The 56360-nt window shown below is 53.2% G+C and carries 59 protein-coding genes and 2 pseudogenes (1 of these 61 running past the window's edge); 30 read left to right on the top strand and 31 right to left on the bottom strand.

Annotated features, from left to right (window positions below):
• Together V6575_RS17485 and V6575_RS17490 are read left to right on the top strand one after the other, a co-directional pair.
• A partial coding sequence (locus V6575_RS17485) for a hypothetical protein (protein WP_340276164.1) occupies positions 1-336 on the top strand: 336 nt, incomplete at its 5' end.
• An 11-nt stretch (positions 337-347) separates the two neighbouring features.
• Positions 348-1229 carry an LEM-3-like GIY-YIG domain-containing protein gene (locus V6575_RS17490; RefSeq protein WP_340276165.1) on the top strand — a complete coding sequence of 294 codons (882 nt, stop codon included), beginning with the start codon at positions 348-350 and terminating at the stop codon, positions 1227-1229.
• Positions 1230-1821: 592 nt separating this feature from the next.
• Here the strand turns inward: V6575_RS17490 and V6575_RS17495 are convergent.
• Genes V6575_RS17495 through V6575_RS23365 form a run of 4 tightly spaced genes read right to left on the bottom strand, consistent with a single transcriptional unit; the run spans position 1822 to position 3589 of the window.
• Positions 1822-2520 (bottom strand): hypothetical protein, encoded by a 699-nt coding sequence (locus V6575_RS17495; protein WP_340276168.1) that lies wholly within the window; start codon positions 2518-2520, stop codon positions 1822-1824.
• On the bottom strand, positions 2489-2917 hold the full coding sequence (locus tag V6575_RS17500; RefSeq protein WP_340276170.1) for a hypothetical protein: 429 nt from the start codon (positions 2915-2917) through the stop codon (positions 2489-2491). The genes V6575_RS17495 and V6575_RS17500 overlap by 32 nt, the downstream gene beginning before the upstream one ends.
• The gene (locus V6575_RS17505; RefSeq protein ID WP_340276172.1) at positions 2914-3405 is read right to left on the bottom strand and encodes a hypothetical protein; all 492 of its coding nucleotides are present in this window, start codon (positions 3403-3405) and stop codon (positions 2914-2916) included. Before V6575_RS17505 ends, V6575_RS17500 begins: the two co-directional genes overlap by 4 nt.
• Positions 3380-3589 (bottom strand): Com family DNA-binding transcriptional regulator, encoded by a 210-nt coding sequence (locus tag V6575_RS23365; RefSeq protein WP_422785599.1) that lies wholly within the window; start codon positions 3587-3589, stop codon positions 3380-3382. The genes V6575_RS17505 and V6575_RS23365 overlap by 26 nt, the downstream gene beginning before the upstream one ends.
• Before the next feature lie 297 nt (positions 3590-3886).
• On the opposite strand from V6575_RS23365, the pseudogene V6575_RS17510 reads away from it, so the two are divergent.
• A pseudogene (locus tag V6575_RS17510) lies at positions 3887-4081 on the top strand (transposase); the annotation flags it as partial.
• A gap of 83 nt (positions 4082-4164) precedes the next feature.
• Positions 4165-4326, top strand: a complete 162-nt coding sequence (locus V6575_RS17515; RefSeq protein ID WP_340276174.1) for a hypothetical protein — start codon at positions 4165-4167, stop codon at positions 4324-4326.
• 159 nt (positions 4327-4485) lie between these two features.
• Here the strand turns inward: V6575_RS17515 and arfB are convergent, their stop codons facing one another.
• The 3 genes from arfB to V6575_RS17530 form a co-directional block, all read right to left on the bottom strand.
• Positions 4486-4905 carry an alternative ribosome rescue aminoacyl-tRNA hydrolase ArfB gene (arfB, locus tag V6575_RS17520; protein WP_340276355.1) on the bottom strand — a complete coding sequence of 140 codons (420 nt, stop codon included), beginning with the start codon at positions 4903-4905 and terminating at the stop codon, positions 4486-4488.
• Between the two features lie 152 nt (positions 4906-5057).
• Positions 5058-5738, bottom strand: a complete 681-nt coding sequence (locus tag V6575_RS17525) for a TetR family transcriptional regulator C-terminal domain-containing protein (protein WP_340276176.1) — start codon at positions 5736-5738, stop codon at positions 5058-5060.
• Positions 5735-6439, bottom strand: coding sequence for a TetR/AcrR family transcriptional regulator (locus V6575_RS17530; RefSeq protein WP_340276177.1), 705 nt, complete (start codon positions 6437-6439; stop codon positions 5735-5737). Before V6575_RS17530 ends, V6575_RS17525 begins: the two co-directional genes overlap by 4 nt.
• A gap of 441 nt (positions 6440-6880) precedes the next feature.
• Between V6575_RS17530 and aptA the strand changes: the two genes are divergently transcribed.
• From aptA to V6575_RS17590, 12 genes are all read left to right on the top strand, one after another.
• Positions 6881-8209 carry an omega-aminotransferase AptA gene (aptA, locus tag V6575_RS17535; protein WP_340276180.1) on the top strand — a complete coding sequence of 443 codons (1329 nt, stop codon included), beginning with the start codon at positions 6881-6883 and terminating at the stop codon, positions 8207-8209.
• Between the two features lie 162 nt (positions 8210-8371).
• Complete coding sequence (locus V6575_RS17540; protein WP_340276182.1) at positions 8372-8659, top strand: cupin domain-containing protein; 288 nt, start codon at positions 8372-8374, stop codon at positions 8657-8659.
• Positions 8660-8671: 12 nt separating this feature from the next.
• Positions 8672-9928, top strand: a complete 1257-nt coding sequence (locus V6575_RS17545; protein WP_340276183.1) for a Zn-dependent hydrolase — start codon at positions 8672-8674, stop codon at positions 9926-9928.
• Positions 9929-9932: 4 nt separating this feature from the next.
• A complete protein-coding gene (locus tag V6575_RS17550) occupies positions 9933-10688 on the top strand; it encodes a class II aldolase/adducin family protein (protein WP_340276185.1) in 756 nt (251 codons plus the stop codon).
• Positions 10689-10781: 93 nt separating this feature from the next.
• Positions 10782-12239: a dihydropyrimidinase gene (gene hydA / locus V6575_RS17555; protein WP_340276187.1), complete on the top strand. Its 1458-nt coding sequence runs from the start codon at positions 10782-10784 to the stop codon at positions 12237-12239.
• Between the two features lie 113 nt (positions 12240-12352).
• Positions 12353-13171, top strand: a complete 819-nt coding sequence (locus tag V6575_RS17560) for an ABC transporter ATP-binding protein (protein WP_340276188.1) — start codon at positions 12353-12355, stop codon at positions 13169-13171.
• Positions 13164-13643, top strand: a complete 480-nt coding sequence (locus V6575_RS17565) for a GNAT family N-acetyltransferase (RefSeq protein WP_340276189.1) — start codon at positions 13164-13166, stop codon at positions 13641-13643. Before V6575_RS17560 ends, V6575_RS17565 begins: the two co-directional genes overlap by 8 nt.
• A gap of 50 nt (positions 13644-13693) precedes the next feature.
• Complete coding sequence (locus V6575_RS17570) at positions 13694-14563, top strand: ABC transporter permease (protein ID WP_340276356.1); 870 nt, start codon at positions 13694-13696, stop codon at positions 14561-14563.
• Positions 14560-15699 (top strand): ABC transporter permease, encoded by a 1140-nt coding sequence (locus V6575_RS17575; protein ID WP_340276190.1) that lies wholly within the window; start codon positions 14560-14562, stop codon positions 15697-15699. The genes V6575_RS17570 and V6575_RS17575 overlap by 4 nt, the downstream gene beginning before the upstream one ends.
• A 142-nt stretch (positions 15700-15841) precedes the next feature.
• A complete protein-coding gene (gene mazG, locus V6575_RS17580; RefSeq protein WP_340276191.1) occupies positions 15842-16663 on the top strand; it encodes a nucleoside triphosphate pyrophosphohydrolase in 822 nt (273 codons plus the stop codon).
• Positions 16663-16800, top strand: coding sequence for a hypothetical protein (locus V6575_RS17585; RefSeq protein WP_340276192.1), 138 nt, complete (start codon positions 16663-16665; stop codon positions 16798-16800). The genes mazG and V6575_RS17585 overlap by 1 nt, the downstream gene beginning before the upstream one ends.
• A gap of 87 nt (positions 16801-16887) precedes the next feature.
• Entirely contained in the window at positions 16888-17403 is a 516-nt protein-coding gene (locus V6575_RS17590; RefSeq protein ID WP_340276193.1) for a DUF4760 domain-containing protein, read from the top strand.
• Here V6575_RS17590 and V6575_RS17595 read toward each other — a convergent pair.
• Positions 17352-17747: a transposase gene (locus tag V6575_RS17595; protein ID WP_340276194.1), complete on the bottom strand. Its 396-nt coding sequence runs from the start codon at positions 17745-17747 to the stop codon at positions 17352-17354. The genes V6575_RS17590 and V6575_RS17595 overlap by 52 nt on opposite strands.
• Here V6575_RS17595 and V6575_RS17600 point away from each other — a divergent pair.
• The 3 genes and pseudogenes from V6575_RS17600 to V6575_RS17610 form a co-directional block, all read left to right on the top strand.
• Positions 17719-17811 (top strand): annotated as a pseudogene (locus tag V6575_RS17600) (cupin domain-containing protein); the annotation flags it as partial. The gene V6575_RS17595 and the pseudogene V6575_RS17600 overlap by 29 nt on opposite strands.
• Before the next feature lie 411 nt (positions 17812-18222).
• The gene (locus V6575_RS17605; RefSeq protein WP_340276196.1) at positions 18223-18672 is read left to right on the top strand and encodes a hypothetical protein; all 450 of its coding nucleotides are present in this window, start codon (positions 18223-18225) and stop codon (positions 18670-18672) included.
• A complete protein-coding gene (locus V6575_RS17610; RefSeq protein ID WP_340276197.1) occupies positions 18665-19861 on the top strand; it encodes an HlyD family secretion protein in 1197 nt (398 codons plus the stop codon). The genes V6575_RS17605 and V6575_RS17610 overlap by 8 nt, the downstream gene beginning before the upstream one ends.
• A 103-nt stretch (positions 19862-19964) precedes the next feature.
• Here V6575_RS17610 and V6575_RS17615 read toward each other — a convergent pair whose 3' ends face one another.
• The 17 genes from V6575_RS17615 to V6575_RS17695 all read right to left on the bottom strand — a co-directional run bounded on the left by V6575_RS17615 (position 19965) and on the right by V6575_RS17695 (position 37606).
• Positions 19965-20516: an NUDIX hydrolase gene (locus V6575_RS17615; protein ID WP_340276199.1), complete on the bottom strand. Its 552-nt coding sequence runs from the start codon at positions 20514-20516 to the stop codon at positions 19965-19967.
• A gap of 22 nt (positions 20517-20538) precedes the next feature.
• Entirely contained in the window at positions 20539-20979 is a 441-nt protein-coding gene (locus V6575_RS17620; RefSeq protein ID WP_340276200.1) for a DUF1801 domain-containing protein, read from the bottom strand.
• 68 nt (positions 20980-21047) lie between these two features.
• The gene (uraD, locus tag V6575_RS17625) at positions 21048-21569 is read right to left on the bottom strand and encodes a 2-oxo-4-hydroxy-4-carboxy-5-ureidoimidazoline decarboxylase (protein ID WP_340276201.1); all 522 of its coding nucleotides are present in this window, start codon (positions 21567-21569) and stop codon (positions 21048-21050) included.
• Positions 21566-22747, bottom strand: coding sequence for a urate hydroxylase PuuD (locus tag V6575_RS17630; protein WP_340276203.1), 1182 nt, complete (start codon positions 22745-22747; stop codon positions 21566-21568). Before V6575_RS17630 ends, uraD begins: the two co-directional genes overlap by 4 nt.
• 123 nt (positions 22748-22870) lie before the next feature.
• On the bottom strand, positions 22871-23935 hold the full coding sequence (locus V6575_RS17635) for a BMP family ABC transporter substrate-binding protein (RefSeq protein ID WP_340276204.1): 1065 nt from the start codon (positions 23933-23935) through the stop codon (positions 22871-22873).
• Between the two features lie 100 nt (positions 23936-24035).
• A complete protein-coding gene (locus tag V6575_RS17640; protein ID WP_340276206.1) occupies positions 24036-24950 on the bottom strand; it encodes an ABC transporter permease in 915 nt (304 codons plus the stop codon).
• A gap of 2 nt (positions 24951-24952) precedes the next feature.
• Complete coding sequence (locus V6575_RS17645) at positions 24953-26035, bottom strand: ABC transporter permease (RefSeq protein WP_340276207.1); 1083 nt, start codon at positions 26033-26035, stop codon at positions 24953-24955.
• Positions 26035-27648, bottom strand: a complete 1614-nt coding sequence (locus tag V6575_RS17650) for an ABC transporter ATP-binding protein (protein ID WP_340276208.1) — start codon at positions 27646-27648, stop codon at positions 26035-26037. The genes V6575_RS17645 and V6575_RS17650 overlap by 1 nt, the downstream gene beginning before the upstream one ends.
• Before the next feature lie 8 nt (positions 27649-27656).
• Positions 27657-28673, bottom strand: coding sequence for a xanthine dehydrogenase accessory protein XdhC (xdhC, locus tag V6575_RS17655; protein ID WP_340276209.1), 1017 nt, complete (start codon positions 28671-28673; stop codon positions 27657-27659).
• On the bottom strand, positions 28670-31039 hold the full coding sequence (gene xdhB / locus V6575_RS17660; protein ID WP_340276210.1) for a xanthine dehydrogenase molybdopterin binding subunit: 2370 nt from the start codon (positions 31037-31039) through the stop codon (positions 28670-28672). Before xdhB ends, xdhC begins: the two co-directional genes overlap by 4 nt.
• Positions 31036-32508 carry a xanthine dehydrogenase small subunit gene (xdhA, locus tag V6575_RS17665; protein ID WP_340276212.1) on the bottom strand — a complete coding sequence of 491 codons (1473 nt, stop codon included), beginning with the start codon at positions 32506-32508 and terminating at the stop codon, positions 31036-31038. The genes xdhB and xdhA overlap by 4 nt, the downstream gene beginning before the upstream one ends.
• Before the next feature lie 3 nt (positions 32509-32511).
• Positions 32512-32862: a hydroxyisourate hydrolase gene (gene uraH, locus V6575_RS17670; protein WP_340276213.1), complete on the bottom strand. Its 351-nt coding sequence runs from the start codon at positions 32860-32862 to the stop codon at positions 32512-32514.
• Positions 32863-32991: 129 nt separating this feature from the next.
• Positions 32992-33939 carry a LysR family transcriptional regulator gene (locus V6575_RS17675; RefSeq protein WP_340276214.1) on the bottom strand — a complete coding sequence of 316 codons (948 nt, stop codon included), beginning with the start codon at positions 33937-33939 and terminating at the stop codon, positions 32992-32994.
• Between the two features lie 13 nt (positions 33940-33952).
• Positions 33953-34930, bottom strand: a complete 978-nt coding sequence (locus V6575_RS17680) for a quinone oxidoreductase family protein (protein ID WP_340276215.1) — start codon at positions 34928-34930, stop codon at positions 33953-33955.
• 96 nt (positions 34931-35026) lie between these two features.
• Positions 35027-35752 (bottom strand): TerC family protein, encoded by a 726-nt coding sequence (locus V6575_RS17685; protein WP_340276216.1) that lies wholly within the window; start codon positions 35750-35752, stop codon positions 35027-35029.
• 35 nt (positions 35753-35787) lie between these two features.
• A complete protein-coding gene (locus tag V6575_RS17690) occupies positions 35788-36504 on the bottom strand; it encodes a CDP-alcohol phosphatidyltransferase family protein (RefSeq protein WP_340276217.1) in 717 nt (238 codons plus the stop codon).
• Positions 36505-36685: 181 nt separating this feature from the next.
• On the bottom strand, positions 36686-37606 hold the full coding sequence (locus V6575_RS17695; RefSeq protein WP_340276218.1) for a DUF2182 domain-containing protein: 921 nt from the start codon (positions 37604-37606) through the stop codon (positions 36686-36688).
• 286 nt (positions 37607-37892) lie between these two features.
• On the opposite strand from V6575_RS17695, the gene V6575_RS17700 reads away from it, so the two are divergent.
• Positions 37893-39125: a UbiH/UbiF family hydroxylase gene (locus V6575_RS17700; RefSeq protein ID WP_340276219.1), complete on the top strand. Its 1233-nt coding sequence runs from the start codon at positions 37893-37895 to the stop codon at positions 39123-39125.
• Here V6575_RS17700 and V6575_RS17705 read toward each other — a convergent pair.
• A complete protein-coding gene (locus V6575_RS17705) occupies positions 39106-40065 on the bottom strand; it encodes an AEC family transporter (RefSeq protein ID WP_340276220.1) in 960 nt (319 codons plus the stop codon). The genes V6575_RS17700 and V6575_RS17705 overlap by 20 nt on opposite strands.
• 230 nt (positions 40066-40295) lie before the next feature.
• Between V6575_RS17705 and V6575_RS17710 the strand changes: the two genes are divergently transcribed.
• The 3 genes from V6575_RS17710 (at position 40296) to hspQ (ending at position 42800) form a co-directional block, all read left to right on the top strand.
• A complete protein-coding gene (locus V6575_RS17710) occupies positions 40296-41201 on the top strand; it encodes a lysophospholipid acyltransferase family protein (protein WP_340276221.1) in 906 nt (301 codons plus the stop codon).
• 129 nt (positions 41202-41330) lie between these two features.
• Positions 41331-42371 carry an HpcH/HpaI aldolase/citrate lyase family protein gene (locus V6575_RS17715; RefSeq protein ID WP_340276222.1) on the top strand — a complete coding sequence of 347 codons (1041 nt, stop codon included), beginning with the start codon at positions 41331-41333 and terminating at the stop codon, positions 42369-42371.
• Positions 42372-42476: 105 nt separating this feature from the next.
• Complete coding sequence (hspQ, locus tag V6575_RS17720; RefSeq protein WP_340276223.1) at positions 42477-42800, top strand: heat shock protein HspQ; 324 nt, start codon at positions 42477-42479, stop codon at positions 42798-42800.
• A gap of 184 nt (positions 42801-42984) precedes the next feature.
• Here hspQ and V6575_RS17725 read toward each other — a convergent pair whose 3' ends face one another.
• On the bottom strand, positions 42985-43599 hold the full coding sequence (locus V6575_RS17725) for an invasion associated locus B family protein (protein ID WP_340276224.1): 615 nt from the start codon (positions 43597-43599) through the stop codon (positions 42985-42987).
• A gap of 362 nt (positions 43600-43961) precedes the next feature.
• Here V6575_RS17725 and V6575_RS17730 point away from each other — a divergent pair, with 362 nt between their 5' ends.
• The 4 genes from V6575_RS17730 to V6575_RS17745 all read left to right on the top strand — a co-directional run bounded on the left by V6575_RS17730 (position 43962) and on the right by V6575_RS17745 (position 49340).
• A complete protein-coding gene (locus V6575_RS17730; protein ID WP_422785603.1) occupies positions 43962-45731 on the top strand; it encodes an extracellular solute-binding protein in 1770 nt (589 codons plus the stop codon).
• A gap of 19 nt (positions 45732-45750) precedes the next feature.
• Positions 45751-47379 (top strand): AMP-binding protein, encoded by a 1629-nt coding sequence (locus tag V6575_RS17735; protein WP_340276226.1) that lies wholly within the window; start codon positions 45751-45753, stop codon positions 47377-47379.
• A 31-nt stretch (positions 47380-47410) separates the two neighbouring features.
• Positions 47411-48595 (top strand): response regulator, encoded by a 1185-nt coding sequence (locus V6575_RS17740; RefSeq protein ID WP_340276227.1) that lies wholly within the window; start codon positions 47411-47413, stop codon positions 48593-48595.
• Between the two features lie 73 nt (positions 48596-48668).
• The gene (locus V6575_RS17745) at positions 48669-49340 is read left to right on the top strand and encodes a DsbA family oxidoreductase (RefSeq protein WP_340276228.1); all 672 of its coding nucleotides are present in this window, start codon (positions 48669-48671) and stop codon (positions 49338-49340) included.
• Between the two features lie 112 nt (positions 49341-49452).
• Here V6575_RS17745 and eno read toward each other — a convergent pair whose 3' ends face one another.
• On the bottom strand, positions 49453-50727 hold the full coding sequence (gene eno / locus V6575_RS17750) for a phosphopyruvate hydratase (RefSeq protein ID WP_340276229.1): 1275 nt from the start codon (positions 50725-50727) through the stop codon (positions 49453-49455).
• Between the two features lie 170 nt (positions 50728-50897).
• On the bottom strand, positions 50898-51743 hold the full coding sequence (gene kdsA / locus V6575_RS17755; protein ID WP_340276230.1) for a 3-deoxy-8-phosphooctulonate synthase: 846 nt from the start codon (positions 51741-51743) through the stop codon (positions 50898-50900).
• A gap of 303 nt (positions 51744-52046) precedes the next feature.
• Here kdsA and galU point away from each other — a divergent pair, with 303 nt between their 5' ends.
• The 3 genes from galU (at position 52047) to V6575_RS17770 (ending at position 54942) form a co-directional block, all read left to right on the top strand.
• Entirely contained in the window at positions 52047-52940 is an 894-nt protein-coding gene (galU, locus tag V6575_RS17760; protein ID WP_340276231.1) for a UTP--glucose-1-phosphate uridylyltransferase GalU, read from the top strand.
• A 138-nt stretch (positions 52941-53078) separates the two neighbouring features.
• The gene (locus V6575_RS17765) at positions 53079-54383 is read left to right on the top strand and encodes a nucleotide sugar dehydrogenase (protein ID WP_340276232.1); all 1305 of its coding nucleotides are present in this window, start codon (positions 53079-53081) and stop codon (positions 54381-54383) included.
• Between the two features lie 127 nt (positions 54384-54510).
• Positions 54511-54942: a DUF4864 domain-containing protein gene (locus tag V6575_RS17770; protein WP_340276233.1), complete on the top strand. Its 432-nt coding sequence runs from the start codon at positions 54511-54513 to the stop codon at positions 54940-54942.
• A gap of 3 nt (positions 54943-54945) precedes the next feature.
• Here the strand turns inward: V6575_RS17770 and tgt are convergent, their stop codons facing one another.
• Both tgt and queA read right to left on the bottom strand, forming a co-directional pair.
• Entirely contained in the window at positions 54946-56091 is a 1146-nt protein-coding gene (tgt, locus tag V6575_RS17775; RefSeq protein ID WP_340276234.1) for a tRNA guanosine(34) transglycosylase Tgt, read from the bottom strand.
• 6 nt (positions 56092-56097) lie between these two features.
• Positions 56098-56360, bottom strand: the final stretch of a protein-coding gene (gene queA / locus V6575_RS17780; RefSeq protein WP_340276235.1) for a tRNA preQ1(34) S-adenosylmethionine ribosyltransferase-isomerase QueA. 844 nt of this gene lie beyond the right edge of the window; the window shows 263 of its 1107 coding nt (coding positions 845-1107); its start codon lies beyond the right edge, outside the window — the gene reads right to left on this strand; the stop codon is at positions 56098-56100.

Raw genomic sequence — 56360 nt, forward strand, 5'->3', positions numbered from 1 at the left:
TCCGCCTGCCTCAACACCGCCATGATCTGTGCGTCGCTGTATCGTCCGTTCTTCATCAAAAATCTCCTCAGATATCTTGCCGAGAAAATTCTACTTTTGAACACCACTAATTTTAGGGGGGATTACCGGGTCACGCGTTTCCTTTATGAAACCAGTGCTGAAATTGTTCGTGACCATCACGGCCTCCTTGCCTCAAAATTAGGAATGGAGGTGTCTACAAATCTAGGGTCTTTTCAGTCCAGATTAGAGCAGATAATAGAGCCTCTGGATTTGATTTTCAGAGATTCGTTTAAATTGCCGATGAAACGATTTTTAGTTGAGATTGGCGTTCGATGATTGGATAAGAATTGAAAAATACAGAAGATTGCAGCCTGTTCGATAGCCTTGTAACCGAAAAACTTGGCCACTACGTTTACGTACTTATTGATCCTGAGACCCGGCATCCATTTTACGTTGGTAAAGGTGGCGGTAGGCAAGGGAATGGAAACCTTCGGGTTTGCGACCATTTCACGGAGGCCGCTCAAGAGACAGGCGGAGAGACGGAAAAGAACAAAAGAATTAGGAAGATATGGGCTGACGACCGAGATGTTGAATGGCGGATCGTGCGGTCGGGTCTCCAAAGCGAAGAGGAGGCGCTTACGGTCGAGTGTGCCTTGATAGACATGCTTAGAGAGATGAAAGTCCATTTGACAAATATAAATTGTGGGTATGGCTCAACCGCGTCCGGCTTGAAGTCCCCCACTGATTTGCGGGAATGGTGCGCCCCTCAACTTGATGTTTCAAATTTGCCGCGTGATGTGTTCAATCGACCAATTTTTGTCTTCAATATTGAGACAGGTGTAAAGGACCGCAAAAGCAGGGGCAATGTTGATAACGCGGAGCTCTATGAGAATGCTACCTGTCAGTCCTGGGAGGTCACAAAAGAACTAAAAGATCTGAAAAATGCGATGGCAGTCGGGTGCATCAAAGGCATTACTAGAGCAGCAGTGGATATCCGTGAGTGGAAGCAAGTCGGCAGTCGATCGGAGATCATTGTAGACGATTCCGAAAGTGGTATAGAGCGTCGCGAGGGACTTATTTTTAAGAACGTCTCTCAGATCATTAATCACTGTATGGGATTTTGGCAACATGGCGGTTATCTAGTCGTTCGAATTGCAGAAGATGGGCAGGTAAAAGTGGAGCGGGGAAGCCAGGACCGCTTATTCCGACTAGATAAGAACGCAGGTTAGGCGTCTTTAAAATAAGGTCTCATGGATTTATCGTGACCGGAGGACAACTTAGTGCTTAGTGTTGCCGTTTAGTCTCCATATTGCGAACAGAAGCACCATCCGGTCACGTGCCATTCATCCAACACATCCGTCTTAGAAACTTCCATAAGTTATTGATTTCGCTTAACATGGCATGTGGAACCTCGCGCAGCACCAGTTCCCACCTGATTAGGCGCAGCGTAATTTACGACAGCACCAGAACGCTGAAAGCCCTGGATATTTGGAACTTATGAACGCGCATGCACACCCGCTGCCACGGTTCCCAGCTCGAAAAAACGTGATAGTTGAATTCACGAAGCATTTTTAGATGACTTCAACGGATTGACTGATTTTCCGTCGGGTTCCTGCCATCCGAACTTGCGCGCCATTTTTCTCAGGCTCTGGCTTGATCGCCCCTTAAACGGCAGTAAATCGCCAATTACCGGCAAATCCCGGAAATTCCCACAATTCCCCTCAGTGCCATCCGTTCTTGCGCGTTACAACATTGTGTAGCGCGCAAGTTCGGATGGCATTTCGCGCAAGAACGGATGGCAACCGATTTAGATGCTCCGCTTCAACCGCGCACATTCCAAAACAGTGTATTGCCGCATTGGCCGTCTGCCCTGAGCTTAGACCAGGCCTTGGCCTCATAGTTGGGATGAAGCGGAAAGTCCGCCTTTGCTGTTACAGGCTTTGAAAATGCGCACCCGGCGTCATAGATCCGGGCACCGCTGATTTCTGGAAGATCCTTGCCGACCTTCACAACATGCAATTGAGCATCGGGCCAGGCGGCTTTTAGTGATCGGGCAAGCGTACCGCTTTCCCCCGCACACCAGACGTGGCGCGGCTTGATGTCGAGTGACCTAGCGGCCTGGGTAATTGCAGTGCTCTGGGTGCCGCCGCCAAAGGGGATCAGGACAGCACCGGTTTCATCGGCATAGGCTCTGGCGCGGCTTTGCAGCACGGACAAATAACCGGACCGAACTTCTATGATCTTGGCACCATAGCTCTCAGCCTCCTTGGTGTAGCGGGTCCGTTCCGAGCGCCAGGACACAAACAAGGTGGCTTGTTTGCAGAGCTGATAGGCAACAGCGGCAAGGGCTATCTGGGCAGCTCCAAAGCCGGGTCCAGCGTAAACAAATTCGTCCGCGTTCGATGCGTTTAAAGTCTCTTTAAAGATCCGGGCTTTGGAACTGCCTGGCAACAGGTCGTCGCGGACGACCTGAATGCCTTGATGGGTTTCAATTTTCGGGGAAGTGATAGGGTTCAACATTTCCAACTGCCTCCGTGGCGCGCTTCGGATCCCCCTTCACAAACACCAAGACATTTTGGTGCGTCTTTCCAAGCTTCCGGGAGGCTTCAAACATGCCCCGGACCCTGAGTGGAAGGGAGGCGATTGCGGTCACCAGAACCCCGTCATTATAGAAGTGCAACTCCATATCCTTGCAGGCAGCTATTGTGTCCGCAACAAAGCCACGTGTGTGCCCTTGCTTATCCCGGAAATCGCCAACGACGAACACGGCGAAGCGGTCATTCTCAAGCCGTGCCACCGCATCCTTGATGGATTGCCGGAAGCCACCCAGGAACAAATCATAGGGCATGTTGGACAGGTCATTCGGGTCGTCGGAATAACGCTCAAGGTCGCCATAGGGCGGACACGTCAGGATCATATCGAACTTGCCGCGCAGACCTGACTTATAGAGCCTGACCGCATCGCCCTTTTTCCAGATCGGTTGAGGATCAATTGCAAGGCCTTTGCTTGTCTTCTGTTCTCTTCGATCTGTTCTTCGCTGATATCAAAGCCGAGATAATTCCTGCCCTTCAATCCAGCGACGACACCGCGCACAGACCCACCGGCAAAGGGATCAAGAACACGACCACCCACCGGTGAGAACCATGCATAAAAAAGCTCGGTCAGAACCGGGTCAAAAATGCTCTTGGCCATCCAGTCGGCTGGTGCTGCCTGTTTGCCTTGTGAGGCACTCCACCGAGCCATCGCATCAGAATAACCGTTCAGGAGGTCCTGTTTGCGTCCCTTGCCGCTATCGATACCAAGGGACAGCCATTTTTTCTTGCGGTCTTGCCACCACTTTGCCCGCGCATCTAGCACGGAAAAGGGCGGATAAATGAAACTATCGTAAAGTGCGCCGGATGACATTTAGGGCCTCATTGTCTCGACGTTCCGGACGCTCGGAGACGGGCTCTGTCGGGTCTATGACCAATGGCCTCAATGAATTCATGGTGCCGCATCGTGGGCATTTGATGTCTACAGGACCAACTATTGCGCGGTCGGCGGACTTGAGCAAGAGCCTGCGGCAGCTTGCACATCTGATTTCGTTCATTGGAACCCTTGAAGAGAATCACCGACACTCGTCCGGCTCGCGCGAGCAGCGGGTGCGGCGGTTATCTTCGATCTACTGCTGGGCGGGCTCTTGGTTTGGCGATCAGGCCCGCTGTCCGGATCTGTTTTCGGGTCCGGACCACCCGTGTCTCACCGCATGGCCATTACTCCTTTGACACGTCACTCCTGCGGCACCACCGGCAGGAAGTAATGGATCACCACCCGGACCTTGCCGCCGGTAAAACTCCCCGTATCGCCGTTGGCGGTGATGAGGATGGGCGTTTCCGCATAGAACGCCTGCATTCCGCCGCGCAAAGGTCGGAAGGCCCCTGCTGAATTTTGCAAAACCCAATATAAACAACGCCATAAAATCGAGAATATGTTCGGGCGGCTCAAAGACTGGCGGCGCATTGCCACCCTATATGACCGCAGAGCCGACGTCTTCATGGCAGCAATAACCATCGCAGCAATCGTCATATGGTGGATTCAGTGAGTCCTGACCCTAGCTTTTCAAGTAATTACCAACTGACCGCCGCCGTCCTGAGGTTCCTTCATTCATAAAGAGATTTTGCGGACATGGATTTCATATTCTTCGGTTTCGTTTTTGGGCAACAACGTCGGGCTCTGAGCCCTCAGATTGTTGAAGCGCTAGCAGCTCTTCTTCAGGCTGTTGGTTCTCCAATGTCGAGCGGCTCTGACATTGTTGTAACCATGTCACCTGGCATTCTACTTCCTTAGAGCGTCATACCGGTTGTCTAACCATTGTCGTTTTGAGGCTTTCGTCTCGCGGGTTGCCCTTGAATGACGCGATAAAGGCGCTCTGCTGCGTTTGCCCATTTCAATCCTAAATGAGGAACCAAAGCACTCTACCCGTAACCTCACCAACTTGGGCATCCCTCAATCCAAAGATGAAGTTCGGCCACGGAGTTTTTTGATGGAGCCACGTTTCTTCTTGGTCTCCAGTCTGCGTTTTTTGGATCCAAGGGTCGGCTTGGTGGGCCGTCTTGGCTTTGGTTTCTCCATGGCCTTTCGCAAGATTTCAATAAGACGATCAAGGGCATCCTGGCGGTTCCTCTCCCTGGTTCTGAACCTGTCAGCCTGGACGATGATTTCACCACCGAGGGTCAGCCGACTACCGGCCAACCGTGCCGCTCGCGCCTTGACGTCCGTTGGTAGGGTTGTGTTGCCGTTCAGATTGAATCGTAATTGAACAGCCGTCGATACCTTGTTGACGTTTTGCCCGCCAGGACCAGAGGCACGGATGAAGTCCTCTCTGAGGTCATCATCGCTAATATAAAGAGCACCAGCGATCAGGATCCGTTTGCTGACTGGCGGAGCCTCATTCTCAACGTTGTTGCCTGACTTTATGGGGCCAGATTTCTTGGAACCATATTCCGAGCCCCTCGATTTTACAGAACTGGATTTCGCAAACCCAGAATTCGTGTTGCCGTACTTTGTCGTATCGGAACTCATGGCTTGGTCTCCAACACTATATCCGGTGACTGCAAGCCAATTCCCCGCAGGACAAGCCTGACGACAGTCTCTTCGGCGGATATGCGAAAGCCGGGGTTTTCAAGACCAAGACCTGTCACAAGCCGAATTTGGGTATCAAAGTCAGCGTAATGCTGGGTCATCGCCCAGATCGTGAAAATGAGTTGAACAGGATCGATCGGCTCGATCTTTTCCTGGTTGATCCATTGCTGAATGACGTTCGATTTTTCCGCGATCAAGGCTTTCAGATCTTCCTCCAGGACTTTCCGAATTCGTGGCGCGCCTTGCAGAATCTCATTTGCAAATAGCCTAGATGCATCAGGCATTTCTGCTGACATCTTCATCTTATGATGTATGTAAGCTGCAAGTTCTTTTGCTGGGTCTTTCTCAGGATTTAACCCTTTTAGAGGGGCCAGCCATATATCAAGAATATTGGCCAAAACGGCCTCATAAATGGCCGCCTTGGATGAAAAGTAATAGAGTAAATTCGACTTGGACATGCCCGTAACTGACGAGATTTTTTCAATCGTCGTACCTGAATAACCAAAACGCGAAAACTCGACCAGAGCCGCCTCCAGAATCCTTGTACGGTTTTTCTCCTGAATACGGCTCATGCTTTTGGTTGTATTCTTGAGGGACACAGGGCGATGGGCCATCATGCCCCTTCCCCATTCAGTTTTTTGAACTGGGTCTGTTGAGACATGTTGTCAATGTTCGCGGACTGCCCGCCTCCCGACTGAACATCTGCTTTTCGGATACCAACCCCGGTCAAAATGATGGAAACAACTGTTTCCTTGGCAGTTGTAAATTGTGCGTCGGTCAAAGGCTCGCCGTGGTTCAAAGTGTGAATTTGATGATTGAAATCGGCATAATGCTGGGTAGTCGACCAGATCATGTATAGAAGACTGCGTGGGTCAATCGGTGCCATTCGACCTTCTGCTATCCAGCGCTCTATCACAGCGATCCTGGTGTTGGTCCATTCGCAAAGGGTTGTTTCCAGATAGTCCTGAATCACCGGGGCCTTATGCAGAATTTCGTTTGCCCACACCTTTGACCCCATTGGATGAGATCGTGAAATATCCATTTTGGCACTGATATATCGGGTTAATGCCTCTTCCGGATCATCGTAATTGTCGAATGTGTCAGCCGCCGCCAGCCAGATCTGGAAAATATTCTCCACCACTTGACGATAAAGTGCGAGTTTGGTCGGGAAATAATAGTGCAGATTGGCTTTTGGAATTCCTGCCTTATCCGCAATCATGCCTGTTGTGGCCCCTTTGAATCCATAGTCAGCGAAGACTATTTCCGCAGCGGCAAGGATCAGGCGTTCATTCTCTGCGCGCGCGGCGCTTTTTATCATGGGCTTGGGCACAGGCATCCAGTGGCTATAAAATCATCATGCCGATTGAATTATCATCTTGACCGTTTGGTCAAGTCTTCATAACTTTCACTTGACCGTTTGGTCAGGTTTTCGTGTTGGCTCCAAAGCGTAACAATCTGCAAGAGGTACGACAAGAAACCATGACCCGAAATTATATAAAGGGCGCAAAGTGTCCAGGTACTCTAAGTCGGGTGCCAAAATCCAGAGTAGCAAATTGCGACATCTCAAAATGGGACTGACGAGGCCCCACAAAAGATGCCACATTGGAAACAGCTGGGGAAGTCAACTGAATGCATCCAGCCTGGAATGGAAAACCATTTCCGGCGCAGCACTTATTTAGTGCTCATGGCTGCAGGTTCTCCCCGACCGGAATAGCCATCAAGGACGGCGCTGCCAGTAAGCAGCCCGCTGGGAGGACTTATGTCGAGTTCAAAAACTGCCGCAACCAACAATCTCGAAGCATTTTGGATGCCTTATACGGCGAACCGCCAGTTCAAACAGGACCCGCGGATGTTCGTTGCTGCCAAGGACATGCATTATACTACGTCCGATGGCCGTCAGGTTCTGGATGGAACGGCAGGCCTTTGGTGCTGCAACGCAGGTCACAGTCGCCCGAAGATTGTCGAAGCGGTTCAAAAACAGGTCGCAGAACTCGATTATGCGCCAGCCTTCCAGATGGGCCATCCCAAGGCATTTGAATTGGCGGCTCGTCTGGCTGCCCTGATGCCCTCTCCGCTGGACCATGTATTCTTTACAAATTCAGGCTCTGAAAGCGTCGATACGGCGTTGAAAATCGCCCTCGCCTATCAGCGCGCCATTGGGCAGGGCACAAGGACCCGCCTGATCGGCCGGGAGCGCGGCTATCATGGCACAGGATTTGGTGGCATTTCCGTCGGCGGGATCGTCGCCAACCGGCGCACCTTTGGCACAATGCTGACCGGCGTCGATCATATGCGCCACACCCATGATCCTGAGCGCAACGCCTTCTCTCGCGGCATCCCGGAAAACGGCGCGGAATATGTCGAGGATCTGATCCGTATCATTCAGCTGCATGACGCATCGACCATTGCTGCGGTGATCGTCGAGCCAGTGGCCGGATCAACCGGCGTTCTGATCCCGCCAAAAGGCTATCTGGAGCGTCTGCGCAAAATCTGTGACGACAATGGTATTTTGCTGATCTTCGATGAAGTCATCACCGGCTTTGGACGTCTTGGCACGCCTTTCGCGACTGATTTCTTCGGCGTTACCCCCGATCTTGTTACAACAGCCAAGGGGCTGACGTCTGGCGTCATTCCGATGGGTGCCGTCTATTGCTCCGCTGATATCTACAATGCCTTCATGACCGGCCCCGATCACATGATCGAGCTGTTCCACGGCTATACGTATTCGGCGCATCCGATTGCCTGTGCCGCAGCTTTGGCAACGCTCGATACATATGAAGAAGAAGGCCTGCTGACACGTGCAGCAGATCTCGCCCAGTATTGGGAAGATGGTCTGCATTCCCTCAAGGATTGTCCAAATATCATCGATATTCGCAATCTCGGTTTGATTGGGGCCATTGAGCTGGAAGGCATTGCCGGTGAACCGACCAAACGGGCATTCTCGGCCTTCCTGAAAGCCTATGATGAGGGGCTCTTGATCCGGACGACCGGAGATATCATTGCGCTGTCGCCGCCTCTGATCATTTCCAAGGATCAGATCGACGAGTTGTTCACCACGCTGCGCTCTGTCCTGCACGCCATCGACTGATGTTTTGAATGCCTGATTGAATGAATGGGGCACCGGGAAGACAGGCTGTGAAATGTGAATGGTTTTCCTCGTCACATGAAATGTCTCCCCTGTCACCTTGCTTCGAAGCCCTTGGGTCCCTGAGATTGGGAGTTTCGAAAACATCCAGAAGGAACCAAGATTATGAGCCGTCCTGCAGTCCAGTCAGAAATGCTGATCGACGACAGTCGCGTGAGAGTGACCCGTTTCGATTTCGAACCAGGCGCAGAGACCGGCTGGCACCGCCATGGCATGGATTACGTCATCACTACTTTGACCGAGTGTCAGATGATTTTGGAAATGCCCGGAGGTGAAACCAATGAAGTGACGATCCCGGCGGGGACCGTCTATCGGCGCGAGGAAGGCGTCGAGCACAATGTGATTAATGGCGGCAAGGCAGCTATGTCCTTTGTCGAAACAGAGTTGAAATAGGGGATTTTAGATATGGCAGCTCCGGGCGAAAATCTTCGGATCAATGGCGACCGTTTGTGGGACAGCCTGATGGATATGGCCAAAATTGGCCCGGGCGTTGCCGGTGGCAACAACCGCCAGACACTGACGGATGCAGATTCCGAAGGCCGGAAGTTGTTCCAGAAGTGGTGTGAAGAGGCTGGCATGACCATGGGTGTCGATACCATGGGCAACATGTTCATGACCCGGCCCGGCACCGACCCTGATGCTCTGCCCGTCTATATGGGATCCCATCTGGACACACAGCCGACCGGCGGCAAGTATGACGGCGTCCTTGGAGTTCTGGGAGGCCTGGAAGTCGTGCGCAGCATGAATGATCTGGGCATCAAGACAAAGCATCCAATCGTTGTTGCCAACTGGACCAATGAGGAAGGTACGCGCTTTGCGCCTGCCATGCTGGCTTCTGGCGTGTTCGCCGGGATCCACACCCAGGATTGGGCCTATGGCAAGGAAGATGCGGAAGGCAAGACCTTCGGCGATGAGCTGAAACGGATCGGCTGGGTTGGCGACGAAGAAGTCGGTGCCCGCAAAGACAAGATCCACGCCATGTTTGAATTGCACATCGAGCAAGGGCCAATTCTGGAAGCTGAAAAGAAAGACATTGGCGTTGTCACACACGGTCAAGGCCTCTGGTGGCTGCAGGTCACTGTAACCGGTCGTGAGAGCCACACCGGTTCCACACCCATGCCCATGCGCCGCAATGCCGGTCTTGGTATGGCCCGCATGACAGAGCTTGTGCATGAGATTGCCATGAATCATCAGCCCGCAGCCGTCGGCGCGATTGGCCACTGCGATGTCTATCCCAATTCCCGCAATGTCATCCCCGGCAAGGTTGTCTTCACTGCTGATTTCCGCTCGCCGAACCAGGATACGCTGGACGGAATGAAAGCTGAGTTTGAAGCCAAAGCCCCGAAAATCGCAGAGGAGCTGGGTCTCACTGTAGAAATTGAGGAAGCCGGCCATTTCGATCCTGTCACCTTCGATGCAGACTGCGTTACTGCCATTCGCTCAGCGGCAGAACGTCTCGGCTATTCCCATCAGAATATCATTTCCGGTGCCGGTCACGACGCCTGCTGGATCAACAAGGTCGCCCCGACAGCGATGATCATGTGCCCTTGCGTTGACGGCCTGTCTCATAATGAAGCCGAAGAGATCTCCAAGGACTGGGCCACCGCTGGTGCGGATGTACTGTTCCATGCAGTCTTGGAAACAGCTGGAATTGTGGAGTGATACAATGACGGCCAGCAACGACGTGACAAGCGAAAACGATGAGCAGCAGTTGCGCGTTGATCTGGCAGCGGCTCTGCGGTTGGCAGCTCATTATGACTGGCACGAAGGCGTGGCCAATCACTTCAGCGCGGCGGTGTCTGCGGACGGCAGGAAATTCCTGATCAATCCGCGCTGGAAGCACTTTTCTCATGCAAGTGCCAGTAACTTGCTTCTGGTTGATGCAGGTGATCCGGACACAATGAACCGGCCTGATGCACCGGATCCCTCAGCCTGGTCGATCCATTCGGCGATACACAAGCACGTGCCACATGCTCGTGTCGCCCTGCATCTCCATCCGCCATACGCGACAACCCTTGCCACCTTGAAAGATCCGACGATCAAGCCGCTGGACCAGGTTACGGCGCGGTTCTTCAACCGGCTGGCCACCGATATGTCCTTTGGCGGGATCGCAACGGAGGAAGCAGAAGGCGAACGCATTGCCTCGACCATTGGCAATCGCTCTGCCGTTATGATGGCGAACCACGGTGTGACGACGGTTGCGCCGACAGTCGCCGAAGCGTTTGATGCGATGTACCACCTGGAGCGAGCGGCGAGGACCATGGTTCTGGCCTATTCCACCGGTCAGACGCTGAACCCGATGACAGACAAAATTGCCGAAGAGGTTGCCCAGGAATGGGAGGTCTACAAGGACGCCGAGTTCTCGCATTTTGCCGAAATGAAGCGCGTGCTGGATCGAACAAATCCGGGCTATGCCGACTGACGAAATTGAACTGACGGAAAGCTGAATTCAGATAAAGGACTTCTCACAAGCCCGAAAGAGGCGATGAAGTCGAGCCAAAAAAGGGGAACAACAATGGCGACGAAGGTGATCAAGGGCGGGACTGTTGTAACCGCTGATCTGACCTATGTGGCAGATGTGAAAATTGAGGGCGACAAGATCGTGGAGATCGGCCCGAACCTCTCTGGTGATGAAACACTGGACGCAACCGGCTGCTACATCATGCCAGGCGGCATTGATCCGCACACCCATTTGGAAATGCCCTTCATGGGCACATACTCTGCCGACAATTTCGACAGCGGCACACGGGCAGCTCTTGCGGGCGGCACCACCATGGTCGTCGATTTCGCCCTGCCCGCGCCGAACCAGTCCCTGCTGGAAGCGCTGCAGGCCTGGGACAACAAGTCCTCCATGGCGCACTGCGATTATTCCTTCCACATGGCGATCACCTGGTGGGGCGAGCAAGTCTTTAACGAGATGGAAACGGTCGTGCGCGAGCGCGGCATCAACACGTTCAAGCACTTCATGGCCTACAAAGGCGCGTTGATGGTGCAGGACGATGAAATGTACGCCTCGTTCCAGCGCTGCGCCGAGCTTGGCGCCATGCCGATGGTTCATGCGGAAAACGGCGATGTGGTCGCAGATCTCTCCGCCAAGCTTCTGGCCGAAGGCAACAACGGCCCTGAAGCCCACGCTTATTCCCGGCCGCCGCAGGTCGAAGGTGAAGCCACCAACCGTGCGATCATGATCGCCGACATGGCTGGTGTGCCACTCTATGTGGTGCACACGTCCTGCGAGGAAAGCCACGAAGCCATCCGCAGAGCGCGCCAGGCTGGCAAGCGCGTCTACGGTGAGCCGTTGATCCAGCACCTGACCCTGGATGACAGCGAATACGCCAATCCGGATTGGGACCACGCCGCTTGCCGTGTCATGTCCCCGCCGTTCCGCAATAAGCAGCATCAGGACAGCCTTTGGGCAGGTCTTGCCGCAGGTTCGCTGCAAGTGGTCGCCACCGACCATTGCGCCTTCACCACAGAGCAGAAACGCAATGGGATCGATAACTTTACACTGATCCCCAATGGCACTGGTGGCCTTGAGGACCGTATGCCGATGCTGTGGACCTATGGCGTCAACACGGGTCGCCTGACGCCGAACGAATTTGTCGCGGTGACCTCCACCAACATCGCCAAAATCATGAACATCTACCCGAAAAAGGGGGCCGTTCTGGTTGGTGCAGATGCGGACCTTGTGGTTTGGGACCCGGAGAAGACTAAGACAATCACGGCCGCCGCACAGGAATCGGCTATCGATTACAACGTCTTCGAGGGGAAGTCCGTCAAAGGTCTGCCGCGCTTCACGCTGACCAGAGGCCGCGTCGCCGTCGAAGATGGCACCATGAAGCCGCAGCAAGGCCATGGAAAATTCGTCAAGCGCGAACCTTATCAGGCCGTCAACAAGGCTCTTTCCACCTGGAAAGAACTAACATCACCGCGCAAGGTTGAACGTACCGGCATTCCAGCCAGCGGCGTTTAATACTATCAATAAAGTCCCGGCCTTTCTCCCACGAATGGCGCGGGCAAAAATGACAAGAGCCGCACAGACGGCTCGAATAATCCAAGACGTTTTTGAGGGCAGCAGGACAGATTATGACACAGCCGGCACGTAACACTCCGGAAAAGGCGGCCAAACAATCCGTCATCGATATAGACAAGCTGTCGCTGACGTTTGAGACCAACGATGGTCCGGTTCATGCTCTGTCAGACATAGACCTGAAGGTCGATGAAGGAGATTTTGTTTCCTTCATCGGACCAAGTGGTTGCGGCAAGACCACCCTTCTGCGTGTGATCGCCGATCTGGAACAGCCCACCGGTGGCTCCATATCGGTCAACGGTCTGACGCCCCATGAAGCGCGCCTGAAACGGGCCTATGGCTACGTATTTCAGGCTGCAGCGCTCTATCCATGGCGCACTATTGAGAACAACATCGCGCTGCCACTGGAAATCATGGGCCTTTCCAAGGTTGAACAGCAGCAGCGCATTGCCAAGAATATGGAGCTTGTGAACCTCGCTGGCTTTGAGAAAAAATTCCCATGGCAGCTGTCCGGCGGCATGCAGCAGCGCGCCAGCATCGCGCGCGCCCTGTCGGTTGAACCTGATCTGCTTTTGATGGATGAGCCTTTCGGCGCGCTGGATGAAATCGTGCGCGACCATCTCAACGATCAGTTGCACCAGCTCTGGGCCAAGACCAACAAGACCGTTGTTTTTGTCACTCACTCGATCCCGGAAGCTGTCTATCTTTCAACCAAGATCGTGGTTCTGTGTCCACGCCCCGGTCGAATTTATGACGTCATAGAAAGCAACCTGCCGCGTGAGAGGACACTGGATCTGCGCGAAAGCCCTGAATTCCTGAAGATCGCACAACGGGTCCGGGAAGGATTGAAGGCGGGGCATAGTTACGATGATTGAAGCGCAACATCTGACGGTTCGTTTGGCGAAGCTTTTCGATATGCCAGCATGTGCCAAGATCCTCAATGACTGGATAGACGCAACGGACTGGATGCCACGTATGCATCCCCATAAGGATGTAGAACGTCATTATGGGGAAGATGTCTTTCCTAATCGAACAGTTTATTTCGCAGAAAATCAGGATCGTGAGGCCGCAGGTTTCCTTGCTCTCAGCGATAGCGGTTACATAACCGCTTTCTATATAGCCCAAAAATTCCGGAACGCTGGCCTTGGCTCTCGCTTATTGGGAGTAGCCAAAGCAATTTACCCGCAAGAACTAAAACTTTGGACCTTTGTGGCGAATAGAAACGCACAGCGGTTCTATCAGCGTGAAGGTTTTCACGAGGAGCTTAGAACAGCCGGAGACAATGAAGAAGGTTTGGCCGACATTCTTTATGTCTGGCTCCCACAGAAAGGAGGGACCGCCGCATGACCGCAACCACCCTTCCCTCCCCCCACAACACCAACCCGTTCGCAGGACTTATGTCCGGCACGGCAGGTCCGGTGACAGTCGTCGTTCTGGCGATCTTTGCGCTTTGGTATGTCTCTGCCGTGGCGTTGAACACACCGTTTCAGGAAGGCATTTATGAGCGTGCCAAGCAGACAGATGTTCCATTTTCCCAACTAGTGAGCGACACGCTGGCGCAGGAACGCCCGGTTTTGCCAGCGCCGCATCAGGTGATTGAAGAAATCTACAAGACGACATTCTTGAAGAAGATCACCTCAAAGCGGTCTCTGGTGTTCCATACATGGATCACCCTTTCGACCACATTGCTTGGCTTTGTGATCGGCACCAGCCTTGGCATCTTGCTGGCCATCGGCATCGTCCATTCCAGAGTGCTGGACAAGTCTTTGATGCCCTGGGTGATATCCTCGCAAACGATCCCGATCCTTGCGATTGCCCCGATGATTATCGTGGTTCTGAACGCGGTCGGCATATCCGGGTTGCTGCCAAAGGCGATGATCTCGACCTATCTGTCGTTCTTTCCCGTCACTGTCGGCATGGTCAAGGGCCTGCGCTCGCCGGAAATCATCCATCTGGATCTGATGCATACCTACAGTGCGACTAAACTACAGGCCTTCTGGAAGCTGCGATTCCCCTATGCTGTGCCTTATCTTTTCACCTCGATGAAGATCGGCATTGCTGCCTCTTTGGTCGGCGCTATCGTTGGAGAATTGCCAACTGGAGCGGTCGCAGGTCTTGGCGCACGCTTGCTGGCGGGGTCTTATTATGGCCAGACCGTCCAGATCTGGTCCGCTTTGCTGATGGCAGCGTTTTTGGCCGGGTCTCTGGTTGCGTTTGTCGGATTCGTTGAAAAAATCACCTTGAAACGTATGGGGATGGACCGATGAGCGCCGCGTTTAAACGCCCGAGGGGCAACGCTCTCATTCTGTCAGGCGTCATGTGCATCACCGCATTGTCAGCCTTGATCAGCAACGGATTTGGCGCAGAGTTCCCTGTTATTGACATTCCGCGCCTCACAATCGCGGCCGTCATCCTTGGTGTGATAAGCGCGGCATTCGCCTTGGGCTTCATTCGGGGAACGATAGGCGATCTGATTGTTTTGACCGGCTCGCTTTTTGCAGCCCATGCGCTTGTTTCGACTGGGGCAAACCATGCAGGTGAGGCAACGGGTGGCTACTGGTGGCTGGTCATCTCGGCATGGGCGTCTGGCTGGCTGTTTGTCGAGCGTCTGGCATCATGGACCATGATCGGCCCGCGAGCGCAAAGGCTCGTCAACCTGACTATTCCTCTGCTGTTCGGAGTCTGGCTGCTGATCCTGTGGCAAGTCATCGTCACCGGCTTTGGCGTTCCAAAAGTTCTGCTGCCGGCTCCTTCTGAAATCGGAGTGCGCTTTGCTAATTCACTGCCGATCCTTTGGGCTGACTTTCAGCAGACCTTCATGAAGGCAGTGCTGATCGGCTATGTCATGGGCTGCGGCTCAGGCTTTGTCATTGCCATTCTGGTCGACAGGGTACCGTTCCTGCGCCGGGGCCTGCTTCCGGTCGGCAATCTGGTGTCAGCTCTGCCCATCATCGGTGTCGCCCCCATCATGGTGATGTGGTTCGGATTCGACTGGCCGTCCAAGGCCGCCGTGGTCATCATCATGACTTTCTTCCCCATGCTGGTGAACACGGTCTCTGGTCTGGCCGCATCTGACTCCATGCAGCGCGATCTCATGCGTACCTATGCGGCCAATTATTGGCAGACCCTGTTCAAGCTGCGCCTGCCCATGGCGATGCCGTTCATCTTCAATGCCTTGAAGATCAACTCCACCCTCGCGTTGATTGGAGCCATTGTGGCCGAATTCTTCGGCACCCCAATCGTCGGTATGGGTTTCCGCATATCAACGGAAGTCGGGCGAATGAATGTGGATATGGTCTGGGCAGAAATCGCGATGGCAGCGGTTGCAGGTTCGCTGTTCTATGGGATCGTTGCCCTGACAGAGCGCGCAGTGACCTTCTGGCACCCGTCGCAGCGCGGGTAGAAAACCGGGTATCGTTCCTCAAGACGCCATGCCATGGCTTGACCATGGCATCCATGCAGTTTGAATTGGATGTTCTTCCGGATAAGACAATATGCATTGCCGGATCAAGTCCGGCAATGACGCAGAAAGAGAATTCTAGCCCATGAAACCCGGTCGCGATATTTCACGCCTGATTGACATCATGGCAGCGCTGAGAACACCAGGCACCGGCTGTCCATGGGATCTGGAGCAAGACTTCTCCACCATAGCGCCCTATACGCTGGAAGAGGCCTATGAGGTTACAGAGGCCATCCGGCTGGACGACATGGAGAACCTGCGCGAAGAACTCGGTGATTTGCTGCTGCAGGTCGTCTACCACGCGCGCATGGCCGAGGAAGGCAGGCACTTCGATTTTGCCGATGTGGTCGAAGCGATCACCCAGAAAATGATCCGCCGCCATCCCCATGTGTTTGGAGACGACAAAGCCCGCTCTGCCGGTATGGCCAAAGGCATGTGGGACAAAATCAAGGCTGAAGAAAAAGCAGACAGGAAAGCACGCCGCGAAGCGCTCGGTCTACCTCTCAAGAAAAAAGCCTATCTGGATGATGTCCCAGCCGCCTTCCCGGCGCTGGTGGAAGCCGACAAGCTGCAACGCAAGGCCTCAAAGGTTGGTTTTGATTGGGGCGATCCTGTTCCAGTCCTGGCGAAGATCCGGGAAGAGGCAAATGAGCTGGAGGCTGAGCTCACTGGCGATGCGCCGGATCGTGATCGGATCGAGGATGAGCTTGGCGACACTCTGTTCTCTCTGGCCAATCTGGCTCGCCATCTGAACATTGATCCGGAAGCCGCCTTGCGCAGAACCAATGGCAAGTTTCGCCAACGCTTTGCAGCCATCGAGGACCATGCAGACCAATCGGGCACCACTTTGGAGGCTATGACGCTTGCTGAGATGGAAGCTGCCTGGCAAGCTGCAAAGCGAAAGTAATGACCTATTGTCACGTCGGTCACATTGCAGAATTCAGCGGTATTCTTGACTTTTCCACTCTGAAAGACTATGTTCCTGTTCATGGAATAGACCTTTATAAGGAGGCTGACATGTCCAAAGAAGGTGTTCGTGACTAGCGCATCCGCTGTTTGATCTGGATCCCTTGAGGGTCGGTCTAAACGGGTGAAGATGCACTCACGTCTTAACGCCACGAGCAAAAATTCGTGAAATGTTCCGAAGAAATCATTAAAGAGGCGACGCAGACGGTTATCGTTTGCGTCGCCTATTCTTTTAACTGGCCCTACCTGGCAAGCCTGTGTCTGGTTCTGCTGTCCATCGGCGTGGCAACATGGGGCGTCAAAACAGCCCGTGCCTCAGCGCGGCAACGCGCGACGCTGGACCTGATCGAAAAGGTTGAATCAGCACCGCACTACCAACAGCTGAACAAGGCCTTTTCTTACCGGCGGCGCACTGGCACCTTGACTCATCTGATCGCTCCTCAGGAGACAACGAATCAGGAGGAAAGGCAAAAAATAACCAGTTTCCTCAATCACTATGAGCTGGAGACCCGCAAAAACCTACTGTTTTGTTTCAGTCTCTCGGATTTGACGGATGAGAGCAGCCGTTTTGGCCCGGTCCAGGCTGGTCCATGCCGGGTTTGGGTCGTTTTGCCGCCGTTCAGTCGGATTCATTCCATGGCGTTGTTTCGTTCGTGGAAAATCAGGCGGTCGAAATTGTAGGCGAGATTGGCCAGCGTCAGTTTCGCTTCAGCGCTAGCCAGACCAATGGTGCGGACAAACAGGCCATAGCGGTTCTTCTGGTGTGCAAAGACATGCTCGACACGGGCGCGGATGGAAGACATTTTTGCATTGGTGCGGGCGGTTGCCTGCGGCATGGGTTTGCTCGCCAGCTTACGCAGGTGAATTTGGCTCACCAGCATGTTGTCAGCAAGCCATTTTTCATTTCTCACGGAGCGATAGGCACTGTCGGCCCACACATCGGAGGCGGTATTGTCCTTGGCAACAACATACTGCAACTGGTGGCCATCAGGGCTTGAAGCCGATGTCAAGGTTCTTTTGAGCAAGCCAACAGGCGAGCCTAACTCAGGGGATTCTGATCGAGAGCCCGCCCCAAAGCCATGGATCTGAACCAAAATCGGAAGAACACTTTCCATTTTGTGGGCACGGCGTTGGCATTTCGGCCAGAATCTGGAGAATTTTCCAGGTTTTGGCCGCCGCAAAGCAACGTTGTTTGAGCGATGTCGCGATCTTGAGCTTTGGGCTGAAAGATCGCGATAAGCTACAAAATCGCCTTCGGGACAGATTTCGCCCGCCCACACACCCTTAAATAGCGCAAATTCAGTAATTTCAACGCAAGGATGATGATTTATTGGGCTTTATGATAAAGATGCCCTAAAGGGAGGAAGCGTGGGGAAATAGTTTTGGAATTGGGCTTTGTAAGTATTTTCCAGAATGATATGTGCTTATTAAGAATTGGGTCACACTCAGTGGCTCAAACAAAATCGCTGATATTTTATATTGCTATTGAAAGGTTAATTGATGGCCATCGAAGACAGTCATGGGCACGCTGATCCGTATTGGTTCGTCGCGCCTGGAGAGTCAGACAGGGGTGCTTGGGTCGCATTGATAATCCTCCTGTTGGTGGTCTACGGAGTGATAACCCTCTATGCAGCCTTTGACCGTTGGGCAGAACATCATTCCTCGCAAACACCGCTCGCCAAGACGATTCCAACGCTGCTGACCATCGCCTTACTGTATGAAATCTTCCCCTTGGCCCATTTTAGTATTCTCTTACCCATCACAGCCATCCTGCTTGCAGTGATGCTCGACTGGACGCATTTCAATTTAAATAAAGAGAGCAAAACGGCGCCCGAACATGACGTGCCAGTCGACGCGCGCGCGCCCGAAGGTTCTCACGGCCATATGAGTGACGCAGTCAGTCAGAACGATGACGCAATGACCATAAATGGGGAGACCAAAAATGTTTGAGCTCCTCTTCACCTCTTTTCCTGCTGTCATTCGCTACTACCAGCTCAAGCGTCGCGGCGAAGCCATGACCGTTTGGAACATGCGAACAGCTGTGTTCATATGGGGCGTCCTCGCCTTCCTATTGTTCACGGCGATTTTCTATTTTCACCCGAAATCTTATTCAGGAATTGTTCCATTCCGGACGATTTCGGTGGTGTCGCAGGCCAACGGCCCAGTGACAGAGCTGGCTGTGAAAAATGGTCAACAAGTCGCCCCCGGTGATTTGTTGTTTCGTATTGAGGACAGCACCCAAAAGGCCAACTTAAAAGTGGCAAAGGCTGAGCTTGCACAACTGACTGCAGCCGAGGCCAAGGCGAATGATTCCTTGAGGGTCGCACAGGCGAATGTCGCCGAAGAACAGGCGACGCTGGACAACCTAAGAGTTGACCTGGCCAATGCGCAGACGCTTTACGACAAAAAAGTGGGCTCATTGGATGCCGTGCGTGAGGCAGAGACTGCAGTTTTGGCTGCCGAGGCCGGACTGTCTGCGGCACTCGCTCAGCAGGATCTGGCGGAAGTGGATATCTCCGAAACGCTTCCAGCACAGAAAAAGGTAGCAGAAGCCAATGTGGAAAGTGCCCAGGTTGCTTTAAACCAAACCGAAGTTCGCTCCTTTGCTGACGGTTTCGTCACTCAAATGGCCATGAGTGTGGGCAGCCCGGCCTCAAAACTGATCTTGAGCCCGGCCATGATCATTGTTCCGGACCGGCCAAAGGATACCCCGGTTCGAATAACTGCAGGTTTCTCGCAAGTTGCCCGTGCTGCCATCTATGAGGGAATGCCTGCTGAAATCGCTTGTGACAGCAACATCAATCTGGGATTCCGCAATGCAATCTTGCCTGCGCGTGTTCTTGGCGTTCAACGGGCCATTGCCGCAGGCCAGATTGTCCCTGGAGGGCAACTGAAGGAGCTCAACAACATGGCTGGGCGCGGATCAATTCTGGTTTATTTTGAGCTTGTGTATCCCGAGCATGAAAAAATCATGTTGGACGGCAGTGGCTGTATCGTTCAGACTTACACAAACAACATGGAGGGCGTTTTCGGGCACATCATTGCCACGACCGGGATCGTCAAGGAAATTGGCCTGCGCCTGAAGGTTTGGGGTGCGTTGATATCGGGTATTGGCCTTGCTGGAGGCGGCGGGCACTAATTCTGCTTTAGCCACCCTGCCCAAAGCCAAGCTGAACAAAAGGTCGACCATGCTTTCCGTATGGTCGGCCTTTTCATTTATTGACTTGAGCCTTAAAAGTCTTTCACTTGGCGCCGTCCAAATGCTTTTGGGCAAGAAAAACATTTGCAAGATGGAAAGATTGCTTCAAATATCCTGGCTCGAAGAGCTGCGACATATCTGCCAGTATTAACTCGCAATGTTCAGTTGGATCAAACGCTGCTTTGCCGCCAAGCTTACTGTTTTGAGCAAGGTAATAATGAATACGATTGTTCTGGTTCGCCCAATTGGCGTATCCGGAACCTAGGCAAATAAAGTCAACTGACATATAGCCTGTTTCTTCTTCAAGCTCCCGTCGGGCAGCGTCTTCAGGGGATGCGTCCTTGGGATCAATGACGCCACCAACTAATCCCAAGCCTTTCAAAGCAGCCCCGTGTCGATACTCTTTGACAAGGATCGCACGACCCTCGGTGTCGATGGCCAAGACAGATACCCAGTCAGGATATTCGAGTACATAGTAGGGCTCGACCACCGTCCCATCGGGCATGGAACATGTATCTGCCCGCAAGTGGATCCAGCGATCTTTGATCACCACTTTGCTTTCGCTTAGGACCCAATCAAGCTCCAAAATATTCATCCCTAATAATTCGGCATTACTTTTAAAGATGATAGGTCAGGGCGTGGTTTATGAACAGGGACAAAGCCGTGACAGGCAGAGGTTTTCCGCACTCCAGGATGAGGCCGCGGTTTTTCTCGAACTCAAAGACACCTTGTGCCGCTTCAACGGAGAATATATCGCGAGATCGCTCGATCAGCTGGGTTTGACAATGAACATAGAGGCCAAAATGATTGAGGCGTTTCTTCACTGGTGCCAAACGCAAGGTGGTGCCGCTTTTGGTCACCTCAGTCAAATAGGACACCTGCCCCCATTTCAGCGTTTCAGTGATCAGCCCGATTTCATTCCGACCCTCTGCCACCTGAAAAACAAGTGAACGAACGCGAAGTATCGGTTCCTGGATTGGCTCTGGGTAGCTTGAAAATACAGCTTCTATCTCGGGACCGAGTTTCGGAACCTTGCGGGATGAAACCAATTCATCCACGATACTTATCCGGTATTGAGCCACCCTGGTCCGTCATTTTAGATTGCACGTGACCATCTGCAGAAAAATCAACAAATACGGTCTTCCAACCGGAAACGGATAATCCGGGTGATCTGGGTCAGAGCTGTTTCAAATTCGACTTCTGGTGTATTGCTGATCCGCTGATCAAAGCCATTCAGGATCATGTGTTTGTCCGCGCCTTTGACAGCAAATATAAATGGAAAGCCGAAACGCTCGAGATAGCGGGTGTTCAAATCGTTGAAAACGCTGAATTCGGCGGGGGTCAATGTGTCTAGACCAACTCCGGCCTGTTCTCTTTTGGAATCATCGGCAATCTCTCCGGCCAGAGCTGCCTTGCCCGCAAGGTCAGGATGGGCCCGGATCAAAGCCAGCTGGCAATCTCTTGGCGCTGCCCGCATGGCAGTTTCAAATGCCTTGATGACGGCGCAACGATCCTGAAACGGCGCCGCCTTGAAAGCCTCTTGGGCGACCCAGGGTGTGTGCTCAGCAACGTCACCGAAAGCCTCGACGAATTGCGCCTGGCTGAAGGTATTAAGGGTTGCGATCGATGTCAGGGTTTGGTTGCTCATTTTTGCTGGGTAATCCAGGTTCCGAGGGTTGTTCGCTCTTCATCTGTCATTTCTGTTTCATTGCCAAGGGGCATGGCGTCTGACTGCACCGCTTGGGCCATGATCTGATCAGCATAGCGACGAAGATCTGCGATGGTATCCAGATGAATGCCTTTCGGTGCTTCTTCAAAGCCTTCGTGGGTCGGAACCTCTGCATGGCAAACGGCGCAATGTGTCCGTGCGATGGTCAGCACAGTGGCATCGCTCACCTTCTTCCCGCCACTGTAGTCTTGAGGCGCGGTCATGATCATGGCAGCCACAAGTCCGATAGCAGCAGTTGGCAGAGCCCACCAGAATTTAGCAAAGGCGTCGCCTGCCTCATGTCGGTTGAGAAAATGACGCACCATGCCTCCGATCACAAGAATGAGCGCCACCAGGATCCAGGAATGGGGATGGCCTGTGAGCATCGGATAATGATTGGACACCATCATCAACAGAACAGGGATGGTCAGGTAATTGTTGTGAACCGAGCGCTGTTTGCCGATAGCCCCAAGCCGGGGATCCGGTGCTTGGCCGGCTAGCAGGCTAGCGGTGATTTTCTTCTGGTTTGGCACAATTATGCCAAACACGTTGACCGCCATTATCGTACCGACAAAGGCACCGACATGAATCAATGCGCCTCGGCCGGAAAAGACATGGGTGAACATATAAGCTGCGCCGAGGATCAAGGCAAACAGGCAAACGGCGAGCAATGGCACGTTCTTACCAATGGGCGACTTGCACAGCCGGTCGTAGATGAACCAGCCACCCACCAGAGAAAACACAGAGATCAAGACCGCCTCTCCCGGTGTTAGCACCAGAACACTGGGATCGATCAGATAGGCTTTTGCGTTGAAATAATACTGCACGACAAGCAGGGCAAAGCCGGTGACCCAGGTTAGATAGGCTTCCCATTTGTACCAGATTAGATCTTCCGGGACTTCTTTTGGCGCAACCAAGTATTTCTCGACATGATAGAAGCCACCGCCGTGAACTTCCATGGCAGTTCCAGAAACGCCCTCCTTCATTCCGGGGCGTTTACGAAGCGAAAGATCAAGGGCAATAAAATAGAAGGACGTCCCGATCCATCCGATCCCAACGATCAGATGAGCCCAACGAAACAATAAGTTGAACCATTCCATTGCAAAGGCAAGGGTCATATCAGCCAGTCCATAATGTCTTTGTTAAACCGTGCATCCGGGACATCTGCCCCGGATGCTTTTATTATAAAATGGCTTTTGAGCCCGTCGGCTGCCAAATATATCCGTCAGCCCTACGTTGCCTTACTGTGGCAGCTGATCGTCAACGCCTTTGACGTACCAGTTCATGCCCAGAATGGCGCCATCATCAAGACGTACACCATCCGCTGCTGCTTCCGAACCATCCTGTTTGGTGATCGGGCCTGTGAAAGGCTCCCAACCATCAACAATCTTGGCTTCAGTGGCTTTGGCCATTGCGACAACATCGTCCGGCAAGTTGGTGTAAGGCGCCATCACGACGTGACCTTCCTTGAGGCCGTGCCAAGTCTGTTCGCTCTTCCATGTGCCATCAAGAGCCGCCTGAACGCGCTCAATGTAATATGGCGCCCAATCATCAATGATTGCCGTGTACTGAGCGTCCTTGGCGAAGGCGATTTGATCAGATGCCTGACCAAAACCATGAATACCGCGATCCTGAGCGACCTGAAGCGGGGCTGTGGAGTCAGTATGTTGAGTGATGATGTCCGCACCCTGATCGATCAAGGCCTTGGCTGCATCGGCTTCCTTGCCTGGATCAAACCATGTGTTGACCCAAACGACCTTGACCTTGAAGTCTGGGTTGACTGATTGAGCACCCAGCAAGAAGGCGTTGATGCCGGAAACAACTTCTGGGATCGGGAAGGATGCAATATAGCCTGCTGTCCCGGTCTTGGACATTTTCGCGGCGATCTGACCGATGATATAACGGCCTTCATGGAACTTGGAGTTATAGGTCGCCACATTGTCTGCGGTCTTGTAACCGGTCGCGTGTTCGAACTTCACATTCGGGTATTTCTTGGCGACCTTGAGCGTTGGGTTCATGTAGCCGAAGGACGTTGTGAATACCATGTCACAGCCGTCGCGGGCAAAACGTTCGATGGCGCGCTCTGAATCCGGGCCTTCTGGAACGCTTTCCAGAAAGGCGGTTTCTACCTTGTCACCAAAATGCTCGACAACAGCCTTGCGGCCTTCTTCGTGCTGGTATGTCCAGCCGAAATCACCGACCGGTCCTATGTAAACGAAACAGGCCTTGAGATCTGCGGCAGATGCAGCAGATGAGGCGGCGGCAAAGGCAACTGCAGCAACGGTTGCTTTCAAGAAAGTCTTCATAATCCAATCCCCTCAGGATCATAAGGTACATGCGATGCAGGCGGACAAATTCGGGATCGTATCGCGGCGATCCCTTTTGGGTGGACGTCTGGCTTAAAGCCTATCTGTCCGGAACGAACGACTTGCCAAGGCAGGCCGGCGTATTCACAAGAGTTAATCTGCGGTTGGCGGATATCAGCACCAGAACCACAATTGTTGCAATATAAGGCAAGCTCGACAGGAATTGCGAAGGAATAGCAATCCCTTGGGCTTGCGCGTGAAAAGTCAGGACTGTAACCGCCCCGAAAAGATAGGCTCCAGCAACTACCCGGTAGGGCAACCAGGAGGCAAAAACGACAAGCGCAAGGGCTATCCAGCCACGTCCTGACGTCATGTTTTCAACCCATTGCGGGGTGTAAGCCAGAGACATGTAAGCCCCGGCAAGACCCGCACAGCCACCGCCAAACAAAACGGCCAGAAATCGGACCTTGATCACAGAATAGCCAAGTGAATGCGCAGACACATGATTGTCTCCAACAGCGCGCAGGATCAGGCCGGTCTTGGTGCGAAACAACACATAGGACACAAGAGCGACCAAGACGAAGCCAAGATAGACAATCGCATCTTGCTGGAAAAACACAGGGCCAATAAACGGCAATTCCGAAAAGACCGGAATATTCAATTCTGGCAAGCGAAGACCGGGAACCCCAATATAGGCTTCACCAATCATGCCGGAGATGCCGAGCCCCAAAATCGTCAGGGCCAGCCCCGTGGCCACCTGGTTTGTCACCAGATTGAGCACCAAAAAACCGAAGATGAATGACATGCCCATGCCAGCGATGATCGCCGCCAATATGCCAAGCGTGCCTGATCCTGTCTGGTTGGCAACGGCAAAGCCGACCACGGCTCCCATGATCATCATGCCTTCGAGGCCAAGATTTAGCACCCCGGAGCGCTCGACAACAAGCTCGCCAATGGCCGCAATCAACAGAGGAGTTGCTGCGGTGATAACAGTCAAAAGAACAGCTTCAAACATGATCAAGCCTCCCTACCTGCAGTGCGACGGCCAAACTGAATACGAGGTCGGTACAAAATAAAAGTGTCGCAAGCCAACACGAAGAACAGCAAGAGCCCCTGGATGACCGAGGCAATCTTGTCAGACACGCCCATGGAAGCCTGAACACTTTCTCCACCAATGTAAGACAACGCGAGGACCAGTCCTGCGATCAGGATCGCAATCGGGTTCAACCGGCCCAGGAAGGCAACAATGATAGCCGTGAACCCATAGCCGGGCGATATGGAAGGCAAGAGTTGCCCGAGTGAACCGGAAACTTCCATCGTGCCAGCCAGCCCGGCAAGACCGCCTGAAACTGCAAAAACAAAAAGTGTCAGGCGTTTTTTGGAAAAGCCAGCAAAGCCGCCGGCCCTCGGGCTTTCGCCCATCACTTGAATTTCGAATCCCTTCAGGGTCTTCGACAAGACGATGGCCAGAATGATGACGATCAACACAGTGATCGGCGCAGAAGCACTCATCCTGCCATCACCAATGAGTGGAAGCGTCGCCACATCAGAGAAAAGACGGGATTCCGGGAAATTATAGCCGTCTGGATCGCGCCATGGTCCACGGACCAGATAATCCAGCAAGAGGCCTGCGACATAGACCAGCATCAGGCTGGTCAGGATTTCATTGGTGTTAAATCGGCTTTTCAAAACCGCCGGGATCAGACCCCATAAAGCACCACCCAAGACCCCAAACAGTAGCATGAGAGGCAAGGTGAAAGCGTTTTGAAAGTCAGGATAGAGGATCGGCAGAAAGCTGCCAAATAATGCCCCAACGATAAATTGGCCCTCAGCACCAATGTTCCAGTTGTTGGAGAGATAGCAGACAGACAGGCCACAGGCGATAAGGACCAGAGGCGTCGCCTTGACGACAATTTCCTGCAAGGACCAAGTATCCAGCAGCGGCTCTATAAAAAACTTGAACAATCCGAGCATAGGATCCTTGCCCGAGATGGCGAACAGGATCGCTGCGGCAATCAGCGTCAGGAAAACTGCAATCAGTGGCGACAGGATCGTCATCAATTGGCTGTGTTCCTTGCGTTTAACAAGCTCTATCCGCATCACACAGTCTCCCTGGCAGGCGCGTGCCCGTCTTCTGCTTCACCGGCCATCAACAGTCCGACCGTCTGCCGGGTCATTTGGAGAGCATCCTTGGGTTTTGACAGATAGCCCCGGGAGATAACTGCAATCCTGTCAGCAATTTCGAAAATCTCGTCCAGATCCTGGCTGATTACCAAAACCGCAGACCCGGATCGTGCCAGATCAATCAGGGCTTGTCTGATCAAGGCCGCGGCACCTGCATCGACGCCCCAGGTCGGTTGGTTTACGATCAGAACTCCCGGTTTACGATCCAGTTCCCGCCCAACAACGAATTTTTGCAAGTTTCCACCAGACAGCGAGCGTGCTTCAGGATCATCATGGGACATGCGAACGTCATAATTTCCCTTGATAGTTTGCTCCAGATCTCTGGACTTATAACGCCGTATAAAACCTGCTGAAACCAGATCGTCCGCGGTCCCGTGACGGGTCAATACAATGTTGCTTGTCAGTTTCAAGCCAGGAACAGCACCATGGCCAAGCCGTTCTTCCGGGACAAAGGCAGCATTATTCTTCCGCCGCCAAGTTACACCTTTGTGCCCGCATGCCTGATCATCAATTCGGATCATGTCAGCGGCAACAATCATTTCACCGGAAAGGGCGTCAAACAATTCTCCCTGGCCATTTCCCGCAACACCAGCAATGGCGACAACTTCACCGGCATGGACGTCGAGATCAATGGAGCTCAGCGCTGTAGCGAAGGGCGTTTGTGCTGGGGCTGTCAGTCCGCTCAGTTCCAGGCGAACCGAGCCAGTCTCTGGCATTGACGCACCATGTGAAACACCAATGACCGTCGTTCCGACCATCATGTTGGCAAGAGACTTTGCTGTCTCCTTAGAAGGATCACATTCACCGACAACCTTACCGTGTCGCAAAATGGTCGCGTGGTGACAGATCCGCTTCACTTCTTCCAGGCGATGAGAAATATACAAGACCGCACAGCCCTCGCTGGCCAGCCGCTGCAAAGTCAGAAACAGACGATCTGCTTCCTGAGGAGTCAGAACAGAGGTCGGCTCATCCATGATGATCAGCCGAGGCTCCTGCAGCAGGCAGCGGACAATCTCGATCCTCTGACGAATGCCAACAGGAAGATCAGCAACGATATCTTGCGGCGCCAACGGCAGGCCATAATCAGTGGACACGGCCTCAATACGTGCTGCCAGATCCTTCATGTTGCCCGGGTTGGGCAAGGCCAAAGCTATATTCTCCACAACGGTCAAGGCTTCAAACAGCGAAAAATGCTGGAAGACCATTCCGATCCCGAGTGTGCGTGCAGCTGCCGGATTATCAATGCGGACAGACTGTTCCTCCCAGAGGATCTCGCCCTCATCTGGTTCCAGGGCACCATAGAACATCTTGACCAGAGTCGATTTTCCTGCGCCGTTTTCTCCTAGGAGCGCGTGAATTTCGCCCTTGTTAATCTTGAGATCGACCTTGTTGTTGGCAAGAATATCGCCAAATCGCTTGGTCAATCCACGACCATCCAGCAGAGCTTCGCCATTCAAGCGCCTTGCTGCCCCGGATTCTGTTCCTCTTAATGCCCCTGTGCTCGTCAATGGTTTAATTCCCCCAACCATTTGCCGCCTTATTGACCAGAAGCCAATGTATGTGCAAGTCCTTTTGATTCCAAGGAATTTGCTGTTTCCTCTGCAATCAGCAGCTCAACAACTACACCAGCAGCAATTGCGGCTGGTGTTTTGGACCTGATATCACTTCGCCCAATAGGGCAGACCATATCGACAACGGCTGCCTGCGGTATGCCCCGCGCCCGAAGACGTTTTTCAAACCGGGTCCGTTTGGTTTCACTTCCAATGACGCCAACATATTCAAACGTTTGCCTCGCCAAGGCAGCAGCCATAATTTCCTCATCAAGTGCATGGGAATGGGTCATAGCCAGTACAAACGCAATCCGCGGTGCCATTGCAAGGACCTCTTTCGGGTTGTTACTTGCCAGCATGGACACATTGGCCGGCACCGCTTTGGGAAAAGCATCAGCGCGTCCGTCGATCCAGATAATATCAAACGGTAGAGGCGCGAGTGCTAAAATCAGAGCTCGCCCGACATGCCCCGCTCCAAAAAGATAGAGCGGCTGGAATGCTGAGCCGAAGCTCTCAACCAAAACTCCATCAGAGCCCAACTGAAACGGTTTGCCAGTGAGGAAGTCTTGGACTTCATTTGTAATCTGCCGTACTAGCGGCTTCCCCTCGACATGATACGCCATGGTATAAAACGCGCCGCCATCCATCTCCCTGTCCGCCAACACTCGCACATTGTCAGCTTGGGTCGTTCCGAAGATTTCAACCGCAATATCTGTGCGCCCGCCGCAGCACTGTCCAAGATCAGGACCGAGAGAAAACCGGCGAAGTGATAACCCGGACTGCAATACGCCCGATTGCGGTTGGGCAAGGGCGTCCGTAGCCCATCGGATCGCCTGAAACTCAAGAGTTCCGCCACCTATAGTGCCATGAAAGCCACCATCATTGCGCACGACCATCCGAGCTCCCGTCTCACGCGGGGTTGACCCGGCAGCGTTTGCAACGGTCACGAGGGCACAGGCATGGCCATCTTCCAGTATCTTCGCGATATGCCCCCAGACCTTCATGCGCCAGCCATTCCCTGTGTGGGAGCAGCTTGCCGAATAGCCCGGACTGCCTTCATAATTGCCTCCGGTGTTGCAGGCGCATCAAGATTCGGAACTACACCGGGGTTTAGGCTGGCAACAGCGTCGGTGATCGCGCCAAACACTGAGTTTGCGAGCATCACCGGCGGTTCACCTACAGCCTTGGAGCGATAGACGGTTTCCTGTGGATTGCCTTTGGAGGCATAGAGCGCAACGCGGAAATCTTCCGGAATGTCTGCCGCTGCTGGAATTTTGTAAGTCGAGGGCGCATGTGTGCGCAGACGACCCGCATCATCCCATACGAGTTCTTCTGTCGTCAGCCAGCCCATGCCCTGAACAAAGCCACCTTCGATCTGGCCGATGTCGATAGCCGGGTTGAGGGAATGGCCAACATCATGCAGGAGGTCAACACGGTCGACTGTCATTTCGCCGGTCATGGTGTCAATGGTGACCTCAGCGCAAGACGCTCCATAAGCGAAGTAGAAGAATGGGCGCCCACTGGCGCTATCCCGGTCCCACGTAATACTCGGGGTCGCATAAAAGCCAGCATCAGACATGTGAATGCGCGCCTGATGCGCCAGTTTGGCGACTTCAGCGAGAGAGAATTGCAGCTCACCGACGAACACTTTATTGTCCTGAAAGGCAATTGCCTCAGGTGTACAGGAATGTAAGTCAGACAGGAAATTGATCAGGCGTTGCTTGATGGTTGCCGCCGCGATCTTTGCCGCCATTGCGTTGAGGTCCGTCCCGGAAGACGCTGCCGTCGGTCCGGTGTTTGGAACTTTTGAGGTGTTGGTCGCAGTGATCCGGACTTTGTCGATGGTGATGCCGAATTCGTCGGCTACAACTTGGGCCACCTTCTGATAGAGCCCCTGCCCCATCTCGGTGCCACCGTGGTTCAGCTGGACAGATCCATCAGTATAAAGATGGACCAACGCACCAGCCTGGTTCAGGTGTTTCAACGTGAATGAAATACCGAATTTTACCGGCGTCAGAGCAAGGCCTTTCTTGAGCACCGCATTTTGAGCATTGAAAGCCTTCACCTCTTCGCGCCGTTCCCAATAGCTGGAACTTTCCTCCAATTGGCCGAAGAGATCCTTCATGACTTCATGTTCTTCAACCGGCATGCCGTAGGGCGTTAGATTCCGGTCTGCGTCGTAAAAGTTGAGCTTGCGGATTTCCAGCGGGTCCTTGCCAAGAGTGATGGCAATCGCATCGATCATCCGTTCGGCTGACAACATTCCCTGCGGTCCACCAAAGCCGCGGAAGGCGGTGTTGGAACAGGTGTCTGTCTTCAAGCGGCGGCTTCGGATCACCGCATCCGGATAAAAATAACTGGAGTCTGCATGGAACATGGTCCGGTCATTGACCCCGAGCGAGAGATCCGCCGAATAGCCGCAGCGCGCCAGAAAGTTGATATCAACGGCCCGAATACGCCCTGTCCCATCATGGCCGATCTGCCACTCTACACGGAAATCATGACGCTTGCCGGTCATGATCATATCGTCGTCCCGGTCAAGGCGGATCTTGCAGGTTCGGCCTGTGCTGGCTGCTGCCAGAGCCGCAAGGCAGGCCCATTGGTTGGCCTGGCTTTCCTTGCCGCCAAACCCACCACCCATGCGGCGCACCTCGGCCACCACCAAAGCGTCCGGAATGCCCAGAACCTTCGCAACCGTGTGCTGGATTTCCGTTGGATGCTGGGTCGAGCTGTGCACCAGCATGCCGCCATCTTCTTCGGGGATCGCCATAGCGACCTGGCCTTCAAGATAGAAATGCTCCTGGCCGCCCACTTGCAACACGCCTGACAGAACAGTGTCTGCCGCCGTCATGCCTGTTTCCGGCGATCCGCGGCGAAACTGATAGTCTGGCAACACGGTGGTGTCGGCGGCAACAGCATCTTCTGCCGAAATGATAGGTGTTGACGGTTCGACTTCGATCTTGGCCAGACGTGCGGCCCGGCGGGCAGCATCGCGGGTGGTGCCTACGACGGCAAACACAACCTGCCCGTAAAAAAGGATTTCGTCCTTGGCCAAGACCGGATCATCGCCCATGGCAGGCGCGCAGTCATTGATACCCGGAATATCCTTGGCAGTCAGAACAGCCACCACACCCGGCGCAGTGCGAACAGCACCCAAATCGATAGACGACATCCGGCCACGAACGGCATTTCGCGCCCAGCCAGGTACGACGTGAAGCGTTCCATCCGGCTCCGGAATGTCATCGATGTAAGTCGCCGTCCCACTGACGTGCTTTTCGGCACTGTCGTGGTTCAAAGGCTTGTGAACATGGCGCATATTCGCAGGTTCACCGATATGCCCGCCTTCCTTTTGAGTGTCAGATAAGGTCATTCTGCAGCCTCCAAAATAGGAGCCCGCAAGCGGATCTGAGCGCTGCTATTGCCGCTGGCCTCCATCAAGGCCTTGGCCAACAGGGCCCTTGCTGTCTCCATACGGTATTCGGCGCTTGCGCGCATGTCGGTCAAAGGCTTGTAGTCCGAGACCAGCGCTTTCATGCCGGCACCCCATGTCGAGGGATCTTCCAGAGAGGCACCGATCAAGGCAGTTTCAGCGCCCGGCGCGCGTTTTGGTGTTGCTGCCATGCCACCAAATGCAATTCTGGCCTCGGTAATTTTATTGTTCATGACCGTGAACAGGAATGCCCCCAAGACGGATGAAATATCCTGATCGAAACGCTTGGAAATCTTGTAACAGCGAAAGATCTGGTTAGGTGCTGGACGTGGCACGAACAGGCCAGTGACAAACTCACCGGGCTGGCGGTCCTGCTTGCCATAGTCCACAAAGAACTTCTCTAGCGGCAACGTCCGGGAGCTGTCCTTGGCCTGCAATTCCAGGGTAGTGCCAAGGACAATAAGGGCTGGCGGTGTATCGCCAATCGGCGATCCATTGGCGACATTCCCGCCAACCGTTCCGGAAGCCCGCACCTGTTTGGAGCCAATACGCCGCCACAGGGCGCCCATATCCGGAGACAGCCGGCTCATGGCAAGCTCTGATGTCTGATAGGTAGCTGTTGCGCCCATCAAAACACCGGCTGTGCTCTCCTCGACCCTATCCAGACCTTGAATGCGGCCCAACCAGATGATTTTCGGAAGATCGCGCAAGCTCTTGGTAATCCATAGACCAACGTCTGTCGCACCGGCCACCAAAGTTGCATCGGGATGCTGGCCATATAGAGCGGCCAAGCCATCAAGTGTTACGGGAGAAGCAACAAAGCGATCCTTGTCGCCGATGTAAATGTCCCGACTGTCGGAGAGCTGGCGCAGCTTTTCGACTGTTTCATTTGCACGCCATGCAAAGGCATCATCAGCGCTCTCAAAGCAGCTGTCCAAAGCGGCATCAACAATCGGGCGGTAGCCCGTGCAGCGGCATAGATTGCCTGCGATCCATTCGGTCACGGCCTTCCGGCTCTTCGTCTGGCCTTCCGCATGATAGAGCGTAAAAAGGCTCATGACGAAACCTGGGGTGCAAAATCCACATTGGGAGCCATTGAGTTCGGCCATGGCCTTTTGCACAGGGTGCAGGCGTCCGTTTGCAACCAAATCTTCAACCGTCACAAGTTCCGCACCATCAATCATGGCCATGAGCTGAATGCAGCTGTTGACCGGCTGATAGACCAATTTGCCATCGATCAGACGCCCAAGAGCAATGGTGCAAGCGCCGCAATCGCCCTCGCCGCACCCTTCCTTGGTGCCGGTTTGCCGAGCTCTCAGACGTAGGTAATCGAGCACGGTTTCGTTAGGCCCAACCTCTTCCAGCTCAACGATCTGCCCACCCTTTAGAAAACGGATCGTGTCACGCATGGCTCAGCTCCCGCGATACGTTGAATAGCCAAACGGAGAGAGCAGTAGCGGCACGTGGTAGTGGGAATCCTGCTCTCCAATACCGAAGCGGATGGGGATTACATCCAGGAACAAAGGCTCTGCAATATCGGGGTTTGAAAGACGCACATATGCGCCTGCGTGAAACCGCAACTCATAGGTGCCGCATTTAAACGCCTCACCATCAAGGATAGGGCCATCAATGCGCCCATCGGAATTGGTTTTGTGAGAGGAGATCTTCACTTCCATCCCGTCCATTGACCACAGCTCGATCTCAAGCCCTTCAGCCGGACAACCGCGTGCAGTGTCCAAAACATGCGTTGTCAAACGCCCCATTTCGATTCTCCCCGAGCCAACCGAAAGCTATTGCGCCTATTCCGGTTCATCCTGCTCTAATCATGAATAAAAGGTTGCCCTAAAACCCTAGCATCACATAGCGCTGATTTCAGCACTATGTGATGCCTTTTAGGCAGCAATAGTTGGTAATTTATCTTTTAGGGTGATCACTGCATGATTAAAAAACATGCCTGGCGACAAAGCGAGCGCGCGCCGGGAGCTCGTCACTATACTTAAGCGATCATTTTGTAGCGGCAAATCCGCGAGGTTCTTGAACACCAGTCTGCCGCTGTCGAGATCTTCTTCGCAGCCGATCAGTGTCTGAAATCCGATCACATTTTCATCCCTTGCCAGCGCTCGCATGAACCTGAGAGAATTTGCCTCTACAAAAGTGCGTAGATTTCCTGGAATTTGTGCCATGGCTGCGTCAATCCGAACCCTCAAAGACAGACCACGAGCCGGAAGCGCCAGGGGAAACCGAACGCAATCGGACAGACTAAGCCCGTTTTCCTTTGCCAGCGGATGATCCGGTGCCATCAAGGCCCCAATCGGCAGGTCGTGATGATATGCCACCGTCAGGGAGGGTGTGACAGGTGGATCGAATGTGAACCCGACGTCTGCCTCCCCGGCTTCCACCAAACGCGCAGCCTCGATAGAATTTGTCACGGTGACGGCGACGTGGATGCCTGGAAATTGTTTGCGAAAGGATGACACAAGCACGGGCAGTAAGGTTTCCGCCATGCTTTCCACCGTGGCAATGGACACAGTCCCCCGGCGCAAGCCCTGAAGGGCATCAAGTTCGGACATGGTGGCGTCAAAGTCTGAATAGGTTCGCTTGACATGGGCCAACAGGATCTCACCTGCCTGAGCGAGCCTGAGACGTCTACCCACCCGCTCAAACAGCTGTATGCTAAGGGCCTCTTCAAGCCAGAGTATCTGTCGATTGACTGCCGAGGACGCAATATTCAGCTGCCTTGAAGCAGCCCGGATTGACCCAAGTTCAGCCACCACCGCAAAATACCGCATGGCAGGGGCGTAAAGGTTCCGCGCCTTGTCGTTGCCTTTTGCCCTGCTCATGGGTTCTCGGTCCTTATGGAAGCAGCACCGTTGTACCGGTGGTTTTGCGGCCTTCAAGATCTTTGTGGGCCTGGGCAGCGTCAGCCAGCTTGTACTCCTGATTGACGCCGATCTTGACAATTTTCTGCACCACCACGTCGAACAGATCCCCCGCTGTGGTTTGCAGATCTTCCCGTGAGGCGATGTGACTGAACAGCGTTGGCCGGGTCGCGTAGAGCGATCCCTTTGGTCCAAGAATGCCTAGATTAAAGTCTTCGATCGGACCGGAGGACTGTCCGAAGGACACCCATAGGCCTCGGGCTTTCAGACAATCAAGCGACCCGGGATAAGTATCCTTGCCGACACTGTCATAGACGACATCACAGCCCTTGCCGCCGGTAATATCCTTGACGCGTTCGACAAAATCTTCATCACGATAGTTGATCACATGCTCATAGCCATGAGCTTTGGCCAGCTCTGCTTTTTCTTCAGATCCGACCGTGCCAATGACAGTCGCACCCAGATGGGAAGCCCATCGACCGGCGATCAATCCAACCCCGCCTGCTGCTGCGTGAAACAGCAAGGTTGTGTCGGCTGTCACTTCATAGGTCTGACGCAGCAAATAGCGCGCTGTCATCCCCTTAAGCATCATGCCCGCAGCGGTCTTGTCATCAATACCATCGGGCAAGACCACCAGTCGGTCGGCTGGAATAATGCGCTCCTGCGCATAAGCCCCAAGCCCGCCGACATAGGCAACTCGATCACCCGGCTTCACATTGGTTACATCGTCGCCAACGGTCATAACGACGCCCGCGCCTTCATTGCCGGGAATGAAGGGCAAACCCGCAGGGGCCGGATAAAGGCCGGAGCGAAAATAGGTATCGATAAAATTCAGACCAATGGCAGTGTGGCGAATACGCACTTCACCAGTTCCAGGATCGCCCAATTCAACAGCTTCCCATGTCAGAACATCGGGACCACCGCATGTATGAACGCGTATCGCCTGGACCATGTCTTCATCCTTTAAATGTGAGTTGTGGTTCACAATTGTTTCTTGAAAATAACGACCGGAGTCGCCAGCTATCATTCTGTTACAGGGTTTGGAGCTTTAGCTTTTGGATTTGGCGCGCCGCCGCTGCGCAAGAACATTGACGAACTCCACACCAGCTGAAAACGCCATTGCGAAATATATGTAACCGCGTGGAATGTGGAAGCCCAAACCGTCCGCAACAAGCGCAACTCCAATTAGCAACAGGAATGAAAGAGCCAGCATTTTGGTTGTCGGATGCCGTTTGATGAAATCAGCAACCGGCCCTGAGGCGACATACATGACGGCCATTGCGATCACGACGGCCGCTACCATCACTTCAATGTGCTGGGCCATGCCAATCGCGGTGATGATGGAATCCACTGAAAACACCATATCGATGACGATGATCTGAGCGATAACAGCAGAAAATCCCTTACCTGCAGCACTTGGCCCATGGTCTTCCTCACCATTTTCAATCCCATTGTGGATCTCATGGGTTGCCTTGACCAACAGGAACAGGCCGCCAGCGATCAGGATCGCGTCTCGCCAGGAAAAGGCGTGGTCACCAAGTGCAAACAGCGGTGCAGTCAGACCGACAAGCCAGGTCAGAACAGACAGCAGCATGATGCGGAAAATCAGTGCAAGAGCCAGTCCGATTCTGCGGGCTCGTTTTGCCATCTCGGCAGGCAGGCGCGCGACAACCACCGAAATAAAGACAATATTGTCGATCCCAAGAACGATCTCCATGATCGTCAATGTCACGAGACTTGCCCAGATCTGCGGATCTGTGAGCCATTCAAACATGGACATCCCCAAGGGTTCGGAAAACAAAGCTCAAATCAGAGATAACGGTCGATAATCTGTTGAACGGCAGACACTGAAAAGAGGTAGAGGCTGGAGGCTGTCAGAATCCAGCCGGTTACACCCGTTGCTGCCATGTTGTTCATGACGGCGCTGGCTGCTGCCAAAAACCAAATTGCGGTCACTGCAAGGGTCAGAATTCGCCAGCGCTGTACCCGAACCGGATGAATGAACTTGACCGGCATGAACGTCAGCACACAGCAGAAAAGAACGAAGCCAATGGTGAACGTCTGGGATGGCGACAGAGCCATCAGGCCGAACACAACCATATTCCAGCCAGCTGGAAATCCCTTGAACGAACCATCCGGTGTCTTCATACCATTGTCGGCAAAATAAAGCGCACCTGTGAAGACGATCAGGCCGCCGCAAATCCAGTTCCACGGCTGGGACAGCATGCCGCTGGCCGCCAGCGCAAAAGCTGGCAGGAAAACATAGGTCGCGTAGTCGATTACAAAATCGAGAGAAGCACCGGACCAACGCGGCAGCCGCTCGGCAATATTGAACTTGCGCGCTAGAGGACCATCAATACCATCAACAACCAGAGCAAGTCCCAGCCAGGCAAACATACCTGACCAATTTCCCTGCGCACCAGCCAGAAGCGCTATCAACGCAATCGGCGCACCAGATGCGGTCAGGATGTGAATGAGAAACAGCGCCGGTTCCGGAGCGTCTTTGTCTGGTGTAAAATCGGTCACAGCTTCTGATGTCTCAAGGATTGGGGGTGGAGCTTCGTTATGCCGGTCGTGATTGAATATCTTCACAGATCGGCCGAGTCGACGCCGTTTATGTCTATTTGATGGATATTATTTCAATTTCTGTCCCGATTGAACAGACAAATCGCAGCAAAGCTCGAAGCTCGTCGGGTTTCATCCTGCTTTAGACCGGAATACCGCCCTGGGAAAGGATGGCAATCACACTTCCCCAAGCGATAAAAATAATCCCAATTATTTTATAAAACCATATGCTTGGAAAAGTTTTCTCAACTGACATGACAATGCCAAGAATTGCAATCCAGATCACATTCATCAATCCGACAGAAAACATCACGCTCATGACTGCAAAACAACATCCAAGACAGGCAAACCCTTGAAGCAGCCCTTCTCGATATGCGGACATCAGATCAGCTTTGCTGGAAAACACAAAACGTGGGTACCAACAGCGCAGCAGGCAAGCATGTTTGGCTGGCGTGAATTGGTAGATGCCTGCTGCAAGCAGCACGCTGGCTGAAAAGGCCATTGAAATCGGCGCCATCATGGGAGACAGCAAGCTCGCGTTCACCAGTCCCCATTGGGCCACAGTTGCAACGACAGCATAACCCAGCCAAATAGATAGATACCCTTGAAAGGCCATCAAAACACTTAGCCTGCCCGTCCCATTCAGGTTTTGCGAGGCCTGATGGAGCATATAGTTCTTGAGCATCGGGATCGCACTTGGCAACATCATCGCTAGGGCCATCATCAGCCACATTACAAAGACCTTTGCGGCATCCTGCCAGCCCCAAGTCTCAGCTGGCATCCCAAAACTTGTCGTAGCACTCGGCAGACATATCGCGGCAAGAGCTGCCCGCGCATTTGCTGGAAGGTCATGAAATATATTGAAGCGGTTGAACAAGCCCATACCCGGCCCTGCCTGGCTCATGTCCATGATGACGATCATGTCCACGATCATGGCTGAGAGATAGGTCCAGCCACCAGCTGTCAGCACCAATAGACAGACAAGCACATAGGGCCAGCCACGAGGTTGGTCAGAATTGAAATCACTTGATCTACGGATCTGGCCTGAGGGTATCAGCCGCACGTCATGCAATTCCTTTGGTCAATCGAATTTGGTCCCATATTCACCAGCCGCATGAAATTACCCGCCCATCTAATAGCCGCATTGATCTTGCTCATATCGTTATGCGGTTCATAAAGGGAAATTCCACGTCGAGATGAAAGCAGTGGCCTTAGACAAGTAACTGCGACAGACAATCGCTTAAGAACGTCAGCACCCTTGCTTTTCGGATATGAAGCGCCATTGTCTCGCTCAGATGATGGTCTGATGAAAAAACATATGACCGGACCGCTGACCTGGAGACATTGAGATGCCCGCCCCTTCTGCCACTGCGCCATACGACATTGCCGTTGTAGGGGCCGGTCCTTCCGGTTTGACGGCAGGACTGCTGTTTGCGAGCTATGGATTTTCAACCGTCATTATTGCACCCAAGGTTAATCTTTCGGATGGGCGCACGACAGCGCTGTTACAGGCATCGGTCGATCTGCTGACACAGATAGGCGTTTGGGACAGACTGGTTTTAAAGGCAGCTCCCCTTGCAAAGATGCGGATGGTGGATGACACGGGCCGTCTGGTCCGCGCGCCAGAAGTGACGTTCGACAGTCTGGAACTCGACCTGCCAGCCTTCGGCTACAACCTGCTTAACAAGGATTTGAACCTGATCCTTGAAAAGGCTGCACTCGAACAGGACAATCTGACATTCCTGAACCAAAGCGCTGCAAATTACGATGCAAAGGATGAGGCCACCACAATCACCATGGGTGACGGCAGCACATGTCAGGCGCGTTTGGTCGTTGCCGCTGATGGGCGCAAATCCCTGGCACGCGAGGCCGCTGGAATTGACGTTAAGCGTTGGTCCTACCCGCAAATGGCTGTCGTTTTAAATCTCAACCACGATCAGCCTCATCGCGACACTTCAACCGAATTCCATACCCCGACAGGCCCGTTCACGCTCGTGCCGCTACCTGGCCGAACATCATCTCTTGTGTGTGTCGTTACCCACGAGGAGGCCGAGCGTCTCAAGGACATGGGCAAGGCAGAGTTGGCGCTCGAATTTGAGCAGCGGGCTCATTCTATTTTGGGCAAGTTTGAACTCAACAGCGAACCGCAAATGTTTCCGCTTTCGGGTATGATCGCAAGAGCCCTGGTGGGCCAGCGAGTCGCCTTGATTGGAGAGGCCGCTCATGTTTTCCCGCCAATCGGGGCGCAGGGTCTGAATCTTGGTTTGCGTGATGTTGCCGGTCTGGGAAAAGTTCTCAAAGCGGCTAAGGACAAAAACAACGACATTGGATCTGCCGAAGTTCTTGGCGCTTATGAAAAGGAACGCCGGACGGATATCACCACCAGAACCGTAGCCGTGGATGCGCTGAACCGATCTTTGCTCACGGACTTTCTTCCGGTTCAAATCGCCAGAAGCGCCGGGATCTATTTTGCCGACAAGATCCCTCCGCTGCGCCGTGTTCTCATGCGGGAGGGCATTGCACCGGGTACACGCTCCAAAAGAAAGTCGCTGTTGTCGCGGGTCACACGCCGCCTAGGTTGATCAAATTGTGTGAAATCGCCCAGATGAACCCTGTGACAGTCACCACAGAGGCAATTGTGCCGATCAGTACAAAACTGGCCGCGCGCTGCACATAGGTGTTGTATTGCTGCGCGATGACAAAAACATTGGTCGCGGGCGGCAGGCAGGCCATCAAGATGGCTGTCGCGACCCAAATCGGATCAAAGCCACCAATCCAGGACAACAGCAAGTACACCAGGATCGGGTGGACGATCAGTTTCACCACAAGAACAGCAGGCAGTTCCACCGGAATACGTCCTGTTGGGCGCAGGGCAACGCCCACGCCCATGGCAAACAATGCGCAAGGCGCGGCAGCACCACTCAAAATTTCCAGCATCGTATCGATCGCTTCCGGCGGTTTGAAACCGACGATAGCTGCACCGACACCCGCAATCGTTGCCAGAATGAAAGGATGGGTGAAGACACGCCAGAAAATCTTGCCAATGGTGCGACTCATCGGTTCCTTGTCAGTGGCTCCTAAAGCCATCATGAGCGGCGCCAGAATGAACAGCAGCGTATTGTCAAAACAAAGTATAAGCGCCGTTGGAACCGCTGCTGCTGGTCCGAGCACGGCCATTGTCAAACCAGGCCCCATATATCCGATGTTTGAATAGGCCCCGGCAATTCCGAGAATCGTTGATTCGGGTACACTTCCCCTGGTCGCCAAAACACCGATGCAGAAGGCGATGGCAAATACCGTATAGGTGGTAAAGGTCGTCGCCGTGACGAAAGACAGATCCGTCAGCTGTTCCACCGGCGTTTCCGACAGCAAGCGGAAAAACAGTGCTGGCAAGGCAATGTAGATGATGAAAAAATTCATCCATGCCAGCCCGCTTTCGGGCAGCTTGCCTATTTTTCCCGAAGCGAATCCCAGAAAGATCAACCCAAAAAACGGAAAAGCCAGGGTAATTACGTCCTGCATTCTGAAAAACCGCTGAAGATGGAGTGCAAATTTGGCAAGGAGCTACCCATGAAATTTCAGAACATAACGGTTTTCACAAGTTGCCACTTATGGAATTAAAGGCTGAATACCTTGCATCCGGCAAGCTCCTTGGATACTCACCCCTAATACATCCAATAGGGCCGGTCAGTATGAAACGCTGATCAGTTAGAAACGGGTCCGCCGTTTCTCGCAAGCCCGGTTCAGTCCAAATGGTACTGCCTTTCGCAATGATCTCAGCGCAAAGTCTGAAAAACCTCAAATACAGATTTGAAGCAGCAGGTTTGAGGCTGGCGATTTTCCTGTTTCGCCTGATACCAGTGGACGCCGCCTCAGCCGTTATGGGATATCTCTGGCGCAAAATTGCACGGTTCAATCCGCGCCACAAACGAGCTTTGCGTCATCTTGAATTGGCCCTGCCGGACACAACGCCCGAGCAACGCGAAAAAATCATATCCGGCATGTGGGACAATTTGGGCAGGGTGACCGCCGAAACGTTCCATATTCCAGACCTCCTGCCGCAAACGTCCCGGTTTGAAATATCCGTCGATGCCGTGACGCAAAAGGTTTTTGATGGTCAGCAGCAAGCCGTTTTTGTTTCGATGCACTCAGGCAATTGGGAAATGTGCGTTCAGCCGCTTGTGCAGGCCGATTGCGATGTTGCTGGTGTCTACCAGGCCCTGAAGAATCCGTTTGCCGATAAAGCCTTGAGCAACATGCGCAAGGACATGTATCGCCTGGGTCTTTATTCCAAGAGCCACAAAACGGCCCGCAAGCTCGTCAGCATCGTCCGCCAGGGCGGTATTATAGCGATCATGGGAGACTTGCGCGAAACCAGAGGTATTAAAGTACCGTTCTTCGGACGCGAAGCCTATGCCAATCCGGTTCCCGCGACCCTCGCCAGATCAGGAGGAGTTCCGATCGTCGTCGGGCGCGTCGTTCGGACACATGGAGTGCATTTTCGCGTTGAGGGCCGGGCAATCGACGTACCTGTGACGTCGGACCGTAAAGCCGATATCCAGTCGGCGACTGAAGAAGTCCATCGCGTGTTTGAAGAATGGATCCGGGAATACCCGGACCAATGGATGTGGATCCATCGCAAGTGGGCCAAGGCCTGAAACCCGTATCGGTCTAAGTGCTTGATGGTATGTTCTGAAGGCAATTGCCTTGTTCTAATGTGGAATATGTGCACCGCATCAATCAGACTATAAATGAACATGAATTTCTTGTTCAGGAGAGACAGCGCCGTGAAAAATCCCAGAGCTTTTTACCAGCCGCTTGCCATTGGAGCCCCTGCTCCATACCGCGAGTTGCCTGTTGCCCTGGAACGGATGATCCACTTCGTGCCTCCGCATATTGAAAAAATGCGAGGCAAGGTGCCAGACCTGATCAACAAGGTCGATGTGGTTCTGGGAAACCTGGAAGATGCGATCCCTGCCGATGCAAAGGTGGCAGCACGGCGCGGTTTTATCCAGATGACCAAGGACAATGATTTTGGCCAGACCGGTCTGTGGACACGGGTTAATTGTCTGAATAGCCCCTGGTTTCTTGATGATCTGTTGGAAATTGTCACCTCTGTCGGAGACAAGCTGGACGTCATCATGCTGCCGAAGGTGGAAGGCCCGTGGGATATCCATTATTTGGATCAGCTTCTGGCTCAGCTGGAAGCTCGCTCAGGCATTAAAAAGCCGATCATGATCCATGCGATTCTAGAGACTGCAGAGGGCGTCAAAAACGTCGAATCCATTGCGTCCTCCAGTCCGCGCATGCATGGCATGAGCTTGGGGCCGGCAGATCTGGCGGCATCTCGTGGTATGAAGACAACCAGGGTCGGCGGCGGGCATCCCGATTATTCCGTACTGGCCGACGCCTCTGAAAACACGGCAAGAACTGCTTACCAGCAGGACCTTTGGCATTATACCGTGGCCAAGATGGTCGATGCCTGCCTGTCCTGCGGCTTGAAACCATTCTACGGACCATTTGGCGATTTTTCGGATTCAGCGGCCTGCGAATCCCAGTTCCGCAATGCCTTCCTGATGGGTTGCCTTGGGGCCTGGTCGCTACATCCAACTCAAATCGAACTGGCAAAGCGGGTCTTCAGTCCTGATCCGGCAGAAGTCGCCTTTGCAATCAAAATCCTTGATGCAATGCCTGATGGCACCGGTGCCGTGATGATCGATGGTAAAATGCAGGATGATGCAACCTGGAAGCAGGCCAAGGTTATTGTGGATTTAGCGAAACTGGTGGCAAGCAAAGACCCTGAGTTGGCAAAAATTTACGGTCTTTAGAGACTTGCCTGATTATAATTTTTCAAATTGCTGGCAAGGAAAAGACCTTGCTACTGGGTAGAAGAGGTTCTATTTCCGGTCAAACTAGCTGATTAGGTTGAAAAAATGCGTACGGCAAAATTTAAAATAGGTCAGGTCGTGCAGCACCGAATCTATCCCTTTCGTGGGGTGATCTTCGACGTAGACCCTACTTTCAGCAATTCTGAGGAATGGTGGGAATCCATTCCTGAGGATGTTCGGCCTATACGCGATCAACCATTCTATCATCTGTTGGCTGAAAACGAGGAGACAGAATATGTCGCCTACGTCAGCGAGCAGAACCTCATACCTGACATTACCGGCGATCCCATTCGCCACCCTCAGGTTGACGAAATTTTCGAGGAACAGACTGACGGCTCCTACCTGCCCAAATCAGTCGAAATCCACTGAACGCCCCTCATTCAATAAGAATGCTGGCTATTCGTGACGATCAGTTTTTTGGTCTGAACGCAAAATATCCTATATCCAATGCATTGAGCCCTTGAAGAAAGACGCTCCGCAGACACAGGCAATAAAAAACGCCGCTCCGAATTATCGGGCGGCGTTTTCTAAATTACAGTGCTGAATTTTTGACTTACTCAGAGCTTTTCTGGGCTTCAATCAACTTCTGGCGGGCTTCATCCGCACGACGCTGAAGTTCTGACTGCAATTCTTCCTGCTTTTTCTGCAGTTCGGCAACATCCATTGGTGCACCATCATAAACCTTGGTAAAGCCTATGAGTGTCAGCTCAAGTGGAATGGCTTTCGCCTGCTGGTTCAACGTTGTGAGAACCAACTTGCCGCCCTGCTTCATCGAATTGACGAATGCAGCATCGATTACAAGTTCCGAATAACATGCATTCGGGAAGCAGATACCGTATTTTGCCTGAACCTGCTTGCCATTATCGATCTGGACCCGAAGGCCCGGCTGGATCAACATGCCGGTTGGCACAGCAATCAAAAGCGTCTTACGCGCTTCGCCATCGATTTCGCGGATAGCAACAGAACTCAGGAACTGGCCTGTGTTCGTACGAAGCTCCTGCGTAACCAGGCAAATTTCCTTATTTGCCGCCGGGTCAACGTTACAAACCTTCACCCATGGGGACTCAGTCTCTGCCGCATCCTGCGCCGAAACCGTCGCTGTAGAAGAAGAAATAACCAGCGCAGCAAGGGCACTGCCGATCAAGCCTCTTTTGAAAAAACGTTTCATTCGAACCATCCTCAATCGTACGTCCGCTAATCTGTTGACGTTCTCGTGCATTCCTGACGTAACTTCAAGTGCCCCAGTCCCTCTTTCATACCGGAAAGAGCGTAGCTCGTTTAATAGGGCAAGAGGGTGACCGATATGCAACGCCTGCAAAAAAGCCTAGAATCCTGAATAACAGGGGCTATCGATCAGTCAGTTCATGGAATTCGTTTACCATGTGATAGCATTTGCAGAAGAATCAAAAGCCCAGAGCTTAAATCATGATCGAAACTGCTCATTGCCTTAAGTCTAGGCGTCTGAAAATTACGTCCATTTTGGTCGCAGCTGGTTTTGTGGCTTATGGCGCACTGTCTTTCTCTCCGGCAATGGCGGAAGAAGTGCAATCGGCCCATGCTATATCAATGCATGGCGATCCGGCATTGCCTGCTGATTTCACGTACCTGCCCTATGCCAATCCGGATGCCCCCAAGGGCGGTGTTCTTACGCTTGGCGTTCAGGGAACGTTCGACAGTTTGAATTCTTTCATCGTGCAAGGCGGCTGGACAAGCGCGCGCGGCATGAAGGAACGGCAATTCGGCAATAATATATTCGAAAGCCTCCTGACGCGTTCTTATGCCGAACCGTTTACACTTTATGCTCATCTTGCAGAAAGTGTTCGCATGCCCAAAAGCCGGGAATGGATTGAATTCACCTTGAATCCGAATGCGAAGTTTTCAGATGGCTCGCCTGTCACCGTTGAAGATGTGGCTTTTTCCTTTGATATCATCCGCGACAAGGGACGACCTCCCTACCGGAATTGGTATGGCAAGATCATCCGCAAGGAATATCCCTCAGAGCGGACCATTCGCTTGGTGTTCGAAAATGGTGACAATCGCGAACTGCCGCTGCTGATTGCCCTTGCTCCGATCTTGTCTAAGTCCAACACCGACTCCGAGAATTTCGAAAAGTCAACGCTGAAACCACCGATTGGCTCGGGTCCTTATGTTTTTGACGAAATAGATCCTGGCAAACGTGTGGTTTATAAGAAAAACCCGAACTATTGGGGCAAGGACCTGCCGGTTAAGGCGGGCTTCGATAATTTCGATGAAATACGGGTAGAATACTTTCGGGATGAAACCACACTTCAGGAGTCTTTCAAAAAAGGCCTCATTGACGTCCTGCAATTCCGAGACCCGGCCCGCTGGACGACTGGTTTTGACTTTCCGGCAGCCAAGGACGGGCGGGTCACTCAGGAAGAATTTGCTCTTGGAATACCCTCCAACATGCAAGGCATTGCCTTCAACACAAGACGCGAGGTCTTCTCAGACGTTCGGGTCAGAAGAGCACTCGCCGAGCTGTTCGACTTCGAATGGGTGAACCGTAACATTTACTACGGCCTCTACAAACGCACGGCAGGCTACTGGGACAATTCCATTCTCTCGTCAATCGGGCGCGCTGCAGATGACCGTGAGCTGGCCCTTCTGGCAGACTTCCCGGATGCCGTTGAGCCTGATGTTCTGGATGGAAGCTGGAGACCTGCTGAAGCTGATGGATCTGGACGGGATCGCAAGATCCTCAGATCTGCCTTGGGCAAATTCAAACAGGCCGGTTATGACCTCAAGGATGGCAAGATGGTCAATTCGGCCTCCGGAGAGGCTTTGGCATTCGAGATTCTCACCAAGAATGAAGACGAGGAAAAACTCGCCCTCGCCTACATCAGAACCTTGACCCTGCTTGGCATCGACGTTTCGGTCAGAACCGTTGATCCCTCTCAGTTTGAAGATCGCCGGATCAAGCGTGAATACGACATGGTGTTTAACACCTGGTCTGCATCCTTGTCTCCAGGCGGAGAGCAATATGGTCGCTGGTCGAGTGCATCTGCAGATGCCACGGGCTCGTTCAACATTGTAGGCGCCAAGGATCCGGCAATTGACTTCCTGATCGACGCGATGGTCGGGGCACGCAGTAAGGAAGACTTTGTAGCAGCTGTGCGCGCCTTTGACAGGGTGCTGATATCAGGCGCTTATGCCGTGCCGCTCTATCACGTTCCAAACATCTGGTTTGCGCGCTGGGATACCGTCCAGCCTCCAGAACACCATTCCCTCTATGGCGATGAATTCGACACCTGGTGGTCGACCTCAACCGCGCAGAATTAATCGGTAAAGTGGAAAGATCATGAAAGCCATTTCCGAAAGTCTATTGACCGAACACCATAAAGACGGCGGTTGGGGTGACCTGACACTTTATGACCTGTTCAAGGCCACGGCCCAGGCACATCCAGACCGGCTTGCCATTGCTGATGCTCCGGACCGAGAGGAATGGACTGGGGGTGCGCCTCGGAGCGTCACCTATGCCGAGGCTGACCGGGAGATCGACAAACTGGCAGCGTTTTACAACGCCGTTGGGTTGAAGGCTGATCACGTCATCGGCATACAGTCACCCAATACCGTCGATACCGTAATAGCTTTTCTGGCTGCATTGCGCGCTGATCTTGTTGTGTCTCCCTTGCCGTTGCACTGGCGACAGAAAAACGTTCTGGCGGCGCTCAATTCCATCGGTGCAAAGGGGTTCATCGCTGCCGACCGCGTTGAGACGCGTATGGTTGGAGCCGATGCACGCGATGTGGCTGGTGACCTGTTTTCTCTTCGTTTCGTTTTCGGTCTTGGTACGGATATCCCGGATGGTTTGATTGAACTGGGACCAATGCTGGCCGAAATGGGCGACGATCTAACCCTGCCGGAAAGTGAGAGATCAGAGGCTGCGGACCACACAGCAACGATTTCCTGGAGCCGCTGCGGTGGTGAAACCGTTCCCGTGACGCGCTGCCACAATCACTGGATATCAGCCGCTCAACTGGCAATGGCCGAGAGCAACCTTCAAGACGGCTCAAAGCTGCTCGTCCCCTATTCTCTCAGCGGCCTGACCGGGCTTGGGGCCGGCTTGTTGCCTTGGTTGTTGTGCTCTGGGAGCCTTTACCTGCATCACCCGACCTCCCTGGCTCGGCTTGCGAAGCATGCAAATTCAGTTGGCGCTGATTATGTTCTGACGCCGGGTCCTCTGGCTCAATTGCTGGATAAGGGCCTGAGCAGCAAGTCTGTCACAATCGCTGCTGCCTGGAGTATTTCAGCCCCGCCCCCGATTGCTTTCAAACCACGCCACCCCTTGATTGATCTGCATATCGCCGACGAGTTCGCTCTGGTTGCGCGAAAACGAACACATGCGACAAGCGTCGAGGCCGTACCACTGGGAAAGCATGACGGGTCAAACGGGCGTGAGAGCGGGCCAGCCCTATTGGATATCACGGTAGAGAAAGAAGAAGGTGTCGGAAATCCAACCCTTTTGATGAAAGGACCAGCTGTTCCTGGAACCAGCTGGCGGACGATCCCTGCTGAAAAAGCGATGTCCATTGATAAGAACGGCTACCTCAAGACCGGGATTATGGTCGAGGAGCTGGAAGACGGCCTAGCCGGTTTCGGCATCCCGGGTGCTTATGCGCCGGGAGGAAGTGGTCTTGAGGCCATCGACTCGGTTTATAAAACGTACCCTGGGCTTCAGGACGCTGCCGCCTTTCTTGTGGAAGACGACGTGATTGGCGCGCGCGTTTATGCTGCTCTGGTTCCCTCTCCCGGTTCCGTGCCCGATGCAAAGGCGTTCTTCGCCTACCTCGATGCAGAAGGTGTTGATCTTGCACAAATTCCCTTCAGGGTATTGATCATGCAATCAATTCCGAAACTGGCTGATGGAACGGTGGATCGAGACCGTATGACAACGCGCACACAGCGCCGCTCTGCGCAGGTAGCCTAATTCTCTTGTTCTTCGTTGATATTGGCTTGTAATGGATAGCAGTTCTTCACTTCTCTGGCACGGGCCTGCTTGGTTCGCCGGTCGTTCTCTGCCCGGGTCTGCAGGACCTATTCCGGGCCTGAGTGCCGATGTCGATCTGATTGCTGCGTTCGAGGCAGCAACACAGCCACCATCCACCTTGCCATGCGTAGTCCTTGTCGACGTCAACACGGTCAATGCTCTCAACGATCCGCAAATGTTCTGGAATTGGCTGACCAAGAACATTGCGGCGTTGAAGACAGATGTTCCCGTGCTCTTGCTTTGCGCACCAGGCACCATATTACCGCAACGGCCACGTGCTGATGCGGTGCTCGATAGTGCAATTCCTGACTACACGCTCTTTGATATCATTTGTGACGTTCAGCGAGCGTTGATGCGCTCGGAAGAAGCCCGCCTCAGGCGCCTTAGCTTTGGTAGAATTCCAGGATATGGAACTGCCGCTCATTACAAGGGCGCAAGTGGCGTTCTCGTCATCGGGATGGGCGGTCGGTTCTTGCAGGTTCAGCAAGCCAGCCAACGCAAAGTTGAAGTCATTGGTGCATTCAGTCAACAAATGGGCGAAGATTACCTCGCACAGCGCGCCTTTGACGCTGTGATCCTTGACTCTCCCTTCGACGAGACTCTGGAAAATTTGCACAAATTGAGAATGGACGCGCGCTTTGCTTCCTTGCCAGCTATCGCGATCACTGAGATCGAAGCTGATGTTCCGACGCTTTATCGTGCTGGGGCCACAGATGTACTCAAGCTTCCTCTCAGCAACGCTGACTTGCAACTGCGCCTGGCGGCTGCCATTCGCTCCGGCAAGCGGCGGCGACTGGCGGATAAAACTCTTGCAGAAAGTCACAAGTGGCTCGCCCAACAGCTAACAACGGGCGGCGTATCTCAGGATTATTATGCGCGTTATTTGAAGCAGGCAGGTGCTGCGCTTAAATTGCGCGGCTTGGAAATCTGGGAAATGAAACTCTTGCCAGAGAATTTTTCCAAGGCCAATGCGTCCACTCTCTTGGCGCCCAACCTCTACGGAACGGTTCTGTCGATTGCCGCAGCGACCAGTCGCGAAGAGGATCTGGTTTGTTTCGTACATGATGTTGGCCCGATCGCCGTGTTGAAAAGCGAGAGAGGTAAAGAGAATCTGCAGGCGCGCATTAACGCAATTCTTGGACATACGCTTCTTTAAGCTTGTTGCCACTGGAAACGACTATGCAAAAAACCTAATGTTATAGGGAACGCATGCGATAAAGGACAACAAGATGGCTGATGACGCTGCAATTGCCGTAGATGTGGTTTCAGATGTGATGTGCCCATGGTGCTACATCGGTAAACGGCGGCTGGAAGCAGCGCTTGCTCTGGTCCCGGATATTAGTGTCGATGTCCGATGGCATCCCTATCAACTGGATTCCAGCTTGCCGAAGGAAGGCAAGGACCGGCAAACCTATCTGATTGATAAATTCGGTCCGGAGCGATCGGTGTCATTCTATGAGACTATCAAAGCCGCTGGTGCGGAAGAAGGCATTGATTTTGCCTTCGACAAGATCAAGCTGTCTCCCAACACACTTGATTGCCACCGGCTGATTCTTTGGTCCCGGGCTGATAATTTGCAAAACGAAGTGGTCGAACTCCTGTTCCGGTCCTACTTTCTGGAAGGTGGTGACCTTACCAAGGCCTCAACGCTGGTCGAAATCGCGGAGGCTGCTGGCATGCAGTCAGACCTCGTGGAGCAGCTTCTGGAAACTGATAGCGACCTTGAAAAGACCATGCAACACGTTGCAAGGGCTCAGGAAATGGGCGTTACGGGGGTCCCGTGCTTCATCATTGATGGGCGATTTGTTATTGCTGGCGCTGAAAAAGTCGACACGCTTGCAGCTGCCATTCGCCATGCTCAGGAAACACATACAAGTGAACCTGAAGCCGCCGAGGGCTGAGCAGATTATAGTCGTGACCTAAATCATTCAGCAACTGAACATATAAAAACGCCCCAAGCTGATCAGCTCGGGGCGTTTTTTTCATTCGCCCCCTATATACGGAGGAAGTTTATCAGGCTTTCAGGATCGATGTGCCTGCATAGACCGCCTGAGGTCCAAGCTCTTCTTCGATACGGATAAGCTGGTTGTACTTTGCCAACCTGTCAGAGCGTGCAAGTGAGCCAGTTTTGATCTGGCCGCAATTTGTCGCAACCGAAAGATCCGCAATAGTGCTGTCTTCGGTTTCACCGGAGCGATGGGACATCACAGCCGTGTAAGCAGCCTTATGAGCTGTCTCAACTGCGTCCAATGTTTCGGACAATGTGCCGATCTGGTTGACCTTGATCAAGATCGAATTGGCGACCCCCATATCAATTCCCTTGCGCAAGCGCGTGGAATTGGTGACGAACAGATCATCGCCGACTAGCTGACACTTGTCGCCGAACAGATCAGTCGCAGCTTTCCAGCCATCCCAATCGTCTTCTGCCAGACCATCTTCTACCGAGATGATCGGGTAACGGTCGACAAGATCGCCCAGGTACTTGGCCATTTCTTCCGGATCAAGTGAGCGTCCTTCACCTTCCAGAACGTACTTGCCATCCTTGAAGAACTCAGTTGAAGCTGCATCAAGCGCCAGGAACATGTCTTCGCCAGGCTTGTATCCGGCTTTCTCGATTGCCTTCATGACGAAACCAATGGCCGCATCGGTGGACTCAAGATTTGGCGCAAAGCCGCCTTCGTCGCCAACGTTGGTGTTGTGGCCCGCGTCGCTCAAGGCTTTCTTCAGCGTGTGGAACACTTCAGCGCCCATACGCACAGCTTCTTTCAATGAAGAAGCGCCGACCGGCATGATCATGAATTCCTGAAAATCAATCGGGTTATCCGCATGCGCGCCGCCGTTGATGATGTTCATCATTGGGACTGGCAAAGTACGTGCAGACGTTCCGCCAACGTAGCGGTAGAGCGGCAAGCCAGTGCATTGGGCAGCGGCACGGGCCACCGCCAGAGACACACCCAGAATGGCATTTGCGCCAAGGCGCGCCTTGTTCTCGGTTCCATCCAGATCGATCATCGCCTGATCGATTTTCAGCTGATCTTCAGCATCGAGACCGCCAACCGTATCAAAGATGTCGCCATTGACGGCATCAACGGCCTCAAGCACGCCCTTACCCAGGAAACGTGATCCGCCATCGCGCAACTCAACAGCTTCATGAGCGCCTGTGGACGCACCAGAGGGAACAGCAGCGCGACCGAAGGATCCATCTTCCAGGAAGACATCGACTTCAACCGTCGGATTGCCGCGGCTGTCGAGAATCTCACGTCCGATAATATCAATAATTGCGGTCATCGTTCACTCCATATACGTGCCGCCGAGCGGCGTTTGTACGTTTACGCTTTGGCTCAAAGAACTTTGGCGAGTGCTGCACCAGGAGAAGGCTGGCGAGCTGGTTTGGTCCCGGACTGTCCGGGAAAAGGCAGGCATGACACCATCATATCACGACCATAAAGGGCATAAATTCAAGAGGCTGGGCGATTTTTGACAACAGCGTCTATGGCTTTGAGTTCGGCAAGCAGGGCACCGAGGTCCTTCAAAGCAATCATGTTCGGGCCGTCAGATGAAATCGTGTTGTCAGGGTCCGGATGAGTCTCAATAAAAAGACCACCGACGCCGACAGCGACGGCCGCCCGCGCCAGAACGGCAACCATGCGACGATCACCGCCAGATGATCCACCAAGTCCACCGGGTTGTTGGACGGAGTGAGTTGCATCAAACACCACCGGAGCGCCAGTTTCAGCCATAATTGGTAACGCGCGGAAATCACTGACCAAGGTGTTGTAGCCAAAGCTCGCACCGCGCTCCGTCAACAGTACATTAGGGTTTCCGCTCTCCACGACCTTCATCAAGACGTTCTTCATGTCCCAGGGAGCTAGAAATTGCCCCTTTTTGACATTCACAACAGCGCCAGTATTGGCTGCGGCGATCAGAAGATCTGTCTGACGGCAAAGAAAAGCCGGTATCTGCAGAACATCGATCACTTCCGAAACAGGAGCACATTGTTCGGCAGTGTGAACGTCGGTCAGCACCGGCATCCCATATGTTTCTTTGATTTCAGCAAAAACCGGCAACGCGTCCTTGATTCCAACGCCTCGAGAGGCTGACAGCGATGTCCGGTTAGCCTTGTCGAAAGACGATTTGAAAACCACCGAAATTCCGAGCCCGTCAGTAATTTCCTTGATGGCTGCTGCACATTCGAGAGCGTGCGCGCGGCTTTCCATCTGACAAGGACCGGCTATCAGGCTGAAGGCTGACGTGTTGGAAAAGGCTACGGATCCGACACGAACTTCAGTATTCGGCAGGGACATGACGTTTCCTTTTGTCTGACCGCCCAAATAGGCGCATCGAAATTTGCCCGTTCAATAGCCTGTCTGCGGCAGCGTCGCAACATATACGCCGACCGGAAAGTCGTTTGTCTGATCATAGTCCTGTTGAGAGGTTTTTTTGTTTACATACGCAGCGTTATTATAATTCTGTCTTGTCATTTAAATCACACACAATGCAATCTAAACAACAATCCTGCGTTTTACTTTTGATAGGTATTTATGCCGCATTTGTGGGTGACGACTCGCTCTGCAACATTCGTACTGCACCACGGGAAATACAGATAGATGAATAAACCGATCCGCAAAGCCGTTCTGCCTGTGGCAGGTCTTGGAACCCGTTTTTTGCCTGCCACCAAGGCTGTGCCCAAGGAAATGCTGACGGTCGTTGACCGGCCAATCGTTCAATATGTTGTTGAGGAAGCCAGGGCCGCTGGCATCGAACACATTGTCTTCGTCACCGGACGAAACAAGCATGTCATCGCTGACCATTTTGACAGAAATTATGAACTGGAAGAAACGCTGAAGAGCCGTAACAAAATTTCGGCTTTGAACCTTCTAGAAAAACTACGGCCAGAGGCGGGCTCAACCAGCTTCACCCGACAGCAGGCTCCGCTGGGCCTTGGACATGCTATTTGGTGTGCGCGCGAGATCATCGGGCCTGAGCCTTTTGCGATTCTGCTTCCGGACATGATCATGAAGTCCGATCAGGGCTGCCTAAGTCAGATGGTTGACGTTTATAACGAAAAAGGGGGCAACGTGATCTCTGTTGAGGCCGTCCCTGAAGATCAGACCCACAATTATGGCATTGTCGAAGTTGATGGCGATGCAAAAGCTGAGACCTTCGGCATCACTGGTATGGTGGAAAAGCCTGCAGCCGGCACAGCGCCGTCCAATCTTTACATCAACGGACGCTATATCCTGCAGCCTGATATCTTCGACCTTCTGGAAAATCAGGAGACCGGTGCCGGTGGAGAAGTCCAGCTTACGGACGCCATGCTGGCCTTGATGGAGCAGCAAACTTTCACTGGATTGCGCTACACGGGCCAGACCTATGATTGCGGATCGAAAGCCGGTTTTCTGAGTGCCAACATTGCCTACGCTTTGGAAAACCCGGAATTGGCCGCTGAACTATTGCCGTTGCTGGAAGAGATCATCAAAACATCAGGCGCCGCAAAATAGCCTGCAATAGGCAGCGCAGTTTATGCGCGACTTGCAAATAGGCACGGGTTACGATTAGGACAAGATCAGGCAGTCTTCGGGCTGGCTGATCTTTTCGTTTTTGCACTCTATGACGCTAGACCAAGGTATCTTACCACAATGACCACTGCCCCCAATTCTGCAGCGCGTATTGCTATTGTCGGACTGGGGTATGTGGGGCTTCCCGTTGCGACCGCTTTTGCATCGGCTGGCTACAAGGTTACCGGATTTGATGTCAAAGAAACCCGTCTTGCGGAATTGAAAAACGGCAAGGACAGCACTGGCTCGGTCGACCTTGAGACACTTCATAACGACAACCTGACTTTCACCTTATCACCTCAGGACATGGCCCATTGCGATGTTTTCATCGTTGCTGTGCCAACGCCGGTGGATACGTCCAAACGGCCAGATCTGACACCTTTTTCAAAAGCTGCTGAGACTGTTGGATCGGTCATGAAGACGGGCGCGATTGTCGTTTTCGAATCAACTGTCTTTCCAGGCGCAACCGAAGACGTTGCCGTTCCTGCTCTTGAAAAGTCCTCTGGGCTTACATTCGGCAAAGACTTTGCAGTCGGCTATTCACCAGAGCGGATCAATCCTGGAGATACAGAACGCGAATTCAAAGACATCGTGAAGATTGTCTCCGGCAGTTCGCCAGCCGTGACCGACACGCTTTGCGCCCTCTATGGTTCTGTTGTGACTGCAGGCATTTACCGGGCCTCATCAATCAAGGTCGCTGAAGCTGCAAAAGTCATTGAGAACACACAGCGGGATCTCAACATTGCGTTGATGAATGAATTGTCGATGCTGTTCCATGCCATGGGAATCGATACGAGAGATGTTCTGGCAGGCTCTGCGACCAAATGGAATTTCCTGCCCTTCCAGCCAGGTTTAGTGGGGGGACATTGCATAGGCGTTGATCCCTATTATCTGACCCACAAGGCACATGAGCTTGGCATGACGCCACAAGTGATTTTAGCCGGTCGCGGAACCAATGAGGCCATGCCGGCCTTTGTCGCGGGTAAGATCATTCAGGCCTGCGTCAAACTCGGACGCTCCATGCCGCCCAAGATCACGGTGCTGGGTATCACTTATAAGGCCAATGTCCCTGACACGCGGAATTCGAAAGTCGTAGACCTGATCCGGGAGCTTCAGGACTTCGGAGCAGACGTTCGTATTTTCGATCCGAATGCAGATCCGGATGGGGTCTTGTGTGAGTATGGCCTGCTGCTCTCAGAGGAAACAGACATCACTGATGCGGATGCCGTGGTTCTTGCAGTCCCGCATGATGTGTTTTTCCACGATGGCGACGCGTGGCCATTGATTTCCAGATTGCTTGGTGATGGTCGCTGTCTGGTTGCCGATATTCCAGCAAAACTGTCGCGCGATGAAACGCCTGAAAATGTCGAATTATGGCGTCTCTAATGTAATAAATGACAATAAAATGAGAAAATATTACACGAATACGACTGTTTAGCCATCATTCGCAGTAATCTTCTTTCAAGAATCACGCGTATACTGATCTCATTCCAACACCAAGGAGCGGTCCGTTATGCGGTTCATTTTCTTTGTATGTGTTTGCGTCCTTGTCGGGCTGTTACCGGCCGGAAACCATGCCCACGCGCAGTCTGGAAAAGACGGCGCTACAGCTCTTCAGAAAATCATCACAAACCAGATGAAGGCTTTCGCGAACGGCGATTATGCCAAGGCCTTTTCCTTCGCGACCCGCGACCTGCAGCGCAGGTTTCAGACACCTGATGTCTTCATGGAAATGGTGAAGCAAGGTTATCAGCCCGTCTACCAGCCCAAGAACGTCAGTTTTGGCGCACTCAAGGAAACCAAAGGCGGTCCAATTCAGGAGGTCTATGTGGTGGGCCCGAAAGGACATGACTGGCTGGCGCTCTACAGCTTCGAACAACAGCTAGATGGTTCCTGGCGGATATCAGGCTGCGTTCTCAAAAAATCTCCAGGCCTTTCGGCCTGAATTTTAAACCGCTGTGATATCGCCTTTTGCCCAGTCGGCCTTGGTCTCCTGATAGAAGGCTTCGAACCGGCTGGCCTCAATCGCATCGCGCATGCCCTGCATCAGGGTCTGATAGTAGGCCAAATTATTCCAAGTCAAAAGCATGGCGGCCAAGCCCTCGCCTGCGCGTACCAGGTGATGAAGATATGCGCGTGAGTAGACGCTCGTTGCCGGGCATAAAGCTTCCTCATCCAGCGGGCGCGGATCTTCTGCGTGGCGGGCATTCTTCAGGTTAACTTTGCCGAAGCGCGTATAGGCAAGTCCATGGCGCCCGGCTCTGGTCGGCATGACGCAGTCGAATTGGTCAATACCGCGTTTCACGCTTTCGAGGAGATCATCAGGCGTACCGACACCCATGAGATAGCGAGGCTTGTCGGTCGGCATCACCGGCGTTGTGATATCGAGCATCTGAAGCATCACGTCTTGCGGCTCGCCAACAGCAAGACCGCCGACGGAATAACCTTCAAAAGGCATTTTACCAAGTTCTTCCGCAGACCTGATCCGAAGATCCTGAACATCACCGCCCTGAACAATACCATAGAGCCCCTGCCCCTTTCCGGGGCCGCCCATGGTTTCAAACTGAGTGCGGGACCGTTCGGCCCAACGAAGCGACAATTCCATCGCGCGCTGCACTTCCTCACGTGGTGATGGCAGTTTGATGCATTCATCCAGCTGCATTTGTATGTCTGAGCCGAGCAGGCCCTGTATTTCCACAGACCGTTCCGGAGTCAAATGATGCTTCGAGCCATCAATGTGGCTTTGAAAACGCACGCCATCCTCATCCAACTTGCGCAGCTGTGCCAGTGACATGACCTGAAAACCGCCACTGTCGGTGAGGATCGTGTGCGGCCAGTTCATGAACTTGTGCAGGCCACCCAGCCGCGCCACACGCTCCGCCGATGGGCGCAGCATCAAATGATAGGTGTTTCCAAGGACAACATCTGCACCGGTCTCACGCACCTGTCCGGGATACATCGCCTTGACGGTTGCCTGCGTTCCAACCGGCATGAAAGCAGGCGTGTTGACGATGCCGTGGGGCGTCTGGATTTCTCCGCGCCGAGCCATGCCATCGGTCTTGGTCAGCTTGAAGGAAAACGGGGTCTGAGGCATCTTGAATTATCCTTCTTCGCCATCTTTGGCGGGAAACAGCAAAGAACCATCGCCATAGCTGTAGAACCGATAGTCTGTGTTAATCGCATGGGCATAAGCCCGATGCATGGTCTCAAGACCTGAAAAGGCCGAAACCAACATGAAAAGCGTCGAGCGAGGCAGATGGAAATTGGTCATCAGCGCATCTATGGTGCGGAAATGATAGCCAGGCGTGATGAAGATCGACGTCTCGCCTCGAAATGGCGCCAATCCCTCAGCGCCCTGACTGG

Source organism: Roseibium algae (assembly GCF_037783265.1).
Classification (GTDB): domain Bacteria; phylum Pseudomonadota; class Alphaproteobacteria; order Rhizobiales; family Stappiaceae; genus Roseibium; species Roseibium algae.

Bases quoted from the DNA above. Each gene is read 5' to 3' on its own strand.
- V6575_RS17495 (WP_340276168.1), bottom strand. From the start codon at position 2,520: ATGTTGAACCCTATCACTTCCCCGAAAATTGAAACCCATCAAGGCATT.
- V6575_RS17500 (WP_340276170.1), bottom strand. From the start codon at position 2,917: ATGATCCTGACGTGTCCGCCCTATGGCGACCTTGAGCGTTATTCCGAC.
- V6575_RS17505 (WP_340276172.1), bottom strand. From the start codon at position 3,405: ATGTCATCCGGCGCACTTTACGATAGTTTCATTTATCCGCCCTTTTCC.
- V6575_RS23365 (WP_422785599.1), bottom strand. From the start codon at position 3,589: ATGAACGAAATCAGATGTGCAAGCTGCCGCAGGCTCTTGCTCAAGTCC.
- V6575_RS17515 (WP_340276174.1), top strand. From the start codon at position 4,165: ATGGATTTCATATTCTTCGGTTTCGTTTTTGGGCAACAACGTCGGGCT.
- V6575_RS17525 (WP_340276176.1), bottom strand. From the start codon at position 5,738: ATGATGGCCCATCGCCCTGTGTCCCTCAAGAATACAACCAAAAGCATG.
- V6575_RS17530 (WP_340276177.1), bottom strand. From the start codon at position 6,439: ATGATAAAAAGCGCCGCGCGCGCAGAGAATGAACGCCTGATCCTTGCC.
- aptA (WP_340276180.1), top strand. From the start codon at position 6,881: ATGTCGAGTTCAAAAACTGCCGCAACCAACAATCTCGAAGCATTTTGG.
- V6575_RS17540 (WP_340276182.1), top strand. From the start codon at position 8,372: ATGAGCCGTCCTGCAGTCCAGTCAGAAATGCTGATCGACGACAGTCGC.
- V6575_RS17545 (WP_340276183.1), top strand. From the start codon at position 8,672: ATGGCAGCTCCGGGCGAAAATCTTCGGATCAATGGCGACCGTTTGTGG.
- V6575_RS17550 (WP_340276185.1), top strand. From the start codon at position 9,933: ATGACGGCCAGCAACGACGTGACAAGCGAAAACGATGAGCAGCAGTTG.
- hydA (WP_340276187.1), top strand. From the start codon at position 10,782: ATGGCGACGAAGGTGATCAAGGGCGGGACTGTTGTAACCGCTGATCTG.
- V6575_RS17560 (WP_340276188.1), top strand. From the start codon at position 12,353: ATGACACAGCCGGCACGTAACACTCCGGAAAAGGCGGCCAAACAATCC.
- V6575_RS17565 (WP_340276189.1), top strand. From the start codon at position 13,164: ATGATTGAAGCGCAACATCTGACGGTTCGTTTGGCGAAGCTTTTCGAT.
- V6575_RS17570 (WP_340276356.1), top strand. From the start codon at position 13,694: ATGTCCGGCACGGCAGGTCCGGTGACAGTCGTCGTTCTGGCGATCTTT.
- V6575_RS17575 (WP_340276190.1), top strand. From the start codon at position 14,560: ATGAGCGCCGCGTTTAAACGCCCGAGGGGCAACGCTCTCATTCTGTCA.
- mazG (WP_340276191.1), top strand. From the start codon at position 15,842: ATGAAACCCGGTCGCGATATTTCACGCCTGATTGACATCATGGCAGCG.
- V6575_RS17585 (WP_340276192.1), top strand. From the start codon at position 16,663: ATGACCTATTGTCACGTCGGTCACATTGCAGAATTCAGCGGTATTCTT.
- V6575_RS17605 (WP_340276196.1), top strand. From the start codon at position 18,223: ATGGCCATCGAAGACAGTCATGGGCACGCTGATCCGTATTGGTTCGTC.
- V6575_RS17610 (WP_340276197.1), top strand. From the start codon at position 18,665: ATGTTTGAGCTCCTCTTCACCTCTTTTCCTGCTGTCATTCGCTACTAC.
- V6575_RS17615 (WP_340276199.1), bottom strand. From the start codon at position 20,516: ATGAATATTTTGGAGCTTGATTGGGTCCTAAGCGAAAGCAAAGTGGTG.
- uraD (WP_340276201.1), bottom strand. From the start codon at position 21,569: ATGAGCAACCAAACCCTGACATCGATCGCAACCCTTAATACCTTCAGC.
- V6575_RS17630 (WP_340276203.1), bottom strand. From the start codon at position 22,747: ATGACCCTTGCCTTTGCAATGGAATGGTTCAACTTATTGTTTCGTTGG.
- V6575_RS17635 (WP_340276204.1), bottom strand. From the start codon at position 23,935: ATGAAGACTTTCTTGAAAGCAACCGTTGCTGCAGTTGCCTTTGCCGCC.
- V6575_RS17640 (WP_340276206.1), bottom strand. From the start codon at position 24,950: ATGTTTGAAGCTGTTCTTTTGACTGTTATCACCGCAGCAACTCCTCTG.
- V6575_RS17645 (WP_340276207.1), bottom strand. From the start codon at position 26,035: ATGCGGATAGAGCTTGTTAAACGCAAGGAACACAGCCAATTGATGACG.
- V6575_RS17650 (WP_340276208.1), bottom strand. From the start codon at position 27,648: ATGGTTGGGGGAATTAAACCATTGACGAGCACAGGGGCATTAAGAGGA.
- xdhC (WP_340276209.1), bottom strand. From the start codon at position 28,673: ATGAAGGTCTGGGGGCATATCGCGAAGATACTGGAAGATGGCCATGCC.
- xdhB (WP_340276210.1), bottom strand. From the start codon at position 31,039: ATGACCTTATCTGACACTCAAAAGGAAGGCGGGCATATCGGTGAACCT.
- xdhA (WP_340276212.1), bottom strand. From the start codon at position 32,508: ATGCGTGACACGATCCGTTTTCTAAAGGGTGGGCAGATCGTTGAGCTG.
- uraH (WP_340276213.1), bottom strand. From the start codon at position 32,862: ATGGGGCGTTTGACAACGCATGTTTTGGACACTGCACGCGGTTGTCCG.
- V6575_RS17675 (WP_340276214.1), bottom strand. From the start codon at position 33,939: ATGAGCAGGGCAAAAGGCAACGACAAGGCGCGGAACCTTTACGCCCCT.
- V6575_RS17680 (WP_340276215.1), bottom strand. From the start codon at position 34,930: ATGGTCCAGGCGATACGCGTTCATACATGCGGTGGTCCCGATGTTCTG.
- V6575_RS17685 (WP_340276216.1), bottom strand. From the start codon at position 35,752: ATGTTTGAATGGCTCACAGATCCGCAGATCTGGGCAAGTCTCGTGACA.
- V6575_RS17700 (WP_340276219.1), top strand. From the start codon at position 37,893: ATGCCCGCCCCTTCTGCCACTGCGCCATACGACATTGCCGTTGTAGGG.
- V6575_RS17705 (WP_340276220.1), bottom strand. From the start codon at position 40,065: ATGCAGGACGTAATTACCCTGGCTTTTCCGTTTTTTGGGTTGATCTTT.
- V6575_RS17710 (WP_340276221.1), top strand. From the start codon at position 40,296: ATGGTACTGCCTTTCGCAATGATCTCAGCGCAAAGTCTGAAAAACCTC.
- hspQ (WP_340276223.1), top strand. From the start codon at position 42,477: ATGCGTACGGCAAAATTTAAAATAGGTCAGGTCGTGCAGCACCGAATC.
- V6575_RS17725 (WP_340276224.1), bottom strand. From the start codon at position 43,599: ATGAAACGTTTTTTCAAAAGAGGCTTGATCGGCAGTGCCCTTGCTGCG.
- V6575_RS17730 (WP_422785603.1), top strand. From the start codon at position 43,962: ATGGCGGAAGAAGTGCAATCGGCCCATGCTATATCAATGCATGGCGAT.
- V6575_RS17735 (WP_340276226.1), top strand. From the start codon at position 45,751: ATGAAAGCCATTTCCGAAAGTCTATTGACCGAACACCATAAAGACGGC.
- V6575_RS17740 (WP_340276227.1), top strand. From the start codon at position 47,411: ATGGATAGCAGTTCTTCACTTCTCTGGCACGGGCCTGCTTGGTTCGCC.
- V6575_RS17745 (WP_340276228.1), top strand. From the start codon at position 48,669: ATGGCTGATGACGCTGCAATTGCCGTAGATGTGGTTTCAGATGTGATG.
- eno (WP_340276229.1), bottom strand. From the start codon at position 50,727: ATGACCGCAATTATTGATATTATCGGACGTGAGATTCTCGACAGCCGC.
- kdsA (WP_340276230.1), bottom strand. From the start codon at position 51,743: ATGTCCCTGCCGAATACTGAAGTTCGTGTCGGATCCGTAGCCTTTTCC.
- galU (WP_340276231.1), top strand. From the start codon at position 52,047: ATGAATAAACCGATCCGCAAAGCCGTTCTGCCTGTGGCAGGTCTTGGA.
- V6575_RS17765 (WP_340276232.1), top strand. From the start codon at position 53,079: ATGACCACTGCCCCCAATTCTGCAGCGCGTATTGCTATTGTCGGACTG.
- V6575_RS17770 (WP_340276233.1), top strand. From the start codon at position 54,511: ATGCGGTTCATTTTCTTTGTATGTGTTTGCGTCCTTGTCGGGCTGTTA.
- tgt (WP_340276234.1), bottom strand. From the start codon at position 56,091: ATGCCTCAGACCCCGTTTTCCTTCAAGCTGACCAAGACCGATGGCATG.